Genomic DNA, 57,671 nt, shown 5'->3' on the forward strand with positions numbered 1-57,671 from the left:
TAGGTAAATCTCGCCAAGGGATACCTGTTCTAAGGCGGTAAAGAATACCTTCGAATGTTTGTCTATGTTCAGGTTTGTCATAAACACGGCCTGTGCTTTTCATTAAATGAAATAGCTTTTCCCAGCGTGCATCGGTTAGCATAAGTCTTGGCATGGCTTGAGGTTATGGTTACTTTTGGCGAAGCAAATTATAACGTCTTGCCATGCTGTCTAAAAATTACTCTCGAAAGATCAACAGACCCTAGTTTCACCTAGTCGGATTAATGGTGTCAAAGCTCGTTATTAGCTGCTTTTGGCTCGCAGAGATTTAAGCGCTAAACCACACTCGGCTGCTTACTTACCTTAAGTGTAAGAGTTATTTTGGTTTTACAACTAGATTTCCCGTAGCGGTTTTATTTATCATTCTCTATTTGAGGATTTTGGTAGGAAATAGAATTTACGTACCAAGTATGCTCACCTAATGGTGTACTGACTACAGCTTCATCATCCACTTCTTTTTTCAATAAAGCGCGAGCCATTGGGGCATCTATCGAGATATAGTCATTTCTTCCATAGATCTCGTCAGGACCAACTATACGGAAGCTTTTCGTATCACCAGCGTCATTTTCGATTTGAACCCAAGCACCAAAAAATATTTTTCCATCTTGTTGAGGGGAATACTCAACAATTTTAACGGCTTCAATTCGCTTTCTTAGGAATCTGATACGAGAGTCGATTTGTCTAAGTAACCTCTTATTTTCTTTGTAGTCAGCGTTTTCTGAGCGATCGCCAAGACTCGCTGCCCAAGCCACTTTTTTCGTTATTTCAGGCCTGTATTCACGCCAAAGATGGTTAAGTTCTGCATTTAGCTTGTCGAAGCCCTCGCGGGTGATCAAGTTAGTTTTCAAGGTTCTTCCTACAGATTTATCTAGAGGTACTGTAAAGCCTTTTTTATAGCATCTATCGTTGCAACGGGTAAAAAGGGCTCGTTATTATTGCCAGATACTATACTGCCATGCTGCCCTACCTCCAATTGATTCCGCCGTCTAAATTCATCAGACAACAGATACTCAAGCGCTTCTCGCTCAAGGCCTGTTAGCCTTTTTGTGAGAATATCAGACGAACTTCCATCAAAGATCTCTATTACTTGGTTGATAGGAGCTATCTCATTGACTGCCCGCTCTGCAGCAATTTTTTGTGAGTACAAGATCCTTGCTTGTAGTTTTACAACTGGATCTTTAAGTTCATCTATCCAAGCATAACTTTTGCCATAGCTTGGTTTGTTACTCTTTGGGGAGTTTGGGGGGGGCTTGGCAAAGCTTGAAATTAAAGTGCGATAGGCTTTACCTGTTTTGTTTCGAATGCTTTGTGCAGCAGGTACTCCTCGCCCTTGACCAAGCCGAGCAATTGTCGCATAGCTAAATTCATTCAGGCCCCTTTGTTGCTGCTCTATGCAAATTTGATATATAGCTTGCAGAGAGTGTTGTACTCGCTCTGAAACCTCAGATTTTAGCTGTTTCAAGACGATTTCAGGAGATATTACAGTCATATTATTCGACCAGTTTAAGAGGGGTTGCCCCCATAAAAAGTTGTTTCAATTCGTTCTTAGAAATTCGTTCACTATCTTCAAAATCATTTAAAGCCAAATCACCATCGATAAGCCTGTCGATTTTTTCCCAGCTTTTTAGCCTTGAGAGCATCAATTGAGTCATTTGGTTACCCACTACAAGTTGTTCTGCTTCGTTTAAATGCAGAAAATGAGGGGTAATACCGCTCTTCACCAACATCTTATCGAGAGATTGACTCCTTCTTGTCACAGCTTGTTCATCTGTGCAACTGTGGTAAAGCTCTGCGTTTTCACATACTTCAGATAGTTGTTGAAATCCACTAACTTCACTGATTTCAAAAATAACAGAAAAGTCATTAGGTACAATGAGTTGTAGCTTTGTATCTTCAGATGATGAGTTTTGATTAATGATAGATTGACAGTTAAATAAGTGTTTATGAAGGGCATTCATATCACTCATGTATAAATCCATTTTTTTGGCTTTGACTTCAATTTCTGAGTTCAGTTTTCGTCGTTCAGATTGAAGTTTAAGCTTTTCACCTTCTAAAATAGACGTTTGAGTACTTTGTGATTTCTGCTGATATATTTGATGTGAGAGTATGTCTATCTTAGTTACAGTATCGTCGAGCTCTTTCTCTAACAGACTGTAACGTTGAGATTGTGTATTAATCGCCAAACACAATTCGTTAAATACAGCAGCCAGTCCCATCATAAATACAGGGCCTGTGACAAAAAACCTACACTTAATACAGTTTTGCTCCCCGAGATAGCCGGCAGTAACAGGATGATAAATATTGGCTTTCATCGCGACGGCAGCTCCCCCCTCATTACAAAATCCCCCACCAACAGGACATATGCCAAAGTCTCTGAAAAGATAACTCGATGCAGGTCTAGCATTATCGATGGTTGATAGAAACTCAGTATTGTTAGCGATGAGTTGGCTCTTACATTGTTCAATTCGTTGGGATTCAATAAAACTTTTTAGTGTATCTGCTGCTTTATTTAATGCTTGCTTTTCTCCAAGAGTGATTTTCTCTCGAATATTTGCTCCTGTCTTATCGCTCTTCATGTAGTAAATAGACATGATGATTGAAGAATGACCGACCAACTTCATTATGACTTCAATAGGCATGCCAAATTCATAAGCGTAGGCATTAATCAGGCTAACGCGCATAGAGTGTGGTGTGTAGGCGGATTTAAATGGTGCAAGGGCAATTGATTGTTGTTGCTTGAGTTGAAATGCGCACTCCTGGTGACTTTGCCCTAAGTAGGAAGCAGAAACGAGTTGATCGTCTGAAGAAAAAAATAACGCAGCAGCAAGCCTAGAAGCCAACCTTCCAGCAAATGTGCCTGGTTCATTTTCTTGAAAGTCACGAAATAAGAAGCAGTTGTGCCCCTTTTGTTTCCTTTGGAGTTCGTTCAAATTGGTTCTGATGCAATCTAGCCACTCAGTAGGGTTGTCAATTTGGTTGTATTTCTCCTGCCATTTTCTTAATTTGATTAGCCAATACGCTAACTCAATGGGCATAAATGGAATTTTATAACCTCTCCCATCAAAACTAGTTTTGTTGGATGTGTAGTAAACGCCAAAATCTCCATCTTGAGTTTTGTTAATCATACTTTGGCAATCGGTTAAACCTGCCAATTTGTTTCTATTTGGTACCCAAGATACTTTTCCCTGCAGAAAGTTGGCTATCTCAAGGTCTGCTTCGCCTGAGTCGCAGTAGACAATTTGCCTTCCTCTTGCCGGTAATTGCATTAATGCATAGGTATAGGTCCAATAGATAGGAAGCCAAAGATACGTTTTCTCTCCTTCTATTTTGGTTACATAGTCCGGATCTAATGGATCAATTTCCAAGGAGTCATTAACTTGAATCCAATCGGCCGAAAATTTGTGTAGATGAAGAAGCTCTGAATAACTGATCTTTTCAAAATTTTTCTGGGGAAATATCCATTCTCGAGCGCTTTTTACAAATTGATAAGGTAATGCTAATTTTTTGGTTTCATTAAGTGAAACAGGTATTTGCTCCCCATCGAAATTAATGTGAGAAAATGGGTTTTTTGCCCCCTTTATACGTGATACTTCACCTGTCTCGTCATCCTCTATGGTTAAGGATTTTACGATGATCCAGTCTAAAAATTCATTGATAGAGAAGAGCCATTTTTTCTTACGAGTGATAGGTACTAATTCAAATAATTCAAGCATGGGCTGAATATTTGTTTTGCCGCGAGTAAGGTAGTCAAGTGGAGAGGTTTCAAACATATTAGGTTCAATATATTCTCGGACAAATTCGCAAAGGTCTTTGACTTTAGTGTCTCCTCCTTTTGCGGTTTTCAAAAACTCAGTAATGAAATCACCCCATGCTTTCCATTTGGGCTTAAAATATCGGACTTGATAAGGTCTCTTTACTCCAAAGAAATCAAATGTGTTGGTCCAATCCTGACCTTCATAATACTCAATTGGAGACGATGGCATTTTGGGGTCGTTCAGTTTGCTGCGTAAGTTCTTATAATCAGCCAGAGATGTGCATTGATTGAGTTGAATAATTTTTTTAAGCTCATGAAGCTCATATGGCTTGGGAATATCTAGTAAATCATACCAATCAATCCAGTCTTTGAATTTTTTATTAGGTTTCGAGGGGAGTTGCGCATAGCCTTTTTGGATTTGGCGGTACTGAAGAGTATCTCTGATTCCCAGCACTTTGCATGCGTTCTTTAGCTCACTAAGTTTATTTATCCTTTTTGGCAAACAAAATTCAGTCCAAGATTGCCAGTCGGCGGAATAGATTACATTAGGACAGCTGGGTAAGCGTGGGTCTTCACGGTAGCGCTGTTGGTAGTCTGGCTGTGAAGTGATGCCAAGGGATTGGGTGGCCTGCTGAGCTGCGGCTAAGGAGGCATAGAAGATTTTTTCATCCTTGCCGAGAAACCGCGGCCAAGATTGCCAGTCGGCGGAATAGGTTGCATTAGGGTTGCTGGGTAAGCGTGGGTCTTCACGGTAGCGCTGTTGGTAGTCTGGCTGTGAAGTGATGCCAAGGGCTTGGGTGGCCTGCTGAGCTGCGGCTAAGGAGGGATAGAAGATTTTTTTATCCTTGCCGAGAAACAGCGGCCAAGATTGCCAGTCGGCGGAATAGGTTGCATTAGGGGTGCTGGGTAAGCGTGGGTCTTCACGGTAGCGCTGTTGGTAGTCTGGCCGTGAAGTGATGCCAAGGGCTTGGGTGGCCTGCTGAGCTGCGGCTAAGGAGGCATAGAAGATTTTTTCATCCTTGCCGAGAAACAGCGGCCAAGATTGCCAGTCGGCGGAATAGACTGCATTAGGGCTGCTGGGTAAGCGTGGGTCTTCACGGTAGCGCTGTTGGTAGTCTGGCAGTGAAGTGATGCCAAGGGCTTGGGTGGCTTGCTGAGCCGTGGCTAAAGTGGGATAAAACTTATCTGCTGACCCTAAAAACTTGGGCCAAGATTGCCAGTCGGCGGAATAGATTGTATTAGGGCAGCTGGGTAAGCGTGGGTCTTCACGGTAGCGCTGTTGGTAGTCTGGCTGTGAAGTGATGCCAAGGGCTTGGGTGGCTTGCTGAGCCGTGGTTAAAGTGGGATAAAACTTATCTGCTGTCCCTAAAAACTTGGGCCAAGATTGCCAGTCGGCGGAATAGATTGTACTAGGGCAGCTGGGTAAGCGTGGGTCTTCACGGTAGCGCTGTTGGTAGTCTGGCTGTGAAATGATGCCAAGGGCTTGGGTGGCCCGTTGGGCTTCTGCTAGCGAAGCATAAAAACATTTTTTCATAGGTCCATCTCCCTGACTTTTTCTCTAATTTCATCGTCTTGTGGTTTTATGTACACCAAGCAACTTTCAGGACTTTTATGGTGCATGGCTTTTTGAATTTCTAACTGATTGAATCCCGATGTCGCGAGCCTATAGCCATAAGAATGCCTGTGAGAGTGTGGACTGGTTCCCTGATACTTATTCGAATCTAGCCCTATACGTTCAATTGCATTCTGATATTTTTTTATAAAATTTTTCTTGGATTCGGGTTGCCCTTTACTGTTGGTGAAAAGATAAGGGTGATCACCATCAATTCTTGATGTCAGATAGTCTCTAAGCAGATCAGTAAATTCGACCGCTTTACTGTAGGGAAATATCATGACGTTGAATGAAAGGTTACGGGCAGTAAGCAGTGATCCTTTCCAGCCCGAAAACAGTCTGTGTGAGCGTTGATATTCATTTCGAGGCTTAAGACGAAACTGTAGATTTAAATAATCGCGACGGTTAGTGAAATTAGGCAAAGGGCTGGCCCCGTCGCTTGGATGAAATGCGGAAATGATCGTAGCACCAGTTTTATTATCAATCGCAACATCATGGGTATAGATGTGGAAGCATTCGGATAGTCTTAAGCCACCATAGTGCATAAGCATCACTATGAGTATGCTGCCTAAATCGAATTCTCCTGCAGTTTTTGTGAATCCGTATTGTAATAATCGTTCAAAATGTTCATCTGGAAATCGGGATACGGATTCAATCGAAAGCATATGAGAGTTTGGAGCTTGCACTCTACGACTCATTGCAAATTTGTTTGGTGATGGGTGATTTAAGTGGTTTAAAAAGCAGTTTGATTGACGTTTGTAGTAGGCACACCATCGGATTTTTTCTTCTACCTTGGTTGCTCGTCTTAGGGGATTTAGGTTGGGTAATTCGTGCCCATAAACTCCATCAATATAGTCGCAATACAAGTTAATATGACTCAGCAGAGTATTCACATCTGCAACTCTTCGAGGGAACCAATAAAGGTTTAATTCATCAATTTGTTTGTTGTCTAAAGTTCCAAAGTTTAGGGCATCTACGAAAGATTGGAGTAACTCAGTTGCAGACATGCCTGAATGTTGATGGGCATCAATGAACCTCAAAAGTAGCTGAATTGCAAACGTATTCCGTTCAATCCAAGATTGGGATTTATTTCGATTTGAGAAAAGAAATCTTAAATGAGAAATGAGCAACCCATTTTCAGTGAAAAGGGCAGGAAGTTTTATCGCTGTAGTTGAATGAGAGGCTGTAAATGCAACATTGAGCTTTAGAACTGAAGGCATTTTTATACCAACAAATTAATAGTATAAAGTATATAGTTAGGGATTCTTATTTTGTCAAAGTGATAAAGATTAGTAAGAAAAATTATCTCATTGAGTGGATAACGATGTATTTAGTATGATGTTGTTAGTGGTACTAATACACCTACAACAAGCGTTTGTTAAGACAAATTGATGGCCGAGTCAGATACTTAGTTAAGCGGCTTGAAGAATTAAAAATCGTCGATTATTCGCCGCAGCAGGAAGGCAAAATATTCTTTGGCGCTTGGTTTGAGCTTGAAAATGAAGCCGGTGATCGAGTGCGTTATCGGATCGTCGGTAAAGATGAGCTCGATACAAAATTAGGCTATATCACCATCGACTCGCCCATGGCGCGTGCCTTAATCGGCAAGCAAGTGGATGATGAGGTGCTAGTGCAAACGCCATCGGGTCCAAAAGAGTGGTATATCAATCAGATCCGTTATACCCCTTTTGAAACTACTTTCGCCAGCGAGGCGAATTAACCACAGAGTTGCCGCTGTTAAAATAGCGGCGGTAGTCACGGGATTGCGGGAAAGATCAAACTCTCTGATTTGACCTAGGCTTTAGCATGAAACATACGGGGCGCCTGTGGTATCTTTGGCGCAATAACGACTTACTTTACAGTTAGGCACGACACTTTATTTATGCAAACTAATGCACATAACATCGCTCTGATTATCGCTCAAGAACTGAATGTTCGTGAGCAACAAGTTGCCGCAACCATCACTCTGCTCGACGATGGTGCGACAGTTCCCTTCGTTGCCCGCTACCGTAAAGAAGCCACGGGCGGTTTAGACGATACACAACTGCGTACCTTGTACACGCGTTTAGGTTACCTGCGTGAGCTGAACGACAGACGCCAAGTGATCCTGTCTAGCATCCAAGCTCAGGGTAAGTTAACGCCAGAATTACAATGGGCGATTGACGAGGCAGACAGTAAGACACGTCTCGAAGATTTATACCTGCCCTTCAAACCTAAGCGTCGTACTAAGGGCCAAATCGCTATCGAAGCTGGGCTTGAGCCATTAGCCGATGTATTACTGGCTGATCGTAGCGTAGATGTCGAGACTACAGCGGCAGGCTATATCAATAGCGAAGCGGGTTTTGCTGATGTTAAAGCTGTGCTCGAGGGCGCGCGTTATATCCTGATGGAGCGCTATGCCGAAGACGCTGAATTACTGCGTAAAGTGCGTGAGCATTTAAGCCAAAACAGTGTGTTAGAAAGCCGTTTAATTGCAGGCAAAGAGAAAGACGGCGCGAAGTTCCGCGATTATTTTGAGCATACAGAGCAGTTAGCTAAGATCCCATCACACCGTGCGCTGGCTATGCTGCGTGGGCGTAATGAAGGTTTCTTAACCTTATCTATGAATGCCGACCCAGCCGCTGAAGCGGGCCAAGGTAGTTACTGCGAAGTGATTATCTGTGATCATTTAGGGCTGAAATTAGGCGATAGCAGCGTTGATCAATGGTTGAAAACTGTGGTGACGGCGACATGGCGTATTAAGATTGCCCTGCAGATGGAAACCGAGTTTATTTCGCAAATGCGCGAACGCGCTGAAGCCGAAGCGATTAAAGTTTTCGCCCGTAATCTAGGTGATTTATTGATGGCCGCTCCTGCGGGCGCGAAAGCCACCATGGGACTCGATCCTGGTTTACGTACCGGTGTTAAAGTAGCAGTGGTCGATAACACAGGTAAGTTGTTGTGCCATGCGACTATTTTCCCACACGCACCGCAAAATCTGTGGGAAAAGTCGATCCGTACTTTGGCTAACTTAGTCAAAATGCATAAGGTTGAGCTGATTGCGATTGGTAACGGCACTGCATCAAGGGAAACTGACAAGCTGGCCGCTGAGCTGATTGCCGAAGTGAAAGATACCCATCCACATTTGACCAAAGTGATGGTCAGTGAGGCGGGCGCGTCTGTGTATTCTGCATCGGAATTGGCGGCGTTGGAGTTTCCTGATCTTGATGTGTCGATTCGTGGCGCTGTGTCTATCGCCCGCCGCTTGCAAGATCCATTAGCCGAATTGGTGAAGATTGAGCCTAAGTCTATCGGTGTCGGTCAATACCAACACGACGTGAGTCAAAGCCAATTATCGGGTTCGCTGGAAGCCGTGGTGGAAGACTGTGTAAACGGCGTGGGTGTGGATCTCAACATGGCCTCAGTGCCGTTATTGTCACAAGTGGCAGGTTTAAATAAGACGTTAGCGAAAAACGTGGTCGATTATCGCGATGCCAATGGTCAGTTTAAGAATCGTAAAGAGCTGCTGAAAGTACCGCGTTTAGGGCCTAAAGCCTACGAGCAAGCAGCGGGCTTTTTGCGTATTCGAGAAGGGGACAATCCACTCGATGCCTCGTCTGTGCATCCAGAGGCTTATTCGCTAGTGGAAACTATCGCTAAGACTAAGCAAGTAGAGTTGGCGAGCCTGATGGGTAACTCTGATTTGCTGCGCAGCATCAAGGCAGAAGAGTTTATTACGGCGGAATTTGGTTTGCCGACGGTGACGGATATTTTAGCCGAACTGGATAAACCAGGACGCGATCCCCGCGGTGAGTTCAAAACCGCTAAGTTTAAAGATGGTGTTGAAGAACTTAAACATCTGAAACCCGAAATGGTACTCGAAGGCGTAGTGACCAACGTGACTAATTTTGGTGCCTTCGTCGATATTGGCGTACATCAAGATGGGCTCGTGCATATTTCTTCTCTAACCGACAAGTTCATCAGCGACCCGCACACTGTGGTGAAAGCGGGAGATGTGGTGAAAGTCAAAGTAATGGAAGTTGACGTTGAGCGCCGCCGCATCGGTTTGAGCATGCGTTTGGATGAAGCTATCGACCAAAGCAAGCCGCAGCAAAGACCGCACAATCCTGCCAGAACTAATCATGGTAAAACACCGCAGTCAGCGAAACCGGCTGCGCGTCCTGCGCAAAAGCAAGCACCTAAAGCGCCAGCAAACGCGGCCATGGGCAATGCCTTTGCCGATGCCTTCGCTAAGCTGAAAAAGTAGACGTTGTAATGTAAATACTCGGACATACGTCATGTCCGAGTCGACTTTTTAACCTGTTACTCACAAAATTGTTGCATAAATGTCGTCTTAGGGAATATAAAGTCGGCATTTAATGCAACGTTAAGCAAAATCGGTTGTCATAGCACAGCTTATTCACCGATTTTTTCAAATTGACACTCCAAAGCAGAGTGGCTCTTTTTATACGTTTTGGGGTAACACATGCAATCTGGTTTATCACCTCGCGGGCGAAACAATGCCCATGGGCCTTTTCGCGCTATCTTTATTTTCTCGCTATTAGTGCTTTTCATTGTCACCGCGAGCCGTATCGCTTTAGGGTTGTGGCAAGCCGATCGCGTGGCCGCTGTTGATGGTTGGTCGCATCTCTTAATCCAAGGTTTACGCGTCGATATCGCAACTCTGTGTTGGTTATGGGGTATTGCCGCCTTAGGGACTGCATTATTTTCAGGTGATCATTTTATTGGCCGTCTGTGGCAGCCGATTTTGCGGGTGTGGTTAACTGTCGGTCTGTGGATCATGCTGTTTTTAGAAGCATCGACCCCCGCCTTTATTGAAGAATACGGTTTTCGTCCGAATCGTTTGTATGTGGAATATCTGATCTACCCGAAAGAAGTGCTTTCTATGCTGTGGGCGGGTCGTAAGCTTGAGCTTATTTTCTCAATATTATTAACCATAGGTACACTCTGGGGCGGTTGGGTTCTCAGCGGTAAACTGACGAGAAACCTGCGCTTTCCGCGCTGGTATTGGCGTCCAGTATTAGCGTTAATTGTTATCGCAATTACGATATTAGGTGCCCGTTCAACCTTGGGTCATCGTCCGCTTAACCCCGCTCTGGTGGCCTTTGCTGACGATCCATTAGTGAACTCTTTAGTGATTAACTCTGCTTATTCCTTGGTGTTTGCCATTAAGCAGATGGATAGTGAAGAAGACGCTTCTAAAGTGTATGGCAAGCTAGATAACACGGAGATTATTGCAACGATTCGGCAGGAAAGTGGTCGCCCTGAAAGTGCCTTTACTTCAACGGATATCCCATCACTGAGCTTTAACCAAGCCAGTTATACTGGTAAGCCAAAGAACTTAGTGATCCTACTGCAAGAGAGCTTAGGCGCCCGTTTTGTCGGCAGTTTAGGTGGGTTACCCCTGACACCGAATATCGATGCCTTGTCTAAAGAAGGTTGGTATTTCGATAACTTGTACGCTACTGGTACACGATCTGTGCGCGGAATCGAAGCCGTGACAACAGGCTTTACGCCAACGCCAGCTCGTGCTGTGGTGAAGCTAGGTAAGAGCCAAGTTGGCTTTTTCAGTATTGCTGAATTACTTAAAAATCATGGTTATACAACGCAGTTTATTTATGGTGGTGAGAGCCATTTCGACAATATGCGTAGCTTCTTCTTGGGCAACGGCTTTAGTGACATCATAGATCAGAAAGATTACAAATCTCCGGCCTTCGTGGGCTCGTGGGGCGCGTCAGACGAAGATTTAATGCGCAAGGCCAACAGTGAGTTTGAGCGTCTGCATAGCGAAGGTAAGCCTTTCTTTAGTTTAGTTTTTAGTTCGAGCAACCATGATCCATTTGAATTCCCAGATGATCGTATCGAACTTTATGAACAACCTAAGCAAACTCGCAACAATGCGGCGAAATATGCTGATTATGCGGTTGGTGAGTTTTTCAAATTGGCGAAAAACGCGGACTATTGGAAAGATACGATTTTTATCGTGGTTGCCGACCATGACAGTCGAGTGGGTGGTGCGGATCTGGTGCCAGTATCGCGTTTCCGTATTCCGGGATTAATTCTTGGGGATAATGTTGCGCCAAAACGCGATCATCGTATCGTGAGTCAAATTGACTTGCCGCCGACTTTGTTATCCTTAATTGGAATATCTGACTCTTACCCTATGCTGGGCCGAGATTTGACCCAAGTCAGCGATGATTGGCCAGGGCGTGCTCTGATGCAATACGATAAAAACTTTGCGCTGATGGAAGGTAAAGATGTGGTCATTCTGCAACCAGAGAAAGAGGCACAGGGTTTCGAATATAATGAAAAAAACGAGCAGTTAACACCTCATCCACCCGCTGCTGCCGCGCTAGAGAAGAAAGCCTTAAGTTGGGCATTGTGGGGCAGTTTGGCCTACCAGCAAGAGCTGTATCGTTTGCCTAAATAAGCGTTAAACAGAATGGAAAATGCCGCTATTTTTAGCGGCATTTTTGTTTATCACTCATGCTAATTTTGTGCGCAAACGGATTCATACGATTGGAATAGGTTAAATCCACGTCGACATAATAGATTCTTGCTCTGGCTGAGTCTGCTGCTGATAAAACTGACCAATACGCTGCCCAAGTTGTTGATAAAATTGACTCGATTCGCCTTGAAGCGATTGCCTTGCCGTACTGCTGGTATTCGCTTTAGCGCTACTAGTGGCATAACTTGTCGCACCTTGACTGACCTTTAAGCGTATATCCTTACGTTGCAGCGCCGCTTGGCCTCTTGCTGCAATTTTTAGCGTTTTAGGTAAAACACGCTCGGCCACTACAAGGGGCGCTTTTTTCTCTTGCTGTTGTTGGTTCTGTTGCTGTGAGGATTGCTGTTGCTGCTGTTTTTCTTGAACTTGTTGCTGATTATGCTCGAGCGTTTTCGCCTGTTGTTGAGCTTGATCCGCAGTGCGTTCATTCTGTGGATTAAAGGCGCGTTCTTCGTGACCTTTAGTTGCCGCTTGTGGTGGGATGACTACAGGTTTCAGTTGGTTGTCGACCCGAGCCGAGTCCGTCGCGATATTACTGGTCGCTAGCGGGACTTGGGGGTAGTTACTGACAACTAACATGGAAAATTCCTTGGCACATTAATGGTTAAATACTAGTCATTAATCGCTCAAAGATAAAGCGTTAACGTGTCTGTAACGCTAACCAAGGCATAAATACCTGCAAAAACTCCTGTTGATGGGAAATAAAGGGCGCGTGAGAAGCTTTGGCGAGCATCACATCTTCACTTTGAGCTGTGATGGGCATTTTAGGTGGTACGCGTTTGGGCACTAGCCCGTCGAGTCGGCCCCAGATCCTTAGCCAAGGTTGTTGCAACTCTATCAGTTGCTGCCTTAAGTCGACGTCGGTCAGCATATTTAGGCCTTGAGTTAAGGCTCTGGTATTGGGTAAAGGACGTGCGAGGACAAGATCGCGTAGTTGTTTGATGTCTTCCTTGGCGGTTTCGCTACCCATGGCTTGAATCGCCAGAAATCTCTCTATAGTTTTAGGTAAATTTTGGCCGAGTTGTTCTCTAAATTGATGAAGGACTTGTGGCGGAATGCCCGGCCATGCTTCGTCTTCCCTTGCCATAAAGCAAGGGGATGATGCAATAGTAATCAAGCCTTTGATTTTTTGTGGATAACTTAACGCTGCCTGAGTCGCAACGAGTCCACCGAGTGACCAGCCGGCCCAAATAGCGTGTTCAGGCAATGCAGCGACTAAGGTATCTACCCAGGTTGATAGGCCACCTTCAACCATTTGGCTATGGCCAAAGCCCGGCAAGTCTACATAGTGCACCCTATACTGAGACAGTGACTCATGTAATGGCGTAAACACAGCGCTATTCACTCCCCAACCGTGAAGCATCACCAGATCTGGCCCTTGGCCGCTGATTTCAATATGCAAATTTGCTTGGTTTGTGGATGTCACTTGGCTCACTTGAGTGCCTCAAAAATGGATTAGGTGAATGTATGCCGCACTTTGTCAAAAGGATTTGGCCGCAATCTGCTTTGCGGATAATGCGTTTAGGCTATCAACTCGGTACAAGGTGGTTGGCGGGCAGTTTACCTAACCGTTGCCTGCTGTGCCACCAATCTATATTACTTCCCGAGACTGGCATTTGCGCCGTTTGTCTTCAATCTGGCTTATATCATGGGCCTATTTGCTTAGGTTGCGGTAAGTCGATGCAAATAGAAGTCGATTATTGCGGTGAATGCCAAAAGCGCCAGCCACGTAAAGTCATTGCACCTTGTAGTTATCATCAAGGTTTGGGGGCTTGGGTTGGTGCGATTAAATATCAAGGTCAACTTGCCGCTTTGCCCGTGCTGTGTCGCGCCTTAGTGGCACGACTTAAGGTATTAGAACAGCAAGGATTAATCTTGCTGCCTCAAGCGATAGTGCCAGTCCCATTGCATCCAAAACGCTTACAACAACGGGGATTTAATCAGGCGTGGTTAATTGCCCATGAGTTATCACAGCTCTTGCAACTGCCGTTAGCGAGCGAAGGGTTAACGCGCCAACGAGACACTCGATCGCAGGCGGGGCTTTCGGGTGCACAGCGACGACGCAACTTACATGATGCCTTTATGTTAGCGGATGATTTTGCGTTCCAGCGTGTTGCATTGGTGGATGATGTGGTGACCACCGGCACTACAGTCTCTGAAATTGCTCGCTTATTCGAAGCGCGTTATGTGCATGTTCAAGTATGGTGTTTGGCAAGGGCAGAGGCGCCAGGCTTGTTGGATGATATTTAAAAAGGTTAAAAGCATTGCTCCATTATATCTTTGTGTATGTCAAAATTATGTCAAAAATACTGCGTAAAAATGAATAAGTTTTAATTTTGCGACAAGATGTAAGTATCTGTATCAATGGGTTTTGTTTATTTTTTGTATTGAGATACCTTTCTATGTTATTTCGTTTGGAGGGTATTTATGGACGCTAAACTGGCGCGATCAAATGCAGATACGGCATCAACGCTGAAGGACATTATTCAGGCGATAAACTACTCTTTGAAGCTACATGGTTTTTGTGGTTTCTGGTTTCAAGGAGTTCCACATTGTGCGTATGAAAATTATCACTTTCCAAAAGATACCAATCTGTTCTCTCCTACGGCACTAAGAAAACCTATCGCCAGCATAGCTTCTTCCCCTGTTATGGCTGAATTACAGCGTTTTTATTTAAATCAGATAGCCTCCCATGATTTCAATTTTGGTTTTTCATTGGATACTTCAAAATCTTATATGTATAGATTCACGAGTGAAAAAAATGATAAGACCAGCCTATTGTTTAGTAAGCATAATATTCAAAGTGTTTTGAGCTGGCCCATCTCATGCCACTCTAATCGTCATTGGACAGGCCGGTTTATACTACTTAGCCATCTTAGTGCTTCGGAGGTGGTGTTAGAGGGATTGGCAGACACTTTAAAGGAAGCTCAAAACAAGCTTTTTGAATGTAATAAACAATTGTTCAATCCATTTCTACAAAGCTCTCTGCTTAAAGATAATGCGAGAGATATCCTGCTTATGGTCGCAAACGGTCTTCAAAACGACGAAATTTCAACTCAGCTCCCGATAAGTGTCAGAGGAGTTGAATATCATATGGAATCCATGCGTAAGAAATTTGGGGCTACAAATAGAGCAAATTTAATCCATTTAGCCCATCAATATGAGTTGATTTAAAAATGTTGATATTACTGGTTGAAGATAATCGACTTCTTTCTAACAACATCATTCAATATCTTGAATTGAGTGGTATAGAGTGTGATTACGCTTTCAACCTGGCACAAGCGGATATGCTCATTAGTCAGCAGCAGTTCGACGCTATTATTCTCGATCTAAATTTGCCGGATGGTGATGGGATTGAAGCGTGTGAACGCTGGAAAGCACAGTGCATTACTTCACCAGTAATCATGTTAACTGCACGTAGTAGTCTGAATGATCGCTTGAGTGGGTTTGCTGTGGGCGCGGACGATTATTTAGTAAAACCATTTGCAATGGAGGAACTGGTCGCGCGATTGAAGGTGGTTGCTCAGCGTCGTCCCGCGCCCCAAAGGTTGACTATTGGCGACCTAGAAATCGATTTTGCAAACCACATGGTGTATCGGCAAGGGCAACAGCTGGCTTTGTCTAAAACCGGATGGCAGATCCTGGCTTTATTAGCTAGGCGTAGTCCAGAAACGGTGAGTAGAGAAGAGATTGAGCGAATGCTTTGGCCCGACAGCGTACCTGATAGTGACAGCTTGCGCAGCCATATTCATCTTTTACGTCGAGTGATCGATCGCCCCTTTGAACGGCAAATATTACATACGATTCGTGGCGTTGGTTTAAGCCTTAGAGATGATATCAATGCAAGCGCCTAAACTTAGCCTCAAGCGTAGCTATCAAGTGTGGGGAGTTATTTTTCTATTAATAACCTTAGGCGTGAATAGTTTTATCCCGCTTTGCATGATGTGTGCAGGTATGATTTCTATGCATGAGGTCACAATGCACAATGCAGGGCAAGCGGCCGAAGCATTACTGAAGCTGGCGGAGCCAACTCAGCAATCATTACTTCATCAACCACTTCTAAAAACCGATAACTTAACTGTCTATCCTCATTGGCGAGATATTCCGCTGCAAATTCGTGAGTTAAGTAACAATGAAGTCTTAACTGATGCGAGCACAATTCACTATGAGCATGCAGAAGGTCCCATTGTTAACGCGTTAAGTGTGTACTACACCCAAACTGGCCAGCCGCTATACGTTTGGCTGCAGTTTAGTGTTACCCATGATTTGCAATTTGCCCCTAAAAATATGACGGCGATCTTGCTGCTTGTCTTGATAACCTTTTGTGCCAGTGCAAGCTTAGCGTTTTATATGCAAAGTAAAGTGATTACGCCTGTTCATCAAATTAGTCATGCGATTAAACAACATGATTGGGAAGGAGGAGGAAAACTGAGTTTACCAGAACAAGAATATGCTGAATTAAAGGCAATTGTTGATGCTTTAGATAACTCGATTTTACAACTTCAGGAGGCTCAGCAGCGAGAACTCAATTTTTTACGCTTTGCTAGCCATGAGTTACGTACGCCAGTCGCCATATGCCAATCTTCATTTGAAATCCTCGCATTACAACAAGGTGAGCTTACGGGGGCAACTCTGTATGCTTCCCAAGCGACCAATCAAATGAAGTCACTCATTGAAACCCTACTATGGTTAACTAATAAAGAGTGTTCAAACCTAGAAAAGGAAAACGTAGCATTATCGCCTTTACTTGCCAGTATTATCGAGGAGCAGCAACGGGCACATGGTTATGAGCAAAAAATTCAATTATTGTGTGACGATACTTGCTTGCCAGTTCAGCTTCATCCGCTAAAAATAATATTAAGCAATTTATTAAGGAATAGTATTGAGCATGGTGGGATGGATATTCGCATTACTCAAGATGCTTGTTGTATAGAAATAACCAATTCCTACAATAGTAAGGGCCGTCATGGATTTGGTTTAGGGCTTTTACTGGTGAAACGTCTCGCTAATCAACTGGGTTGGACTTTTACTAGCTCATCTGCAAATAATTTATTTACAGCTAGGCTGGTAATATCTAATAACTAAAGAATGAGAACTATAGATTTACTGCATTAAACCACACACTTTTAAAATGCAAAAGCGCCGTTGGGCTTAGATCACATAGTCATCATGCTATTCGTAGTAACTTTATTATATAAAGTTTACTGGTCGATAAGTATTTTAAAATACTTCCTAGAATACATGGTTGAGAGGGACTCTATGTGTAAAAAAAGTGTGGCATCTATTTTAGTCAGTGCAATTATTTTTAGTGGTTCAGTATATGCTGATGTGAATAAAACGAGCGTGGATTTAGGTTATAAGTTTTATACTAGTGACGCAAAAAATGATAACCCAGGTGTTTTTAATCAACCTTTTGTAAAGTTGAATCATTTAGGAATTGCAGATTGGGGTACTTACTTTGCTAATCTTAAGCTCGAAAACCCTGCTGAAATCGCGGAAAATCAGAAGAACCTTGATGGTAAAACTACCATTAAGTCATTATTGATAATTGAAAATAAGCTGGGAGAGTCGCAGTTCAACTTCTGGACTCAGAACTTTATCTCTGCGAGTGAAACGCTAGTTGAAGATAATCTTTACTTAGGTATTACCCATAATGCAAAAATTCAAAATTTATCACTAAACTATGGTGTCGGTTTAAATTATACCATTGGTAGCTTTTCCCCCACATCAGAGAAGTTTAATGATCTGTCAGGTTATGCCGTGGTTTTAAATGCAAAGTACCCATTTGAGTTGCTAGGGTTAAAACATAGTTTAAGTTTGAATTATGAAGCACAAATTGATAGGGATGCAGCGCATCAAGCATTATTTTCATATGACAGCTATGGCCATCAGATAATTACAACATTACAAACAAGCCTCACAGATTCAATATTTTCAAAGTTATATATCACCCATTATGATAGCTGGGGTTCGCAATATAATGATGGGATTGAATACGGTATATCTGTTGGTTATCAGTTTTAACGGTTTATCAAATAGGTTGAAATTTTGATAAGTAGAATCACATTTAATTTGGTGCTGTTCTAAATTTTATCAAAAATAATAAGGGAATTGTAATGCATTATAAAAAATCCATTATTGGTATTGCTGCAACGGCAACAGCAATTATTGTCGGTTGCCAAGTTACCCATCAAATAGTAAAAAGCCAGGGAACCGCTCAAGGCAAGCATGGCGAAGTGCAGGTCGAAACCACATTCAAAGACGGACACATTGTGGCGATTGATGTACTAAAGCAAAAGGAAAATAAAGTCCTTGCTGGTGCCGTATTTAAAGATGTTAAACAGGCGATTATTGATAATAACTCTATCGAGGTTGACGGTATTGCAGGCGCAACCGTAACGTCTAAAGCGCTTAAAGAAGCCGTGGGTAAAAGTATTGAAGCCGCAGGTGTTACGTTAGTTGCTGTCGCTTCAGCTAAAAAAAATGAAGCATTAACACCAGCAGAATATACCTATGATGTGGTGATTATTGGCTCGGGTGGTGCAGGTTTCAGTGCTGGTTTAGAGGCTATGACTGCGGGACGAAGTGCAGTGATTATTGAAAAGATGCCTATTATCGGCGGTAATTCTTTGATTTCTGGCGCTGAGATGAATGTGGCCGGTAGTTGGGTACAAAAAAATATGGGTGTTACCGATAGCAAAGACCTGTTTATTAGCGACACGCTAAAAGGCGGCGATTTCAAAGGTGACCCTGAAATGGTTAAGACCATGGTCGATAATGCGGTTGATGCAGCTGAGTGGTTAAGGGATTACGTCAAAGTAGAATTTTACCCAGATCAATTATTTCAGTTTGGTGGACACAGCGTGAAACGAGCGCTAATCCCTAAAGGTCATACCGGAGCAGAGGTGATCAGCAAGTTTTCTATTAAAGCTGAAGAAGTGGGCTTACCAATTCATACCAACACTAAGGCTGAAAAGTTAATTCAAGATCAAACGGGCCGAATTGTGGGTGTAGAAGCGACTCATAATGGCAAAACGGTAACCTACTATGCAAAACGCGGTGTTGTGATTGCCACGGGTGGCTTCTCGTCTAACATGGAAATGCGTAAAAAATATAACCCAGAGTTAGATGAACGATATGGCAGCACTGGTCATTCAGGTGGTACTGGTGACGGTATTGTGATGGCAGAAAAAATACATGCAGCAGCTAAAAATATGGGATATATCCAGTCATATCCCATTTGTAGCCCAACCTCGGGTGCGATTGCCTTGATTGCTGACTCTCGCTTCTTTGGTGCGGTGTTAATCAACCAGAAGGGTGAGCGCTTTGTTGAGGAATTGGAACGCCGAGATGTGATTTCACAGGCCATTCTAGCCCAACCAGGCCGTTATACTTATGTTCTCTGGAACCAAGCTATTGAAGATGTTGCCCATACTGTTGAAATGCATCAAGGTGAACTGAAGGAATTCACAAAAGACGGGCTAATGTATAAGGTCGACACCCTAGAAGAAGCCGCTAAAGTCTTTAATATTCCTGAAGATAAGCTGTTATCAACGATTAAAGACGTTAATCGTTATGCCGCAACAGGAAAGGATGAAGCCTTTAATCATCGCTCAGGATTGGTTGATTTAAGTAAAGGACCTTATTGGATTTTAAAAGCGACACCTTCTGTGCACCATACTATGGGTGGACTAGCGGTTGATACACGTACTCGTGTACTTGATGAACAAGGAAAGGTGATTCCGGGCTTGTTTGCTGCGGGTGAAGTGACTGGTTTAACCCATGGAACCAATCGACTCGGTGGTAATGCTTACACTGATATCATTGTCTTTGGTCGTATCGCGGGACAAGAAGCGGCTAAATAGTTTGTATTTTATGTCTGGCTTAAAGCGACCCAATTGGGTCGCTTTTGTTTGTAAATGATGCTGTTAACTCGCGTACAACACATTCGTTTAAAGCTTGTTTATGATGAATAAATCGTGATCGCTATGGCAAAAATCCATAAACTTGCTATCCAAAGGACTACAAAGCGAAGGTGAGTCGGAGTATCATACGGCTAATTCTTACTAAAACACTCAGGTATCCCCTGACGGAGCAGGTTTTCATGATTACCATTTCCGATGCGGCTCAAGCCCATTTTGTTAAGTTGTTAGCAGATCAACCTGAAGGCACTCATATTCGCGTATTTGTGATCAGTCCAGGAACCTCGCAAGCCGAGTGTGGTGTGTCTTATTGTCCACCGGATGCAGTAGAAAGTGATGATATTGAAATCGAGTTCACTGGCTTCAATGCTATGGTCGATGAGAAGAGTGCACCTTTCCTTGAAGATGCCACTATCGATTTTGTGACTGACCAATTAGGTTCACAACTCACGCTCAAAGCACCTAACGCAAAAATGCGTAAAGTGTCTGGTGATGCACCTTTAGTCGAGCGTATCGAATACGTGATCCAATCTGAAATCAACCCTCAGTTAGCTGGCCATGGTGGTAATATCATGCTGGTTGAAATTACCAAAGAGGGCGTAGCCGTACTGCAGTTCGGCGGTGGATGTAATGGTTGTTCTCAAGTTGATATCACCCTGAAGGATGGTATCGAAAAACAATTGCTAGACATGTTCCCCGGTGAGTTGACTGGCGTACGTGACGTGACAGATCACCAACACGGTGAACATTCTTACGCTTAATCTTGTTTGTTAAGCTGAATGAAAAACGCGACCTTGAGTCGCGTTTTTTATATTTGGCTTTCGCTTTAAGTGCAGTTGTTAAGTTATAACTTAGGGTTGAGATTATCAGCTAAGAACTTATCTAAGGCTTTAAAAGTCGCGAGTCTGTTGTCGTTATTGCTCAGGTAATGATCACCATTTTCCAACTCAATATACTCCACTGGTTTATTCAGTGATTTGAGCTCGTCATACATTTCTCGGCTATGTTGAACCTTAACGACTCTGTCTTTATCGCCATGTAGCAGTAATACTGGGATGTTAATTTTATCTGCTTTACTGATAGGTGAGCGCTCATAGAGGGCATCGAGATCATCTCCTATTTGCTCTTTAACTACTTCATAGTTGGTATGTCTGCGGCTTGATTTTACTAGGTAGGCCACATCGGTCACACCAGCCACACTGATGGCGCAACGGTAAAGATCGGGAGTCATGGCAGCCCCCATTAAGGCCGCGTAACCACCATAACTCGCACCGGCAATACAAATGCGTTTAGGATCGCTAATCCCTTGAGCTATTAGGTAACGAGTCCCGTCTTCAACATCGTTTTGCATTTCGAGTCCCCAGCTTTTTAGGCCAGCCTTCATAAACTCATAGCCGTAACCTGCCGACCCCCTGAAATTCATTCGAAATACCGCATAACCACGATTAGCGAAGAACTGTGCCCAGTAGTCGAAGTCGTTGCTGTCGTAACTGATGGGGCCGCCATGGGGGAAAATAATCGTCGGCAGTTGCTTGGCTTCAAGCCCTTTTGGCACCGTTAGGTAAGCATCGATTTTGAGCTTATCCCTTGCTTCATATGTTAAATATTGGGTATCGGCGAGGAGTTCACTCTTGAGTCTGCCGTATCGGTTAGCGATGGGATAAAGCGTTTTTTCGTCCCTATCGCCAAAATAGTAAGTGCCGGGCTCGGTCGAGCTAGTGGAATACACTATGTAGCGGCGTTCATCGGCACTGAACTGAGTAATATAGTTGTGTGCGTTGGGTAACACGGCTTTTAGGCCATTTTGTAGGCCCACATATTCTTTTTCCCAAAAGGTGTATTCTTCGCCGTCACCTTCACTGATACCAATGACTTTTTTCTTCAGTTTCGAATAGAGTAAATTACCTTCAACGTCAGTATTTTCATTGGCGTAGACCAATTCTTTTGTGAGCTTAGGATCGGTCAGATTGACTTTAAATATGGCTTCGAAACCTTGGTGATAGGCGCGAACGTAAAGAATATTGGGGTCAGCATCAAAACCTAATGGCCAAACACTGTCTTCTGAAAAGGCTTTAAAGGTCCAAAGTAAACGTGAATCTCTCTTTTGCTCGGCCTGTTCATAAATGCGGTACTCAGTATCATCGTTATAGATAGAAATACGGGCCCTGTGTTGTCTATCGGTAATCCAGCCTATGATATTTTTTTTGGCTATTTGGATTGGCTTATATATTTCCTGTTCTAGATTCACTTTAAGTATACTGTATTGGCCTACCTTATCGCCCAAACCATCTATGGAAAGTAAGATGCTCTCTGGGTCATCTTGCATAATATCAATGATTTGTGCTTGATTTTGAGGTATCCAATTAAACTTATTAAAGACTCTAGGATCAAGTACGCTAGTAGTCTTTTTCATCGTCAAATTATACTTAACAAGACGGGTTTCGAGTGTAGGTGTACCGTAACGACTGCCCGGAAACTTGACTTTGATCAGTAAGATATTATCGTTTGCCCACTGCAGAGACAGGATGACAAATTTTTGATTATCCGTGTGCAGCGGAATGCTTTTTTCGCCTGTTTCTATATCTTGGATACTAACGACAGTACCTTTGAGTTTGGCTTGATCGACCCGTACAACCGATGCGAGTTTTTTGCCGTTAGGCGAGAGCTGTACAGAGCTCACATCTGGGATGCTGGCAAAGGCTTCAACGGGTAATTGTGGCGCTGTGTCGGCAACGGCATGGTTGCATAGCCACAGGAAAAGCAGCGGTAAAATCCTTTTCATTATAGAATCACATCTTTGTTACAATTGTAAAATCAACATCATAGTGATTTTGAGATTTGTAAACTACTGTCTTTACAGATTTATTTATTCAAAAAGCTTTTGCTGAAATAATAGTGCCCCGCAAGTGTTAGGCTTCTGGCGATCATAAAGACACTCATGGCGGCCCAAAGGGCGTGGTTACCTTGCTCAGGCAATAACAGTTGCTGCAGCAAATACCATGTCGGGAAAAATGCACCGAAGGTGGCGAGTATCATGCTATTGCGCATCACTTTGCCTTTAGCGGCACCTATGTAGACTCCGTCGAATAAATACGAGCTAAAAGACCATAAAGGCAAAAATATCAGCCAAATAAGATAGGTCTGTGCTGTGGTTCTGACCTCATTAATGCTGGTCAATAACGCGATAATATTACTGCCCAAAAGACTGAATACAGCGCAGAACCCTAACGCAGTAATGGCCGACCAGCTCCAGGCTAAGATCACTGCTTCCCGTAATTGCTCCGCCTGTTTTTGGCCATAGGCACGGCCGACTTCTGCCTCGGCATAATAGGCTATACCATCTAGAGCGTAGGAGATTAATAGCAGTAAATTCAATAACACGGCATTGGCCGCAACGGTATTATCACCTAGACCTGCACCATGGAATGTCATAAAGGCAAAAGCTGCCTGCAAGCAGAGGCTACGGACAAAAATATCTGTGTTGAGCCTCAGTAATTTGCCATAACCAGTCAGGGTGACATGGGGGAATAGGTGGGATAAGTGAAACTCGGGTGCACGCTTGAGTTGTTGTAACACCATAGTGAGTGCGACTGAGAAAGCAGTGATATCGGCAAAGACTGAGGCGAGGGCAGCACCTTTAACGCCCCAGCCCAAGCCGAGGACAAACACCACATCGAGAATAATATTGGCAAGGTTCGCTAAAATCAGCTGCCACATGGCGGCTTTAGGTTGTTGTCGCCCTAAGAGCCAACCTAACATCACTAAATTGAGCAGGGCGAAGGGCGTTGACCAAATCCGTACCTGAAAATACTCGCGGCAATAACGTTCGACCTCGCTACTCGCTTTGGATAATCCTAACGCTAAATTCAATATCGGGACTTGCAGTGCGATAACGCCTGCGCCCAATAACATCGCTAGCATAGCGCCTTGGACTAAGAGCTTGTGCTGGGCGTGAAGATCGTCAGCACCAAAGGCTTGCGCGACTAAACCTGTCGTCGCCATACGCAAAAATCCCAATAACCAAATGATTAATGTGATAATCGTTGACCCGACAGCGACTCCCCCTAAATAATAGGCCTCACTCAGATGACCTATAACAGCCGTATCGACTAAGCCCAAAAGCGGGATAGTGATATTGGAGAGTATCATCGGCAGGGCGAGCGCTAGTAACTGGCGATTTTTCGCGCCGTTGAGCATGAGGTCGAGCCAAGTTGATTTAGCAGTATTCATTAATTTCAGAGGTGTTCACATTATGGTTAAACGTGTGCTGTTGGCACTCATAGGGCTAATGACGTTTTCTGCCCATGCCGTGGTCATTCTGCAATATCACCATGTGTCAGAAACCACTCCGGCGGCAACCAGCGTTACGCCCGCGCAATTTCGTGAGCAAATGCAGTTTCTCGTCGATGACGGCTTTAAGGTGATCCCGCTTTCTAAAGTGGTTGAAGCGATCAAGCAAAAACAAGATTTACCCGCTAAAACAATCGCAATTACCTTCGATGATGGTTATCGCAGTATAGCGACGACGGCGCATCCTATCCTAAAGGAATTTGGATTCCCCTACACCTTGTTTGTGGCAATTGAGCCGATTAAACAAAAGTTTACCGAGATGATGACTTGGGATGAACTCATCACATTATCCAAGGAAGGCGCCGATATTGCTAATCACAGTTGGGCGCACGAACATTTGATCCGCGCCTTAGAAAACGAATCACAGGCGCAGTGGTTAGCGCGGATAAAAGCCAATATCTTAGATACAGAAACAGCGATTGCAGATGCCACAGGGCACAATTTTAAAATGTTGGCGTATCCCTACGGTGAGTACAATCAAGCGTTGCAGGATATGTTAACTGAGAACGGCTTTGTCGCTTTTGGGCAACAGTCCGGTGCCGCGGGGCCCTATTCGCCATTAACGGCACTGCCGCGTTTCCCCGTTGCTGGACAATATGCTGACCTAAAAAGCCTTAAGGCAAAGTTATACAGCTTAAATATGCCTGTGATTGCACAAACCCCAAGTGATCCTGAGTTAAAGGGTGGCCATTGGCGTCCTGAGCTTAAAGTGACCCTCGATATGAGTGATATCTCTGCTAAGCAAGTGATGTGTTACATCCAAGGTCAAGGCTCAAAACAGCCGACTTGGCTCAATGAAAACGAGTTTAGTGTTCAAGCGGATTTAGCTTTGCCTGCGGGGCGCTCGCGTTATAACTGCACAGCGCCGAGTAAGGCGCGCAATGGCTACTATTGGTTTTCTCAGCCTTGGGTGAGGCCAAAGGACGATGGCTCTTGGGTTAAAGAGTGATCAGCGGCTAGGTTTGTATTGCGCCACTATTTTTTCAAAATCGCTAATTAATTTATCATTTAATACCTGCGGCGGTTTGCCTAACGCAGCCGTAGGTTTAAATACCGCAACTCGCGTTCCCTGCGGCGACACCAATACATAACCCGCACTATGGTCGACTTGGTAATTCTCTCCTTCACCTACCATGGCATAGGTCAGCCCTAAGCTGCGGGTGAGGGGAAATATCTGCGTTTGTTCACCCGTTACCGCTTTAAATTCTGGATTGAAAAAATTAACATAGGTCAGGAGTTTATCCGGAGTGTCCCGTTTGGGGTCGACGGATAAAAACACCACCTGCAATGGCGCTATTTTGTTTAGATCGGGATAAGCCGCCGCGAGTTTATTTAAGGTCGTAGGGCAAATGTCGGGACAAAAGGTAAAACCGATAAAGAATAAGCTCCATTTTCCCTGCAAACTGGCATTGGTAAAAGCTTGCTTGTGTTGATCGACCAATTCAAAGGGCGCTAATTCATAGGCCTGTGGAAACAGAAAACCGCTCTCTAACTCGATAGGTTTTGGGGGATTAAATTTCACCGCAAATAGGCCGCCAAGACCGAACAACAAAATGGCGATGACTAAAATTCTTTTCTGCATTATTCGCTCCATAAATACAGGTTAGCGCGACAAACTCATTCCATACACTAGTTCCACAAATAGTGGTCTAGCAGTAATGCCATAAATAACAACATTAAATGGTAGATAGAGAAGCGGAACACTTGCATCGCTAAGCCATCATGATCCCGATATTTAAGTTGCCATGCTTTATAGATAAATCCCGTACTGAGTAAACTCGAGCTGACGAAATACACAGGCCCACACATACCAACCAGCACAGGTAACAGGCAAGCAATCGCCAGCAATACTGTGTAGAGCAAGATGCAGGTTTTCGTAAATTCGACACCGTGGGTGACTGGTAGCATGGGAATATCTACTTTGGCATATTCGGCGCGTCTGTGAATGGCCAGTGCCCAAAAATGTGGCGGCGTCCACGTAAAAATGATGATCACTAGCAATAACGCATGGCCGTGAAATTCGTTCGTCACTGCCGTCCATCCCAGCAGGGGTGGCATGGCTCCCGCAAGGCCGCCGATCACAATATTTTGTGATGTTGCGCGTTTCAAATAGGCAGTATAAACCAAGGCATAGCCAATCAGGCTGGCAAAGGTCAGCCAAGCTGTGAGTGGATTGACTAAGGAATATAAGACGATAAAGCCAAAACTACCTAAGCTAGCGGCGAAAATTAACGCGCGCGTGGCCGAAATGCGTCCCTTAGGCAGCGGGCGATTGTAGGTGCGTGCCATTAAGCCATCGATACGGCGATCGATCAGATGATTCAACGCCGCCGCTGAACCTGCCATCATAGCAATACCCAGCATACCGGCGATTAAAGGTTGAACGGGGACCGCATGGGGCACAGCAAGACACATGCCTACTAAGACAGTGAGCAGCATCAGTGCGACGACTTTAGGTTTGGTCATTTCAAAATAGGCGCGCCATGTTACGCTGAAAGTGGGCAGGCTACTGGTGATTGAGAGTGGTTTTGCCATCTTGGATCCCTCGCTTATGCTTTGCGCCATAAAAAATAGTTGATTGTGACTAAGGTCATTAGCAGTAGTGCCGCACCACCGTTGTGAGACACGGCAATACCGAGTGGTAAATACATCACTACGTTAGAAATACCTAAGCTCACTTGTAGTATGACTAGCCCCACTAATAAAAGGCTTAAAGCCTTAAGTCCCGTAGCGCCCACAAATAATCGGTAGGCGAGCACGAGTAACAAGCTGGCAGTGACGATAGCGCCAATTCTGTGGGCTACGTGGATAGTCATTCGTGCAGGGTAATCGAGTACCCCAAATTCGAAGCTAGGGTGTTGGCCTTGGAACGGTGAAAATGCCTCGGCTATTGCTAAGTTATCTACCCAATTTCCCTCACAGATGGGTAAAGAGGTGCAGGCGAGCGCCGCGTAATTCGATGATGTCCAAGCGCCCAACATAATCTGACACACAAGGACGAATAGGCTCACCAACGCTAACGGTGCGAGATGTCGAGGATGGGTTTCGCTATTAAATATACGCCGAGGTCGGGTTCGCAGGTAAAGGAGTAACAGCAGCGAGATTAGGCTAAAGCCACCAATAAGATGCGACATCACAATTATTGGCATGAGTTTCATGGTCACAGTCCACATGCCTAGCGCTCCTTGAAAGAGGATCAGCAGCACTATGATGACCGGCAACTTTTTGGGTGCTTCCGGTGTTTTTAAGCACAAAATTAAGATGAACAATACCAGTAAGCCAAGTCCGCCTGCGATATATCTGTGGATCATTTCCAGCCAAGCTTTCTCTGGATTGATATCGTGATCTGGGAATATAGTTTGCGCATGGGCGATTTCATGGTCTTGGGTGGGCACTTTAATATGGCCGTAGCAGCCTGGCCAATCGGGGCAGCCGAGTCCTGCATCCGATAGGCGGGTATAAGCGCCCATTAAAATCACCAATAGGGTAAAGACTAATGTTAAGCGTAGGATCCAAGTTAACTGCATCAATCTACCCTCGACAGTTTTAACAACTTACGCAGATCCGCAATCAGCGCCTTGCCTTGAGCTAAATGCGCTTCTTTGCCCTGCACTTGAGGGTAGCGCAGGACTAAGCTGCCTAAGGGATCGACTATGATTAGCTGCTGTTCATCTAACCATTTGCTTAAGTCTGCATTGGCGGGGCGAGTGTTGAAGTGAAAGGCGCTTAAGGCGTTAAGATCGCTGTCGGGATGGGTGAGGATGAGCGGTTCTACTCGCGCCTGATCTGGCCCTAACGCTGTGTGGCTTTGGCGCAAAATATACAGGCGTTCGCGGCAAGTATCGTTGCATTTGGCGGGCAATAAATACAGTAGTTGCCATTCTTTGGGATTAGAATTTTCAACCCCAAGGCTGGCATAACTGGTTTCGGGACTGATCAGCTCGCCATGATTGGTGGCACCGCCATGGTATAAATTCAGGCTCAGCACTAGCTTAGCAATCACTACGGGGGCAATAAACGCCAGCAGTAATAGCCCTAATGCTTTGTGTTTAGATTTGCTCTGGGAGTTCATGCTTGCTCCTCTCATTCAAATTATCCCTAATTTATTGTTTTATATTTATTTAGTTTTATTAGTGTCTTGCTAAGTATGGTACGAATTTCCCTATTTGCTCCTTGAGTTTGCGACTGTTTGGGCGCTATGGCGTTTTACATATTTAATCCCTTGCCACAGCATTAGTCCTGCAAATACGGCTGCCATCGAAAACCACTGCAACGCATAGCCCCAATGTTTTTGTGCTGACAGTGGGAAAGGTTGCCAAGGATGGGGCAATGTGAGGGAAGGTAATTGCTCTGGTTGCAACACGACAGGTAACACTGGGTGCCCTAATACCTTAGCCATTTCGGGCATATTTAAATTTTGAAAGCGAATACTTGCCCCTGTTTCTGCCATTAAAGCTTGGCTCAAGGGATTGATTTGCTTTTGATAAAGCCTGCCTTCGATATTTAATGCCCCGCTTAGGGGAGTGATGTGGGGTAACTCATCCCGATGGGAGCCTGCGGCAACAAAGCCTAACTCGACCAGCAACCAAGGTTTTTCAACTTCTACTTGCAGAGGTTGAAAGGCTAAATATCCCACTTGACCTTGATAGATTTGATTATCCAGCAGCCAGATTTGTGAGCTTGCGGGAGTGGCGCGTACTTGCAGTCGATAACCAGTCACACCTTCTTTGCCGACCTTGAGTTGGAGCTGCTCAAAACTTAATGGCAGCAAAGCTTGCCTTGCTTCCATCTGGGCTAAAAGCGTCGTTTTATCTTCACCACGGGCTAACTGCCATAAACCCAACTTGACCAATATAGTTAATACAGCCACAGTCAATATCAGTAGAAAAACCGTTAATTTATTCAGCAGAACATGAGGATATTGTATGAATAGCCTGTTCATTTTTAAGTTGGTCTTAGTTCTGCTGTTGCTATTCATCATTTTTAATCTAGGTCGCGCCTTGTTTATTATGGTGAAAGGTGATGAAAAAGTGCCTATGAGCCGTTATCTTGGTCGGCGAGTGATTTTCTCCGTGCTCGTTATCCTGTTATTGCTGGTGGCCTTAGGGACTGGGCTGATTAGCCCCAATCCCACGCCTTACTAAAGCACTAGAGAACGTAAACGAAAATAAACAAACACAGCCAGACCACATCCACAAAGTGCCAATACCAACTCCCCGCTTGGAACGCAAAATGTTTATCTGCGCTAAAGTGCCCCTTCAACACTCTGAAAAACAACACGAATAAAAAGAGCGTCCCCAGTGTGACATGCATGCCGTGAAAGCCAGTTAACAGGAAGAAGGTGTTGCCATAAATCCCAGAGGTCAGGGTGAGTCCCATTTCCCGGTAGGCATGCATATATTCTTCTGCCTGTAAGGCAAGGAAACCCATACCCAAGAGTATGGTGATACCAAGCCAGAGAGTAATGGCAGAACGTTTACCTTTTTCTAGGCTGACATGGGCGAAATGTAAGGTAACTGAGGAGGTTAGCAGTACGATAGTGTTGATTAATGGCAGTCCAGTCCATGGCATAGCTTGGGTTTTAGTGCCATCTGGCGTAGTAATGAGCGGCCAAATAGCTTCAAACTGAGGCCAGAGTACTTCGTGGGTCATGGCATTATTCGATGCGCCACCGAGCCAAGGCACTGCGAACATGCGGGCATAAAATAGTGCCCCGAAAAAAGCGCCGAAAAACATGACTTCCGAAAAAATAAACCAGCTCATACCTTGGCGAAACGATCGATCCATTTGGCTAGAATAGAGCCCTGCCATCGACTCTTGGATCACGGTTCTAAACCAACCTACCAGCATGAATAGGATCACAGCTATTCCAACCAGCAGCACATAACCGCCACCGGATGCACCTGATTTTAACTGTTGCACGAAAAGGCCTGCACCAGAGGCGATTAAGAACAAGCCAATGGCACCTACAATAGGCCAGACACTTTGGGATGGAACGTAGTAAGACTGATGTTTCGTTGTCATTTTGCAGCTCCTTGCTCTATGGCAGACGCTAACTGCTTGTCGGTAATGTCGTAGAGAGTGTAAGAGAGGGTCAGAGTATGGATAGACTCAGGTAACTGAGGATCCACATAGAAAATGAGCGGCAGCTCAGCGCTAGTGTCCGCCGCTAAGGGTTGTTGATTAAAGCAAAAGCATTCTGTTTTATTAAAATAAGCGGCACCTTGGCCGGGCGAAACTGAAGGTATCGCTTGGCCAATAGTTGCTTTAGCGGACATATTGCGCGCCAAAAATGCCGTATGGATTAGCTCGCCAGGGTGAACTTCGAGCCGTTTGGTTTGTGGCGCAAATGTCCATGGCATGCCTGTTTGTACCTGAGAAATAAATTCTACAGTCACTATTCGGCTTGTATCTACTGTGATTGCTTGATAACTACTCGCGGTATTGGAGGGTTTTCCATTGATACCGAGTTGCTCGCACAACACATCGTAGAGCGGCACCAGCGCGAATCCAAAGCCAAACATTCCAATACAGCCGATAACTAACATGCTGATAAGTTTACGATTTGACTTAGGTTTATCTTGCTGGTGTTGGGTTGCCATTTCATTTCACCTCAGGTGGTGTCGTGAAGGAGTGGTAAGGTGCAGGGCTTGGCAATGTCCACTCTAAACCCTCGGAACCTTCCCAAGGTTTAGCGGGGGCTTTTTCGCCGCCACGGATGCACTTAATTACTAATACTAAGAAAATCAATTGCGATAAGCCGAAGGCGAACCCACCAATCGAGACGATTTGATTAACATCGGCAAATTGAATCGAGTAGTCAGGGATACGCCTTGGCATTCCTGCCAGCCCAAGGAAATGCATCGGGAAAAATAGCACATTGACTGAAATCACCGAGCACCAGAAATGCCATTGTCCCAGTCGTTCGTTGTACATGTGTCCCGTCCACTTAGGTAGCCAGTAATAGGCCGCTGCCATGATGGAGAAAATCGCACCAGTCACGAGCACATAATGGAAATGTGCCACAACAAAATAAGTATCGTGGTACTGGAAGTCGGCGGGTGTAATGGCGAGCATTAATCCCGAAAAACCGCCAATAGTGAAGAGTATGATAAAGGCTACAGCAAACAGCATGGGCGTTTCGAAACTGAGTGAGCCGCGCCACATAGTGGCAACCCAGTTAAACACTTTCACTCCAGTTGGCACTGCAATCAACATAGTGCAATACATGAAGAACAGCTCGGCAAACACAGGCATACCTGTGGTGAACATATGGTGCGCCCACACGAGGAACGACAGAATTGCAATACTAGCCGTAGCATAAACCATGGATGCATAGCCAAATAAGGGTTTACGACTGAAGGCTGGGACTATGGCAGAGATGATGCCAAAGGACGGCAAGATCATGATGTAGACTTCAGGGTGGCCGAAGAACCAGAAAATATGCTGGAACATCACAGGATCGCCGCCGCCAGCCGCATCGAAGAAACTCGTGCCGAAAAACTTATCTGTCAGCACCATAGTCACTGCGCCAGCGAGTACGGGCATAACCGCGATCAGTAGGAATGCCGTGATAAGCCAAGTCCACACAAACAATGGTAACTTCATCCATGTCATGCCTGGCGCGCGTAAATTCACTATGGTCACAATCACGTTGATTGCGCCCATGATCGAACTTATCCCCATGATGTGAATAGAAAATACAAAGAGCGCCGTGCTATCTGGACTATAAGTTGTTGATAGTGGTGCGTAGAAGGTCCAACCAAAGTTAGGTCCGCCACCTTCCATAAATAGCGAACTGAGAAGGATAGTGAAGGCGAAGGGGAGTATCCAAAAACTCCAGTTATTCATCCGTGGCAGCGCCATATCGGGCGCCCCTATCATCATAGGGATCAGCCAGTTAGCGAGCCCTGTAAAGGCTGGCATTACCGCACCGAATACCATGATCAGCCCATGAACAGTTGTCATTTGGTTGAAAAAGTTGGGCTCGACCAATTGTAATCCAGGTTGAAAGAGTTCAGCGCGGATCACCATGGCCATAGCGCCACCGGTTAAGAACATAATGAAGCTGAACCATAAATACAAAGTACCTATGTCTTTATGGTTGGTGGTTAGCAGCCAGCGCATGATGCCCTTTGGCGCACCATGATGATGGTCATCATGGGCTGCGGTTTGATCTTGAGTCGTTGTGCTCATCATTATCCCCTACTGTCCATGACTTGCGATATCAGCAGGTTGCACTGTATCGCCGGTATTGTTGCCCCAAGCATTGCGTTCATAGGTAATGACTGCTGCAAGTTGTTGTGGGCTAAGCTGTTTGCCAAATGCCTGCATAGCCGTGCCTGTTTTACCGTGCATCACAATATCGATGTGATTGGCGACTGGTCCAATGGCGATAGCGCTACCCACTAGCGCGGGGAAGGCGGGTGGTATTCCTGCACCTGTCACTTGATGGCAGGCAGCACAGAAGGTCGCGTAGACAGTTTCACCTTCGGCCATGAGGGCGTCATGGCTGAGTGTGGGGAGGCTTGCGGGATCGACTGCAGCTGAGACGTCTGTTGCAGACGCGGGTGTCGGGGTTATACTGCTTGGTACCGCGGCGGATGTTTGTGCAGAATTGCCGTTCATGTACTCGTTGACGTCTTTGGCTTGCACTGCATCGCCAGTATTATTGCCCCAAGCATTACGCTCGTAGGTAGTCACTGCCGCGATTTCTTGTGCGGTCAATTGCTTACTAAACGCTTGCATGGCAGTACCCGTTTTACCGTTGAGCACAATTTCAAGGTGACCGCTGAGTGGTCCCGTTGCAATCGGGCTACCTTTAAGGTGCGGAAATACGCCTTGCAACCCTTCGCCATTGGGCTGGTGGCAGGCTGCGCAGTGCCCGAGGTAAACTTGTTCACCTTGAGTCATCAACTCTTCTTTACTTAGGGTTTGTGATAAAGCGGCTTGAGCGGCTTCAGCCGCAGCACCTGCGGCTTGTTTCTGCTCTGTGACCCAAGCCTCAAACTCGGCTTCGGGTAACGCTTGTACTACGATAGGCATAAAACCATGGTCTTTACCGCAGAGCTCGGCGCATTGACCACGGTAAATGCCGGGTTTGTCGATGCGAGTCCAGGCCTCATTGATAAATCCTGGATTGGCATCTTTCTTAATTGCAAAGGCGGGCACCCACCAAGAATGGATGACATCCTCTGAAGTCATCAGAAAGCGGATTTTGCGGTTTATCGGTAGAACGAGCGGTTTATCGACTTCCAATAGATAGTTTTCACCCTTGGTTTCGGTGCCTTCGATTTGTGCTCTGGGTGTTGTCAGTATGCTATAAAAATCAATATCTTGATCGAAATAGCTGTAATGCCATTTCCATTGGGAACCCGTGACTTTTACGGTGAGATCGGCGTTGCTGGGATCTTCCATTGCGATTAAAGTTTTTGTCGCTGGAATCGCCATTAAGATCAAAATGATAAATGGCAGAATCGTCCAAGCGATTTCAACTTTAGTGCTTTCGTGAAAGTGGGACGCGACAGCGCCTTTGGATTTTCTGTGGTTGATCATGGCGTAAATCATGACGCCAAAGACCACTAGGCCTATTGCGCAGCAGATATACAAGATGGTCATGTGCAAGTGATAAACCTTGCCACTGATCTCGGTCACGCCAGGGGTCATGTTGAACCGCATGTCTGCGGCGGTCAACGGTGGTGCGAAAAGCACCACGAGTAAACAATACAACAATTGCTTCACAAGACTTCTCCTCTGCCAATTGCGAATAGCAACTACAAAGAAGAGCAACACAGTAAGTCTCAACTCTATGCAAACTCTTCAGTTCCCAAAAAAGCTTTTTTGACTTCAACGTGCGTTGGCGGCTGTTACTTTTAATCAAGTATTGTTACTGCTGGTAATTAGCCACGCTGGCACATACTGCTGAAATAAATCTGTTCTCTATTTTTAGTGGCGCTTCGAGTTCGATAAATACTCGATTCATTGACCACGGAAGGTGATATATCATCACCGACTTAACCAACCATACTTGCTGTTTAAATATTGATCAAGATCACTTATTTATCTAATTATCTGAAAAATTGCCAAAAAAAAGCCTCACATTCATAGGTGAGGCGGCTTTCAAGGTAAAAAATTAAATGAATATTTAGTGTACAGCGCTAAAAAAAGATTGCTGACCGAAGAGATTGCCTTGCTCAATGCGTACGTCGGCATGTAAGTGACTGTTTACGTCTTCAAGCACTATGCCCATAGCTCGGGCACTTTTAGCCACGATTTGTAGGCGTCGATTATCCCGCGCATCTAATGATTGAGTCCAAGTAATGACTGCACTGGACGTACCACTTGTCAGGGCTTTTTCCATCGCCCACAGGGTTTCGACTTCATCTTTAGCATGAACCAGTAAGACTCTATCCATACGCACACCTGCGCTGGCAAGCATTTGCTTGTAGCCAATACTTGGTGGGTTGATGAGCACTAACCAACGGCCCTGTTGGCTTAACTGAGCGAGTTGTGCACTCAGATGAATTAATTCTTGGCGACCTTGAGTCTTAGTTGGCATACAGGCGATAGGCGCATGGTGCCAGTCATAGTCGGCATCACGGACTTCATCGAGCCACAAGCCCGGATGGCGGGGGGCATTGCCAAGTAGTTTATTCATAGCCAATCTCCATTACGGATCACACCGACGGCGAGTCCTTCAATTGTTAAACTTTGGAAGCCTAAATCCACTTTAATCGGGGAGTAATCTTCATTTTCGGCATGTAGATAGACCACATTACCTTTTTTTTCGAAACGTTTAACAGTGACATCGTCATCGACTCTAGCGACAACCACTTGACCATTTCTAGCTTGTTCTACTTTATGAACTGCCAGCAAATCACCTTCGAGAATGCCGATATTCTTCATGCTGTCACCCTTTACTCGCAGTAAAAAATCGGCGGCGGGATGGAACATGCTTGGGTCGACTTGGTAGTACTGTTCAACATGTTCTTGGGCGAGGATAGGTTCACCTGCGGCCACTTGGCCGATGAGCGGTAAACCTGTTTCAGTCAAATCTTCGATTTCCGCAGGCAGACGAATGCCTCGAGATGTGCCTGGCATGATCTCAATGCAGCCCTTTTTTGCCAACGCCTTAAGATGTTCTTCAGCCGCATTGGCGCTCTTAAAACCTAAACGGGTTGCGATTTCTGCCCGAGTGGGTGGCATGCCAGTATCGGCAATATTTCGTTTAATTAGCTCTAATATTTCAGCTTGGCGTGGCGTCAAAGGTCTCATGGTGTTTCCTGTTTTTCTATACAGTTACTGTTAGTATATACAGTATTATTTGCAGCGCAAGTATTAACCACTTTTTAGCTATGTTGGAGAGAATTAGCGAATATTGCCCATAGTCTGGTATTCTATCGGGCTAGTAAACGCACTTAATTGCATAAGAATAATGCCTAAACACGACTCTCTTTGGTTGAAATCATTACGTTGGATCCAAAAACACTTAGTGCACACTATTGTGGTGCCTCAGGATCCCTTTGCCGATCTGAATCTGGATGCTTCCAGACCCCTTGTTTATGTGATGAAAACAGAATCCCTTAGTGACATAGCTGCTTTGAGCGAAATAACGGCTAAGTTAGGTTTACCAAGCCCTTATGAGCCTCTAGTGGCTAATGGTGTGACTGCGCCTCGGGTTGTCTGTCTTCAAGGACGTAAGCCACTGTTTGGCGAGCGTGCTGGTAATGAGCCTTTCCTCGAATGCTTTATGCGTTTGTTAGCCGTGCATAAGGAACGTCCTGAATTGGATATTCAACTTGTGCCTGTGAGCTTGTATTGGGGTCGAACGCCAGGGAAAGAAGACGACACTATGAAGGCGGCCGTATTTGAGCGGGAAAACCCGACTTGGTTGCGCAAGTGCTTGATGATTCTGTTCTTAGGTCGACATAACTTCGTGCAGTTTTCGAATGCCGTATCCCTGCGTTACATGGCTGACGAACATGGCACCGACATGGGGATTGCCCATAAGTTAGCACGGGTTGCGCGCGTGCATTTCCGTCGTCAACGTAAGGTAATGACAGGGCCTGTGCTGCCAAACCGCCAAGCACTGTTTCATTCGTTGCTCAAATCTGAGTCGCTGCGCAAAGCGATTCAAGAAGAAGCCGCCAGTAAAAAGATTTCTGAGACCCAAGCGCGCGAGACGGCTATTGAGTACCTCGATGAAATCGCAGCAGATTACTCAGATAGTTTAGTGCGTATTGCCGAGCGTTTTTTAACTTGGTTGTGGAACAAGCTTTACAGCGGGATCAACATTAAAGGCGCCGAGCAAGTTCGCCAGCTGCACCATGATGGTCACGAGATCGTTTATGTGCCTTGCCATCGCAGCCACATGGATTACCTGCTGTTATCGTATATTTTGTATTATCAAGGCATGGTTCCGCCGCACATTGCTGCTGGCATCAACCTCAATTTCTGGCCCGCGGGACCTATGTTCCGTCGCGGTGGTGCCTTCTTCATCCGCCGTAGTTTTAATGGTAACAAGCTGTACACCGCAGTATTTCGTGAGTATTTAGATCAGCTGTTTGCTAAAGGTTATTCGGTGGAATACTTCTCCGAAGGTGGCCGTTCACGTACTGGCCGTCTGTTGGCGCCGAAAACTGGCATGATCGCCATGACGATGAACAGCGTACTGCGCGGTATTGAACGTCCTGTCACACTTGTGCCAGTGTATTTAGGCTATGACCATGTGATGGAAGTAGCGACTTACCATAAAGAGTTAAGCGGTAAGAAAAAGAAAAAAGAATCTGTGTGGCAGGTGTTCGGTGCCATTCGTAAATTAGGTAATTTCGGCCAAGGTTATGTGAATTTTGGCGAGCCTATTACCCTGCAAAATTTCTTAAATGAGCGTGCGCCAAACTGGCGTGCTGAGTTGGCCGATGATCCCGAGCAGAAACCAAGTTGGTTAACGCCAGCGGTAAACGTGCTGGCTAATCGGGTGATGACGCGTATCAATGATGCCGCAGCGGCGAGTTCGGTGACTTTGACCAGCTTAGTTTTACTGGCGACAGATCAAAACGCCTTAGAACGTAGTCTGCTGGAGCGTCAGCTTGATTTGTATCTGACCCTACTCAAAAAAGTGCCTTACACTTCTTATACATCTGTTGCCGAAGGTGATGGTAAGCATTTAGTGCAGCAAGGTTTAGAGCTGAACAAGTTTGTTGTTAGTGCCGACCCTTTAGGGGAAATAGTGTCTATCGAAGCGAGTCAGGCTGTGTCTATGACTTACTATCGTAACAATATCATTCACTTATTTATTGTTCCTTCATTAATTGCGAGTTGTTTAACCCATAATGAACAGATCCTGCGCCAGCAAGTGGTTTCAATCGTTGCCGATTTTTATCCACTGCTGAAAGCCGAACTCTTCATGGGAATTAAAGACTTACCAGCCTATGTTGAGCAAGTACTGGATTTCCTGATTGGGCTAGGTTTAGTGGTTGAGACAGATACTTTAGCTGTCGTGCCTGAGCACTCAAGCCAATTATTGTTGTTAGCCAGTTCAGTGAGCGAGACTCTGCAACGCTACGCTATTATTTTCAATCTGTTAGCGAACAGACCTAAGATGGAGCGCTCAGAACTTGAGTCTGAGAGCCATTTACTCGCTCAGCGTTTAGGGGCTTTACATGGTATTACCGCGCCTGAGTTCTACGATAAAAAACTCTACGGTACTTTGAGCGTGAAGCTCAAAGAATTGGGATATCTGGCGGATAGTGAAGATAAGTCCAATATCAATCGCATACGAGATCAGGCCAATAGCTTATTACGTCCGTCAGTGAGACAAACGATAGTGGCGAGTGTCACCGCGGAGCACACAGTTTAATGGCAAATCATATGAATGCGGCTAAGCATAAGCCCGCAGGTAAGTCCTTGCTCGGTGGTGCCATGATTATTGCTGGCACGACCGTAGGTGCTGGGATGTTTTCTCTGCCCGTGGTCGGTGCAGGTATGTGGTTTGGCTATTCGATTTTGATGTTATTGGGCATTTGGTTTTGCATGTTGATGTCGGGTTTATTGTTGCTCGAAACCAATTTACATTTCGAACCCGGTGCTAGCTTCGATACCTTAAGCAAGCAAACTCTTGGGCAGTTTTGGCGGATAGTGAACGGCGTTTCTATCGCTTTCGTGTTGTATATTTTGACCTATGCCTATATCAGCGGCGGTGGTTCGATTGTGAATCACAGCTTGCAGGGCATGGGAATTGAGTTACCGCAAAGTGTGGCAGGGCTAGTATTTGCCATAGTATTGGCGAGCATAGTGTTGATCAGTACTAAAGCCGTGGATCGGATTACCACGATTATGCTCGGCGGTATGATCATTACCTTCTTCCTCGCTATCGGCAATTTATTGATCGAAATTGATGTGACTAAGTTGCTCGAACCCGATGGTAATAACAGCTTTTCACCTTATCTGTGGGCGGCGCTGCCCTTTGGTCTCGCCAGTTTTGGTTACCATGGTAACGTTCCCAGCTTAGTGAAGTATTACGGCAAAGATTCCTCCACCATTATCAAGGCGATTTTCGTCGGCACCTTTATCGCACTGGTGATTTATGCCTGTTGGTTAGTGGCGACTATGGGCAATATTCCCCGCAGCCAGTTTATCGACATTATTGCCCAAGGCGGCAATATGGGTGTGTTGGTGGGCGCTTTGTCTGAGGTGATGGCGAGTAGCTGGTTAAACAGTATGTTGACCCTGTTTGCTAACTTAGCCGTGGCTTCATCTTTCTTAGGGGTGACCTTAGGCCTGTTCGATTATCTTGCCGATTTGTTTGGTTTTGATGATTCACGCTCTGGCCGGATGAAAACCGCGTTAGTGACCTTTGTGCCGCCGACGATTTTAGGATTACTGTTTCCCGATGGCTTCTTAGTAGCGATTGGCTTTGCGGCATTAGCGGCGACAGTGTGGGCGGTAATCGTCCCGGCGCTGATGGCCTATAAATCGCGACAGTTGTTCCCCGATAGCACAGGTTTTAGAGTGATAGGCGGTACACCGCTGATTATTCTTGTGGTGTTATTTGGCATAGTCACAGGTGCATGTCATCTGCTCGCGATGGCAAATTTACTGCCGCAATATTCCTAATTTGTTGTGATGATTTAAGCCCTCCATGTGAGGGCTTTTTTGTCTTTAGCGGTTGAGTTTTGTCTTACAGATCTTTTTAACCTGAATACTGGACAGAAATACAAACTCAGGCTTAACTCGAATAATTGTTAAAACAAAGGAGCCGATAATGAAAATGACTCAGTACGCACAAGGACATGCATGTTGGGTTGAACTTGCAAGCCATGATTGGCAGGGAGCTACAGCATTTTACCAAGCGTTATTTGGTTGGAACTCGGTCGAAATGCCGATCCCTGAAGGTCACTTTTCGCTATTTAATTTAGCGGGAGATGACTTAGGCGCCATGTATCAAATCCCTGAGTCAGAAGCACATATCCCCAGCCACTGGCGTATCTACTTTGCCGTCGATGATATGGATGCCAGCATTGTAGCGATTCAAGCGGCGGGCGGCCAAGTGCACATGGGGCCGCATATTGTGGGTGATGCGGGCGTGATGGCGCAGGTCAGCGATCCTGAAGGCGCACGCTTTGCTTTATGGCAAGCGAAGAACCACATAGGTGCTCGCCGTCAGGGTGAACTCAATACCCTTTGCTGGGTTGAGCTGGCTTGCAAAGAGCCGCGTGCTGAAGAAGCCTTTTACTGCAAAATCTTCCCTTGGACCAACATGCCAAGTGGCATGCCTGACATTGAATACTCAGAATGGCAGCTTGATGGTCAATCCATCGGCGGTATGATGACGATAATGCCTGAATGGGGCGATATTTCTCCCCACTGGCAGCTCTATTTTGTGGTGGCGGATTGCGATGCGTTTGCTGAGAAAGCCCAAAGCTTAGGCGCGCAAGTGTGCATTCCGCCTAGTGATATCCCTGATGTGGGACGATTTTCTGTCATTGCTGACGCCCAAGGCGCTACCTTTGCGGTGATCAAGCTTAATCAGATGTGACAGCCATATTAAGGACTGTCATTAAGGTTAAAAACGGCGACGCTAAATCGCCGTTTTTATTTGTCTAACTATTTGTTTAATTAGCGTTATCAATCATGATTGTTTCAGGGCAGGAGCCTTTTGAGGCCTTATTAGCTTTGGCGAGTAGGCTAGGTAAGGAGTCAGAAGTTTTAATGACTTCGGGTAAGTTAATGCGGATTTCACTCAGTAATCCCTTGCCACATTCAAGACTCATTTTAGTGTGAGCGCCTTGACCGAAGCTGCTATCAAAACTTTGGTTTAACTCACTTTTACTGACACTCTTACCTATGTTGTCATGAATAAATTTTTGTACCCATGCCGAGGCATTGACCGCTTGGGTCAGCTGGGTTGCCAATAAAAAGTACTCGTTAGGGTCTTGGCTACGGCAAGTGCCGTGTTTCCACCATTCGTGGCGTTCTAAACAGGTGCCATATTGGGCGCTAGGCATGACTTCTTCTAAATTTTTGCGCACCGATGGATTCAGTTCAAACTCTGGATAAGTACAGAAATCATTCGGTTGCAGTTTGACTGTGCTGCAATAGCCATATCGCGTGCCGCATTGTTGTTTATTCGGCCACAGTCCGTGCAGGCTGAAGTGTTGCCATTGGCTCGATTCTGGCGTTTGGCTGAGGGCGCGGCATTCGGCTTTACGGCGGCCATAGAGTTCACAAAAGGTGCTTTGCCAGCTTAATGCCAGCACGTTGGCGTCAAATTCACCGCCGATTCGGCATTGATCTCTTTGACGTTTTTCTGGTGTGCCATGCTCTTTAAGGCCGTCTCGGCTTTTGGCTTTGATATCCGATGCCGTGGTGGTTTGCGCGGGTTCTACCGCTGTTGCAGGTGTCGATACATTACTGCCTGCAACATTGGAAAGATACTGACCACAAGCGCCACTGATCCACCGCATGGGAGACTTCACTGCGTTGGTGCGCACTCGCAGCCAATCAGGTTTGGCGCTGTTGCCGAGGATTTCGAGTACCGGATAGCGCTCACCAATATTGCTCTGCCATTGGTCTGGATTCGTCTGCTTATTTTTCGATTGAAATAGCTCACAGCGTTTGTCGGCAACGAATTCACCAGTTGCGGGTGCGGCAAAGGCGGGTGCTGTAATGATGAGCGCAGAGCATAAACCGAATGCAGCAAGTAACGCACGTGATGGGGTTTTAAGGGAAAGTGCTTGCGGCCATATCCGTCTGATGGTTAAACAAAATGACTTGGTCATGTGATGGGATCCTTCCTACGGCAGTGAATTGAGTCAATTCTGTGTGGCACTGAGTCAATGGTACACATAAGCGTTATAAACTTAGAGGCTTATTTTACTCAGAGTTGTGTATGGCACTGTTGTAAAATTAGATTTTTAATCTGATTGAATGAGAAAATCCCCTCAAACTTTAATGGTTTGAGGGGATTTTTATCGGTGTTCTAGCGCCGTAAACTCAATTACGCTGCATCTTTCTTTAATTTACGCGAGTAAATCAGTAGATAAAGCGCGGGTAGTACAAACAGTGACAGTAATGGGGCTGTAACCATGCCGCCGACCATAGGTGCGGCAATTTTCTGCATCACATCGTTACCCGATCCTGCACCCCACATAATGGGGAGTAGACCGAAGAAGATGGTCGCTACTGTCATGGCTTTGGGGCGGATCCGCATAACGGCACCTTCCATTAACGCTTCTTTTAAGTCGCTGACGCTGTGGTAATTATCTTTCTCTTGTCTGTGCTTAATGGCGTTATTGAGATACACCAGCATTACTACCCCAAACTCGGCGGCTACACCCGCTAAGGCAATCATACCAACGGCGACAGCCACTGAGATGTTGTAATCCAGTAGGTATAACAGCCAAGTGCTGCCGACCAACGCGAAGGGGAGGCTGAGCATGATAATACTGGCCTGAATGGTGGAGCCAAAGGTCATCATCAGTAAGATGAAGATGACGGCTAATGCCATAGGGATCACTTGCTTAAGTTTTGCATCTACCCGCTGCATATATTCGTACTGCCCTGCAAAAGTGTAGCTGTAGCGCGGGGGCACCTTGAGTTCGGCATTTAAAGCTTGCTTGGCGGTCGTAATATATTCGCCGATAGACGTGCCTTCAATATCGATAAACACCCAAGAGATTAAGCGACCGTTTTCACTGGTGAGCATAGGTGCGCCATCGGTGATTTCTATATCCGCTAAATTTCGCAGTGGTAGATAATTTCCCGATTTAGTGATCACAGGGAGTTCGCGCAGCTTTTCGATATTATCGCGTAGCTCACGGGGATAACGTAGGTTGATGGGATAGCGCTCGGCCCCTTGTACCGACTCGCCAATATCCATACCGCCAATGGCGTAACGCACGACATCTTGAATATCTTGTAGTGACATACCGTAACGTGCGGCGACATCCAGTTTGGGGGTGATATCGATATAACGCCCGCCACCACTGCGTTCAGCATAGGCTGATTTTGTGTGTGGCACTTTGCTGAGAATGGCTTCTATCTTAGCTCCTATGCTTTGCAGTTCGTTGACATCGGCACCAGTGATCTTAATGCCGACGGGGGTTTTTATTCCAGTAGAGAGCATATCGATACGGGTTTTGATAGGTTGTACCCAAGCATTGGTGAGTCCTGGTACTTTGACGGTTTGCTGTAGTTGGGCAATGATGCCATCTAAGGTCATGCCTTCACGCCATTCCTCATGGGGTTTGAGCATGATAGTGGTTTCAAGCATGGTCAGCGGCGCGGGATCGGTCGCGGTTTCGGCGCGGCCTACCTTACCAAACACGCGGGCCACTTCGGGCACGGTTTTGATTAAACGGTCGGTTTGCTGCAAGACTTCGGCGGCTTTACTGGCACTGATACCGGGCAATGCCGTTGGCATGTAGAGCAAATCGCCTTCTTCAAGGGCGGGCATAAACTCGCTGCCCATGCGGGTCATGGGATACCAAGCACTGGCCAGCGCGACTAACGCTAACATCAGGGTGACTTTAGGAAATTTAAGCACCAGTTTGAGCGAAGGTTGGTAAAGCGCGATCAAGAAGCGACTGAGGGGATTGCTGCGTTCGCTGGGAATTTTGCCGCGAATAAAGTAACCCATCAAAATCGGCACTAAGGTGATCGATAAAAAGGCCGCCGCTGCCATGGCGAAGGTTTTAGTGTAGGCCAGTGGCGCGAATAATCGACCTTCCTGCGCTTCGAGTGCGAACACAGGCACAAAGCTTAAGGTGATAATAATCAATGAGAAAAATAACGCAGGGCCGACTTCAATCGACGCTTCGGTGACGATGCGCCAATGCTCCTTAGTATCGGGTTCGCGATCATGTTCGGCTTTGAAATGTTCTAAATGTTTGTGCAGGTTTTCGATCATCACAATCGCGCCATCCACCACGGCGCCGATAGCAATGGCGATGCCGCCAAGGCTCATGATATTGGCGTTCACACCCATCTTATTCATCACGATAAAAGCGATAAGGATGGATAGCGGCAGGGTTATCACGGCCACGAGTGTGGAGCGCGCATGCAGCAAAAACAGTAAGCAGACTAAGCCAACCACCAACATTTCTTCGACGACCTTGCTAAACAAGTTGTCGACGGACTTAAGAATCAAGTGGGATCTGTCATAGGTTGGGATAATCTCAACCCCATCGGGCAGGCCCGCTTTGAGTTCTTCGAGTTTAGCTTTCACCGCATCTATCGTCGCTAAGGCGTTTTCGCCGTAACGCATCACCACAATTCCGCCAACTACTTCACCTTCACCGTCGAGTTCGGCTATGCCGCGGCGTGAGGCTGGGCCTTTGCGCACAGTGGCGACATCTTTGAGTAATAAACCTGTACCAGAAGGGCTGGTGATACCAAGGGGAATTTCACGAAAATCCTCTAGCGTCTGGCGATAGCCTTTGGCGCGCACCATGTATTCGGCTTCGGCCATTTCGATCACTGAGCCGCCAGCTTCGCTATTAGCTTTATCGATCGCTTGTTTAATGCTGGCGATATCGAGTTTATAGATCGCCATTTTATCGGGCTCAAGCACTATCTGATAGGTTTGCTCCATGCCGCCGACGGTGGCAACTTCAGACACGCCTGCCACGCTTTGCAGCTCTAGCTTGAGATACCAATCCTGCAGACTTTTGAGTTGCGATAAATCTAAATTGCCAGAACGATCGACCAGCGCATATTCATACACCCAACCGACACCGGATGCATCGGGACCGAGTGAAGGTTGTACGCCCTGGGGTAAACGGCTGCTAATTTGACTCAGGTACTCGAGCACTCGCGAGCGTGCCCAGTAGATGTCGGTGCCATCTTCAAAAATCACATACACATAGGAGTCGCCGAACATGGAATAACCACGTACGGTTTTGGCGCCAGGTACAGCTAACATGGCGGTCGACAAGGGATAAGTCACTTGTTCCTCAACCAATTTTGGCGCTTGGCCCGGGTAAGGGGTTTTAATGATCACTTGTACGTCGGATAAATCCGGCAGCGCATCAAGCGGCGTTTTGCGCAGCTCCTGTACGCCCCAAACAGTGATCATGATGGCGATAATCAGCACCATCAATCGCTGCCTGATTGACGCCTCGATAATATATTTCAACATAACGCGCTCCTAGTGCTGATGACCGCTGCTTAAACGCATTAAGCTGCCCTTGAGACTGGCTTCGGAGTCGAGTAAGAATTGCCCCGAAATCACCACCCGTTCACCTTCATTCAGGCCTGAAATAATCTCGGCTTTACCTTGGCTCATCATGCCGACTGTGACGGCCTTGGCGGTAAAGCTGTCATCGGTTTGTTTGACGATCACGCGGTTTTCTTTACCCGTCTGAATTAAAGCTTCCTGCGGGATCACGAGCACATCTTTATTCGGGCCACCGAATAGCGAGACTTTCGCGAGGGTTTTAGGTCTTAAATCTACGTCGGCATTGTTGAGAACCACTCGAACTCGCAGGCTGCGAGTGACTGGGTCAAGCTCAGGGTAGATGTAATCGATCGTGCCTTCGATGCCACTGATATTCATGGCGGGAACGGCAATTTCGGCCTTTTGACCTTTAGCAATCCAGCTTTGCTCATTCTCGAATACATCGGCAATCACCCATACCTTAGAGAGATCCACTAGGGACATGACTTCGGTCGAAGGCTGAATGTACATGCCATCACGAACGTCGAGGGCTTTAACTATGCCATCCTCTTTGGCGTAGAAAGGTACGCGATACTGGGTTTGATGTGACTCTGCTAATTGTTTGATTTGCCTGTCGTTAAAACCAAGGAAAGATAAGCGTAAACCCGCATTGCGCACCAAATCTTTGTAGCGGCCTTGGCCGTTTGCTTTGGCGGTGTCCATGGCGAGCAGGTAGTCATCTTGGGCGTTAATTAAATCGGGGGAATAGATCTCGTAGATAAGCTGGTCTTTCTTAACGGTATCGCCCACGGATTTGATCATCAGTTTTTCAATCCAGCCAGTGACGCGGGCATGGATATGGGTGATCTGGCTTTCGTCGTAATCGATTTGACCGACGGTTTCGACAAATTTCCACAGTGTGTCGCGTTCAACCTTGGCGACTTTGAGTGCCAGCGCTTGCTGCATACTGCCGGAAACATTGATATTGATTTCTTGGGTATTGCCGCCCGTTTCGACTTTTTCTAAGTTCATGCCGCAGATAGGGCAAGTGCCGGGTACGTCACTGATAATGTGGGCATGCATAGGGCAAACGTACTTGATTGTTGTCACGTGGTTTTGAGCTTTGACTAAACTGTCGGCCTTAGGTGTTGGGGTGTCGAATACCTGACTCGAAGCTTTCGCTGCCAAGGTTTGCCCATGCTCAGAGGTTTGGTGATCTGCGGCTTGATGCTGCGCATGCTCGGCCGCAGCGTTTGCGGTATCTTGTTTCTCAACTAAAAACATATTGCACTTAGGGCAGCGACCAGGCTCATGGCTGAGCACTTCGGGATGCATAGGGCAAGTGTAGGTTTTTACTTGATTTAACGAATTATTTTTAGGCGCTGTTGCAGAATTTACTGCAGCTTCGGTCGCCACGGGCTCTTGTGTGCTCGCCAGTTGGGCATGGCTCAACCAAGGCGTACCTAAGAGTAAGCTACTCAAGATCAGTACGGCTTTAGGGGTCTGCTTTTTTACGGTTTTAAATGAATTCATATGCCTCATCTCCAGCCTAGCTTAGTGGTGTTTGTGGGCGTTTTTTGCCGCACCTTCAGCCGGTTTTGCTTCTATTGCCTTTGGCTCTAAGTTCATACCACATTGAGGGCAAGTATCCTCTTTGCTGCCAGTCACTTCAGGGTGCATAGGGCAAACATGGGTATGTGCTTGTTCCTGTGGATTTGCATTGTCGTGTTGATGTGCGTGCGGCGCGGCCGTCGCAAACACGCTTGTGCTGGTCAGCAAGAATGTGATTAAGGCGAGATTAGTTAGTGTTTTCATATTATTCACTCCATCGGATTAACGGCCGAATACGAGCGCATAAACGTCAGTGAGCACAGTGGATCAAAGCGGTTCGCTTCGATAGACGAATTGATGCCACAATTTGGCATTCGGCTCAGTAATCAACGTTTTGCTAGACTCGGGTGCACGATTTAATGATAAGGCACCACAATAAACGGCTAAATAGGGCGTTAGCTTAGGGCTAACAGCATTGTCGTTTTAGCTTGGTCGTTTGGCTTTTTTTAAGGGTTTATTTGCCCAATAAGCACAAAGTAGAGCTAGGCTATCGGTGGTTTAAAGGCCGAAGACAAAGAGATAGAGTGGAAATGAGGCATAGGAGTGGCCATTGCAGTATCGCTCATGCTCACACTTGGCCAGAGGTGTGGGCTGAATAGAGTGCCAGCGACTGAAATCGTCAAACAATGACCACAATCATTTGAACATGATGTGGTGCCATCACAGCAATGCTGTTTCGCGCCGGGAAGCATTTTATCGTTGCAGCAATCCGTGTTGGCCATTGAATGTGAGTCAGAACTGTTCTCCGTGTCCATCTGCATCATTGTAGCGTGGTGCATTTGGGAGGAAACCTCATGATTCATCGCACTCATATCCATAGTGTGTGGCACCATGGCGTGACCATTAGACACGACACTTTGCCCGACGAGTGCGAGTAGAGTGAATATGACTAAAAAATAACGACTGAGTGTGTGATGCATAAGTATTCCAAATGATGAACGGCTCGAGTCTAGCATAGAGGCATTATGCTGTAATGATTTAACTCACATTTCAGCACATGCCTCAGATTAAATATTTAACTCGTCTAAATTAGAAAGCGGGATTGCTGACTAACATTTTCGCCATCAGTTGGCTGTGGCTTTGCAGTGGATATTCGCCCGCTTTGTCACCATTAATACTGAGTTGAATCGTTGGATATTTAATAAATTGACGCGCTTCAGCTTCAGTCATTATTTTGGGCTGGGTGATTTGGTAGCTATCACTCGCCTTCACATCCAGCACTAAGTAAAGCGGCGCTGATTTAACCCAGTTGCCACTATCATCGGCGCGATAATCAAATATATCCTGATATTTTAGCTCGAGCAGTACTTTCCCTGCGGAGAGTTGGATGGGTTTAAAGGGCGTGGTTGGCACACCATTGATACTGATAACACTGAGCGCATCTGTGCTATTTAAGCTGGCGGCTGTAACTGTGGTGCTACTTAATAAGGCACCGATAACGAAAGTAAGGCCTAGTAAGCTTTTGTTCAATAAAGTGGTTTTCATAATAAACTCCAAAAATTCTCTGTACCTCGTTGCGGTGCGAATATGCAGCGGCGCAATCAAAGGTGTTTAGTCGGTTTTACGTTGTAAAAAACGAAAGACGTTACAGTGAATTGGAGTTAGGAGGCGGTGTGGTGAGCCCGAGGTCGGCAGTTTGCATCGCCCAGCCTTGTATGGCAATACGCTTGCTTGCTGGGTTGGCGAAGGCCAGTTCTAGCACTGCAGGCTCAAGGTAAAGTGATGATAGGCAATGGGTTTGACAATGACTTGTCATACTATCTTGGCAGTGTTGCAAGCAATCGGATGCAGAACAATCTGGCATGGTGCAGTTCATTTCTGCATCCATCATCAGCATGGTTTGACTGCTGTGGCCATTGGTGTTGGCTGAAGTTGGCATAGCACTCACTATCGCCGATTGGGCGATTAGCGAAAATAACACTGCTATGGTGATCCAAAATTTAGCCATGATAACTCTGAAAATTGATTGCTTACCCTTAGAGACCTTAGTTAGCCCAATAAAGTTTCATATACGATTCAAATTTTAATTTTTAATGATTTATTTCTCCGCCTACTTCAATAATTAAACAAAACATCGACTGGATCACATTTCTATTTTCTAGAAATGATTTCAATAGTGATTGATTCTCAAAGGGGAAATCTCATCGCGATAATCGGTAACTTGCGATTATCGGGTGATTGCATTAGCTTTAGTTAAAGTGCATCACAGTTCAGCTAGCGGTTTTTACCAAATGACGTCCAAATAGTTAGAGCTAAGTCTCATTTTGCGCTTTTAAGGTTAATTTAATCAGCAAATTTCGGCTTAAAATCAAATTTCTAATAAATGAAAGAGCATAAACTAGTCTTATAAAAACTAATTTTGACAATTTTGGAGATAGAGTGATGAACTGGCGTGCACTATTTAAACCTAGCGCGAAATATTCAATCCTGGCGCTACTGGTCGTCGGTATTGTAGTGGGTGTTGTGGGATACTTTACCACTCAACAAACATTACACGCGACCAGTACAGATGAGTTCTGTATGTCTTGCCATAGCAATCATTCGCTGAAGGATGAAGTGTTGGCTTCTGCCCATGGCGGCGGCAAAGCGGGGATTACGGTTCAGTGTCAAGACTGTCACTTACCCCATGGTCCAGTCGATTATTTGATCAAAAAAATCATCGTATCTAAAGATTTATATGGTTTCATGACAATTGATGGCTTTAACACTCAAGCCTGGTTAGATGAAAATCGTAAAGAACAAGCGGATAAAGCGCTGAACTATTTCCGTGCGAACGATTCTGCTAACTGTCAGCATTGCCACACTCGTATTTACGAGAATCAGCCAGAAACTATGAGTAAAATGGCTGTAAGAATGCACTCAAATAACTTCAAGAAAGAACCTGACGCGAGAAAGACCTGTGTTGACTGCCATAAAGGCGTAGCACACCCATATCCAAAAGGATAAGGTTTAGCGATTCAGTTTCTTAATTGATAGCCATTAAAAAGCCCTCAATAGAGGGCTTTTTGCTGTCTGTGTGCTCGGTTAATTCGCTTGAGTCATCACCCGTTGTCGATAAGCTAACAGGCTGAAAATTCCGAAGATAAACACTTGTAGATAATCTTGTTTCGTTAATGGTAGTAAGGTCTTAAACAGCATGTGGAAAATCGCGACTTGGAAGCAATGCATCATGCAGGTAATGGCAAACAGGATATTTAAAGTAATCGCCACATTGCCTTCAAAGGGGATGACTAAGTTGTAGGCCATCATCAACCATGCAATCAGAGTGATGGCTTTACCTAAGTTAATCAATAAGGGCATGGTTTTCATCTTCGATGGGCTCAACAGTGGTTTCTGAGTGATATTGATATAAACGGTAGCTCACTTGCCCTGCATTCTTTTCTTTTAAGGCGTGCCAGCGCGAAGGGATAGCAAGTTGCGGCAATTCAGACTCGATTTCAACATAAATCAGCGCACCATCATTAAGCCAACCTTGAGAATCTAGCAGTTGAATCGTCTTTTCTGCCAATCCCTTACGAAAGGGGGGATCGATAAATACCACATCGAAACCTTGCTCGCAGCCCCTTTGCAGTACCACTAACGTATCAGCATTGAGCACTTCGGCCTTATCGCATTTAAGGGTTTGCAGATTTTCTTTTAATTGCAGGGCTGCGCCGCGTTGCAACTCGATAATTTGGGCGAAACTGGCATAGCGGGACAAGGCTTCGAGAGCTAAAGCGCCACTACCGCCAAAACAGTCGAGTACACGTGCATTGACTAAATCATTAGCCAGCCAGTTAAAGAGTGTTTCGCGAACCCTGTCTGTCGTTGGGCGTAAACCTTCGAGATCTTGGATAGGTAGACGACGCGAGCGCCATTGGCCTGCGATGATCCGCACTTGTCCACTGCCGGGTTTATTTTTGGCTGTTTGACCCTTGGTCACATTATTTTTGACCGTTCGATGATTAACCAAAGTGCCCCCGTGATTTTGCCTGAAGAAAGAAAGTGGTAGACTGTGCCACCTTAATAAAGGCCGCTATTTTATATCAAAGTCTCACTAAAAGGTGAGAAGGCTAACTGAGCTTAGCTAATTGCCGACTTTTTGGGCGTAATTGCCGAGGCAATCTGGTATAACATCAGGGTCTTATTCAAAATTCAATACTGAAGTAGAGCGCTGGAATCACACATGGCAAAGAAAGGTTTTTTCTCTTGGTTTCGTAAAGATAAGTCACAAGATGAGGTCGTCGCTGAAACGCCAGTTGTTACTCCAACACAAGATAGTGATGCAGCACAGCGTGTAGCGCAGGAACAAGTAGAGGCACAAGGGGCCATCGAGGCCGAAGCTCATGCTGAAAAACAGGCTGCAGAACAGTTAGCGGCCGAACAAACACAGGCAAAAGCCGAAGCCGAGCAATTTGCCCTTGAGCATGCCCGAATTGAATCGTTGCATTTTGCTAATCAGCAAGCTGAAGCGACACGTTTGGCCGCTGAACAACTTAGTGCAGAAAAGCATGCTGCAGAGAAGTTAGCCGAAGCACAGTCAGGAGCAGAGCAACGCATCGCAGAACAATTGGCAGCACAGCAGTTAGCGGTTGAGCAAGCCGCCGCAGAGCAATTAGCTCAAGCAGAGGCGGCGCGTGTAGTTGCCGCTCAGCTAGAAGCAGAATTACTCGCAGCGGAACAAGCTGAACTTGCCCGCTTGGCCGCCGAACAGCATGCTGCTGAAGCCTTAGCTGCAGAACAACTCGCTGGCGAAGCACTAGCACGTGAGCAAGCAGAGGCTTTAGTTCAGCAACAAGCTGAAACTGAGCAAACTGTTACAGCAGTTGCTGAATTACAACCTGAGCCGCAGGCTCGACCCGTTAAGGAAGGGCTCTTTGCTCGCCTGAAACGTGGCTTAATGCGTACCAGCGAGAATATCGGCAGTGGTTTTATCGGCCTATTTCGCGGCAAGAAAATCGATGACGATCTGTTTGAAGAACTCGAAGAACAATTATTAATCGCCGACGTTGGTGTCGAAACCACTACGCGATTAATCAAGAATTTGACAGAGCATGCCTCACGTAAGCAGCTTAAAGATGCCGAAGCTTTATATGAATTACTGCGGGATGAGTTGCAAAAAACACTCGATCCTGTCGCTATCCCGTTAGTGCCAGACAATGCTAATGGCCCATTTGTTATCTTAATGGTTGGCGTTAATGGCGTGGGTAAAACCACCACTATTGGCAAATTAGCCAAACAATATCAGAGCCAAGGTAAGTCAGTGATGTTAGCCGCGGGTGATACCTTCCGTGCTGCAGCGGTTGAGCAGCTACAGGTTTGGGGTCAACGTAATGATATTACAGTGATTGCCCAGCATACAGGTGCCGATAGTGCCTCTGTGTTGTTCGATGCTTTGCAAGCGGCCAAGGCGCGTAAAGTGGATGTATTGATTGCCGACACTGCTGGTCGTTTACAGAATAAAGCGCACTTGATGGAAGAATTAAAGAAAGTGGTGCGAGTGATGAAGAAGCTCGACCCAGATACGCCGCATGAGGTCATGCTGACATTAGATGCGAGCACGGGGCAAAACGCGATTAGCCAAGCACAATTATTCCAGGAAGCCGTAGGTGTAACGGGTATTACCATCAGCAAGTTAGATGGAACGGCTAAGGGCGGCGTGGTATTTGCGATTGCTGATAAGTTTAATATTCCGATCCGTTACATAGGTGTGGGTGAGCAAATTGATGATTTGCGAACCTTCAATTCGAAAGAATTTATCGATGCCTTGTTCACTCAAGAAAAAGCGGATAGCTAATTTATGATTGATTTTCAGCAGGTCAGTAAGATTTATCCTGGCGGCCAAATGGCGCTGGAGGATGTGAATTTTCATCTACAGCAAGGTGAAATGGCATTTTTAACCGGCCACTCGGGGGCGGGTAAAAGTACGCTGTTGAAATTAATCACGGTAATCGAGCGGGCAACAACGGGGCGCGTCGCGATTAACGGTCACGATATCGCTAAAGTCAGCCCTAAACATGTGCCTTATTTGCGCCGCAATATCGGGATGATTTTCCAGAACCATCATCTATTGATGGACCGAAGTGTGTTCGACAATGTGGCTTTACCACTGGTGATTGAGGGATTCTCCCATGGCGAAATTCGTAAGCGTGTTGCGGGTGCCCTCGACATGGTGGGTTTATATGGCAAGGAGCGGCATAACCCAATTATGTTGTCCGGCGGCGAACAGCAACGTGTTGGCATTGCCCGTGCGATTGTGAATAAACCACCTTTACTGCTCGCCGATGAGCCTACGGGTAACTTAGATCCTAAATTATCTATGGATATTTTGCGTCTGTTTGAAACCTTTAATGATGCGGGAACCAGCGTATTAATTGCCACCCATGATTTAGGTCTTATTGCACGAATGAAATATCGCACTTTTACCCTCAAACAGGGCCGTATGTTAGGTGCACAAGAGTTGCATCCTAATGTACACACTCGCAGTGCATCGACGAATAGAGGCGAAGGGCAATGAGCGATAGCGCAAAATTAACTCGCAGCAAGCTGCCTCTGTCTGGTCGGATTGTGATGTTTTTTATTCGCCATGCGCAGCAAGCAATGGCGAGCATGGGAGAGCTCTGGCGCAACCCAATATCCTCTGTGATGACCATGGCTGTCTTAGGTGTGAGCCTAAGTTTGCCTGCAGCATTGCAAGTGCTAGTTAAAAATGCCGAGACCATTACCAGTTCCTGGAACAGCGCGGCAGAGATCTCCTTGTTTATCGACGATAATCGTAGTGAACAAACGATTCAGAGCCTGCTGACTCGCATTCGGACATATCCCGAAGTGGATAAAGTGCAATATATTGATAAAAATCAAGCGCTAGAAGAATTCCAACGCTTATCTGGGTTTGGTGAGGCCTTGGCCTATTTAGATAAAAATCCTTTGCCCGCGGTCATTACCGTTACGCCTACGCCGCGTTACTCAACGCCGGTGGGCGCCCGTGAACTCTTAACTAAACTAGAGCGCGAGCCTGAGATTAGCTTTGGCCGTTTAGATATCGAATGGTTAGAACGGTTACAGGCGGTAGTGCGTCTACTCGAACGTACTGTGATGGCGATTGCCGCGTTACTCGTGCTGGCCGTGGTCTTAGTGATAGGTAATACGATTCGCTTAGCGATTATGAATCGGCGCAGCGAAATTGAAGTGATGAAGCTCGTCGGGGCAACCGAAGCCTTTATCCAGCGCCCATTTCTCTACACTGGGATTTGGTACGGAGTCATTGGCGGCATATTGGCTTGGCTTATCATCAACTTATTAGTGTGGTATCTCGATTCCGCCCTTGCCGAACTTTTAGGCTTGTATGGCAGTCAGCTTGAAATGAAATCACTCACTTTTATTGAACTGCTGCAATTGGTTGGACTTGCCTCATTTTTAGGTTGGTTAGGTTCGTATTTGTCTGTACGCCAGCATTTACGGTCGATTGAACCTTCATAATAATCAGTCGATTAAACTAAAAAAAGTGACGAAAAAAATGCTGAGTAATGAACTTTTGTTCACTTGCAATGTCTACTTCAGCGAGGTAAAAAGGGTATCTGCAAACGAGCTGAGGTTGACATACTCTGTCAATTAGCCGATAGTTCGTGAGCTTATTCTTAGGGTATTTTGTTGTTGAACCTAAGAATGCACTCGTTAAGTAGTCTGATAAATGTAGGAGAGCGAATGACCTTTCAAACGCAATCAATGGCACTGACAGTCCCACAGGGCGCCAGTAGTCTAGAAGCTTATATCCATTCAGTGACTAGCATCAGCATGCTGGACGCTGAGGCTGAGTATGAGTTGGCCAAGCGTTTACAGGAAACTGGTGATCTACAAGCTGCGAAGCAACTGATTATGTCGCACTTACGTTTTGTAGTGCACGTTGCAAAGGGCTATTCAGGCTATGGTTTGCCACAGGCAGACCTGATCCAAGAAGGCAACATAGGCTTGATGAAAGCGGTTAAACGCTTCGATCCCGATGTTGGCGTGCGTCTAGTGTCTTTTGCTGTGCACTGGATCAAAGCTGAAATTCATGAATATGTGCTGAAAAACTGGCGCATTGTTAAAGTCGCGACCACTAAAGCGCAACGTAAGTTGTTCTTTAACATCCGTAAAGCGAAAAAACGCTTAGGTTGGTTCAGCGATGCAGAAGTCACTATGGTGGCTGAAAATTTAGGTGTGTCTAAGGCCGATGTGACCGAAATGGAATCACGTATGGCTGCGCAAGATCCGGCATTTGATTTAACCAATGATCAAGACGAGGAGCATGATTTTGCCCCAGTCCATTATTTGGAAGATCATTCATCGGATTTAGCGGAAAACATTGAAAACGACAACTGGGAATCGAATGCCCAAGGTCGTTTATTATCGGCCATCAAAACCTTAGACGAACGCAGCCAGCATATTCTGCGCGCCCGTTGGTTAGATGACGATAAAACCACACTGCAAGAACTTGCAGAGACTTATCAAGTGTCGGCTGAACGTATTCGCCAACTTGAGAAAAATGCCATGAACAAGCTAAAAGCTTGTATGGAAGCCTAAGTCACATCACGTGTAAAATGATTGTAACTTAACCATAAAAAAACCTGCTGCGGCAGGTTTTTTTATGGGTGAAATTTGGCTTGATGACGTTGATGATAAATCAGTGTTTAACAAGATTAGCTATCAAGGCTTTTCTATTTACTTTCAGCCCTGCCTGCTCATGATTTTCTGGCCATACATAATACTGTCTTGGGCGTTTGAAGCGGGCGATTTTGTCGGCGAGGAACAATTCGAGTTCACTTGCAATCGACTCTGTGAGATGAGTTAAACTGCCGCGAATGATGGCGGCAGGGAGATTGCCAAATTGTACATCTGGTATGGCGAAAACGATTGCATCGTCTATTTGTGGATGTTGTTTAAGCGCGGCTTCGATTTCTTCTGGCTGGATGTTTTCGCCGCCGCAGATAAACATATTATCGACGCGACCAAGAATGCGCAGATTACCATTTTCGTCCCATTCGCCCTTGTCTTTGGTGTAAAACCAGCCGTCTTGTTCAACGCACTTTTGTATTCCATCCGCGGTGAGATAGCCCATAAACAGGCATGCGCCGCGCACCAAAATCACACCATCTTCGATTTTAAGCTCACGCTTGGGGAGTAATTTGCCACTGCTGCCGTCGCTAAAAGCGTGACCTGTGGTGATCTGCGAGCCCATTTCCGTCATGCCGTAACTGGTGTAACTGGCGATATTGCGTTGCTTAAGTTGTTGGAGTAAGTCGATTGAGACTGCGCCGCCACCAAGTAATAAGGCTTTGATACTTTTAAGCTTGCTGCTCGTATCGGCGAGTAACTTGCTCAGTTGTGTGGGAACGAGAGATATGTGAGTCAACTGATCTTGGTCAATCTGCTGACCAAGGCTAAGCGCTTGATCTGGCAGGACAACACTGGCACCGACTAAGGCACAGCGGTTTAATATCGCAAGACCGCCAATATGGAATAAGGGCAAGGAGAGTAGCCAAGCATCACCTTGTTCGAGTGGGATTAAGCTGCGGGCACCTTCGGCATTGGCAATATGATTCGCTAAGCAATGCACCGCCGCTTTGGGAAAGCCACTAGAGCCTGAAGTTAAAATCACATTAGCTGGACGAGTAAAGTCGACAGGCTGGGCTAAGTCACTGCTAATGCGATTAAAATTTAAGCGCAAGTGATGACAATTCTGTAGTTCACAAACCTCAGCACTCCAAACATAGCGGATCTGATGTTCATTAATTAAGTCTTGGATCTGCGCGAGGGGGAAACGGGGCGAGATAGGAAAAAAGATTGCTCCTATATCGATGCAGGCCCAATAGAGACAAATGATCTCGAGATTATTGCTAGCAATACAGGCGAGCGGCTCACCGTTTGAGATCCTCGCAGCGCTTAGCTGCTGAGCCAGTGCGATAACGCGCTGGCTAAGCCCTGAGTAGCTAATGTCTTGCCCCGCCAACTTGATGGCTGTCTGCTGTGGAAACGCAAGCGCAGCTTGGTGCACGGGTGACAGTGCAAGCGGTTTTGATAGGCTGGCATTAGACAAACTCGTTTCCCTCACTTTTAGCTGCATCATCATTTTGTTGCATTGAATCAATGGTATGCAGTGCAATTGGCTCAAGTTGCGCGAGTGTGAGGCAGTATTTTTTACCCGATGACACGATTAAATCTTGGCTAAAGGCGCTGAGGGTATCGAGCCCAGGGATTTCATCCGGAGTGAGAATCGCGGCTAAATGAGCCAGATCATTAATGCCTAAACTGCTCTCTAGACTCGAACTGATAATGCAACGTACGCCATAGCTTTGCGCCGTATCGATTAAATTAGCTAGTTTTTCGATACTGCCGAGCAGCATAGGTTTGATGACAAGCGCAGTCAGGCCATTTTGCATTACAAACTGGTATTCTGGATCGTTAAGCGATTCATCGAGGGCGTAGGGTATACCAATTGCTTGATAAAATTCATGATTATCATGATGATTCAGGCAAGGTTCTTCAATGTACTCTATGGTCTCTAGGGGCAAGCAAGCGGCAAATTCGATTGCTTGCTCAAGTGTAAACCCTCGGTTCGCGTCTAAACGCAATTTGAGATCGGGGCGGGTACGTAAAATGCCATAAATCAGGCTTAGTTCATCTTCAATTGAAGTTTGCGCGACTTTGACTTTCACCGAACGAACATTACAGCCAAGGGCGGCAATTTTGCTATCGAGCAAGTCTCTGCTCGCATCCGTTGGATGATAAATCAAAGGGACTGTGGCCGTTTGTGGACGGATGGCATCGAGTTTGCCCATTAACTTGGCATGTAACAGACTTAAACCAAAGGCCAAAGAAGGGTAAGGGCTTTGCTCGGCGCATTCCAGCAATGTATCAATATGCTGACCGCAGAGTTGGGGTAATAATCCAGTCAAAGCCGTTTGCACTTGAGTGAGTGTTTCACGGCTGAACCCCATCAAGGCTTGTTCATCGACATCTATGCCAGAGAGTGGGGTAATTTCAACTTCGACTTGTCTATGCTCGCCACCAACATTAGCACTGGCTTGTAGTACTAATCCCGCTCTGTGATCGATACGTTGCTTGCCGACGGGCAATAATACGTCGAGCGGTAGTCGATATTGATACAGGTTAAGCAAAGTTAATATCATATATTACCTACATTTTAATTCTGTCATTACCCTAGCAACTTCACTATTTTTGAGGTTAATGCCTCGGGAGCA

At 45.7% G+C, this 57,671-nt stretch carries 51 protein-coding genes and 1 pseudogene (1 of these 52 running past the window's edge); 20 read left to right on the forward strand and 32 right to left on the reverse strand.

Annotated elements, in window-relative coordinates:
* The 5 genes from L5M71_RS16095 to gmtY all read right to left on the reverse strand — a co-directional run.
* The coding region (locus tag L5M71_RS16095; RefSeq protein WP_263193323.1) for a transposase at positions 1-154 on the reverse strand (154 nt) is incomplete at its 3' end.
* Positions 155-392: 238 nt separating this feature from the next.
* A complete protein-coding gene (gene greB / locus L5M71_RS16100) occupies positions 393-887 on the reverse strand; it encodes a transcription elongation factor GreB (protein WP_263208700.1) in 495 nt (164 codons plus the stop codon).
* A 20-nt stretch (positions 888-907) separates the two neighbouring features.
* A complete protein-coding gene (gene gmtX, locus L5M71_RS16105; RefSeq protein ID WP_263208701.1) occupies positions 908-1,528 on the reverse strand; it encodes a gamma-mobile-trio protein GmtX in 621 nt (206 codons plus the stop codon).
* A 1-nt stretch (position 1,529) separates the two neighbouring features.
* A complete protein-coding gene (locus L5M71_RS16110) occupies positions 1,530-5,327 on the reverse strand; it encodes a VPA1269 family protein (RefSeq protein ID WP_263208702.1) in 3,798 nt (1,265 codons plus the stop codon).
* Positions 5,324-6,625: a gamma-mobile-trio recombinase GmtY gene (gene gmtY / locus L5M71_RS16115; RefSeq protein WP_263208703.1), complete on the reverse strand. Its 1,302-nt coding sequence runs from the start codon at positions 6,623-6,625 to the stop codon at positions 5,324-5,326. Before gmtY ends, L5M71_RS16110 begins: the two co-directional genes overlap by 4 nt.
* 137 nt (positions 6,626-6,762) lie before the next feature.
* Here gmtY and L5M71_RS16120 point away from each other — a divergent pair.
* The 3 genes and pseudogenes from L5M71_RS16120 to L5M71_RS16130 form a co-directional block, all read left to right on the forward strand.
* Positions 6,763-7,125 (forward strand): annotated as a pseudogene (locus L5M71_RS16120) (GreA/GreB family elongation factor); the annotation flags it as partial.
* A gap of 162 nt (positions 7,126-7,287) precedes the next feature.
* Positions 7,288-9,651: a Tex family protein gene (locus L5M71_RS16125; protein WP_263208704.1), complete on the forward strand. Its 2,364-nt coding sequence runs from the start codon at positions 7,288-7,290 to the stop codon at positions 9,649-9,651.
* A gap of 219 nt (positions 9,652-9,870) precedes the next feature.
* The gene (locus tag L5M71_RS16130) at positions 9,871-11,835 is read left to right on the forward strand and encodes an LTA synthase family protein (RefSeq protein ID WP_263208705.1); all 1,965 of its coding nucleotides are present in this window, start codon (positions 9,871-9,873) and stop codon (positions 11,833-11,835) included.
* A gap of 99 nt (positions 11,836-11,934) precedes the next feature.
* Here L5M71_RS16130 and L5M71_RS16135 read toward each other — a convergent pair whose 3' ends face one another.
* Both L5M71_RS16135 and bioH read right to left on the reverse strand, forming a co-directional pair.
* Positions 11,935-12,492, reverse strand: coding sequence for a hypothetical protein (locus L5M71_RS16135; RefSeq protein ID WP_263208706.1), 558 nt, complete (start codon positions 12,490-12,492; stop codon positions 11,935-11,937).
* 61 nt (positions 12,493-12,553) lie between these two features.
* A complete protein-coding gene (bioH, locus tag L5M71_RS16140) occupies positions 12,554-13,348 on the reverse strand; it encodes a pimeloyl-ACP methyl ester esterase BioH (protein WP_263208707.1) in 795 nt (264 codons plus the stop codon).
* 32 nt (positions 13,349-13,380) lie between these two features.
* Between bioH and L5M71_RS16145 the strand changes: the two genes are divergently transcribed.
* From L5M71_RS16145 to nfuA, 7 genes are all read left to right on the forward strand, one after another.
* A complete protein-coding gene (locus tag L5M71_RS16145) occupies positions 13,381-14,163 on the forward strand; it encodes a ComF family protein (RefSeq protein WP_263208708.1) in 783 nt (260 codons plus the stop codon).
* 177 nt (positions 14,164-14,340) lie between these two features.
* Complete coding sequence (locus L5M71_RS16150; protein WP_263208709.1) at positions 14,341-15,087, forward strand: helix-turn-helix transcriptional regulator; 747 nt, start codon at positions 14,341-14,343, stop codon at positions 15,085-15,087.
* Positions 15,088-15,089: 2 nt separating this feature from the next.
* A complete protein-coding gene (locus L5M71_RS16155) occupies positions 15,090-15,767 on the forward strand; it encodes a response regulator transcription factor (protein WP_113940244.1) in 678 nt (225 codons plus the stop codon).
* Positions 15,754-16,998, forward strand: a complete 1,245-nt coding sequence (locus tag L5M71_RS16160) for a sensor histidine kinase (RefSeq protein ID WP_263204134.1) — start codon at positions 15,754-15,756, stop codon at positions 16,996-16,998. The genes L5M71_RS16155 and L5M71_RS16160 overlap by 14 nt, the downstream gene beginning before the upstream one ends.
* Before the next feature lie 174 nt (positions 16,999-17,172).
* Positions 17,173-17,937: an outer membrane protein OmpK gene (locus L5M71_RS16165; RefSeq protein WP_263204135.1), complete on the forward strand. Its 765-nt coding sequence runs from the start codon at positions 17,173-17,175 to the stop codon at positions 17,935-17,937.
* A 92-nt stretch (positions 17,938-18,029) separates the two neighbouring features.
* Positions 18,030-19,778: a urocanate reductase gene (urdA, locus tag L5M71_RS16170; RefSeq protein ID WP_263208710.1), complete on the forward strand. Its 1,749-nt coding sequence runs from the start codon at positions 18,030-18,032 to the stop codon at positions 19,776-19,778.
* Positions 19,779-20,017: 239 nt separating this feature from the next.
* Positions 20,018-20,596 (forward strand): Fe-S biogenesis protein NfuA, encoded by a 579-nt coding sequence (nfuA, locus tag L5M71_RS16175; RefSeq protein WP_006079591.1) that lies wholly within the window; start codon positions 20,018-20,020, stop codon positions 20,594-20,596.
* Between the two features lie 83 nt (positions 20,597-20,679).
* Here nfuA and L5M71_RS16180 read toward each other — a convergent pair whose 3' ends face one another.
* On the reverse strand, positions 20,680-22,617 hold the full coding sequence (locus tag L5M71_RS16180) for an alpha/beta hydrolase family protein (RefSeq protein ID WP_263208711.1): 1,938 nt from the start codon (positions 22,615-22,617) through the stop codon (positions 20,680-20,682).
* A gap of 80 nt (positions 22,618-22,697) precedes the next feature.
* Complete coding sequence (locus L5M71_RS16185) at positions 22,698-24,065, reverse strand: MATE family efflux transporter (RefSeq protein ID WP_263208712.1); 1,368 nt, start codon at positions 24,063-24,065, stop codon at positions 22,698-22,700.
* 22 nt (positions 24,066-24,087) lie between these two features.
* On the opposite strand from L5M71_RS16185, the gene L5M71_RS16190 reads away from it, so the two are divergent.
* On the forward strand, positions 24,088-25,134 hold the full coding sequence (locus L5M71_RS16190; RefSeq protein WP_263208713.1) for a polysaccharide deacetylase family protein: 1,047 nt from the start codon (positions 24,088-24,090) through the stop codon (positions 25,132-25,134).
* On the opposite strand, the gene L5M71_RS16195 is transcribed toward L5M71_RS16190, so the two are convergent.
* The 5 genes from L5M71_RS16195 to L5M71_RS16215 form a co-directional block, all read right to left on the reverse strand.
* The gene (locus L5M71_RS16195) at positions 25,135-25,767 is read right to left on the reverse strand and encodes an SCO family protein (RefSeq protein ID WP_263196373.1); all 633 of its coding nucleotides are present in this window, start codon (positions 25,765-25,767) and stop codon (positions 25,135-25,137) included.
* Between the two features lie 47 nt (positions 25,768-25,814).
* Positions 25,815-26,720 carry a heme o synthase gene (gene cyoE / locus L5M71_RS16200; protein ID WP_173248226.1) on the reverse strand — a complete coding sequence of 302 codons (906 nt, stop codon included), beginning with the start codon at positions 26,718-26,720 and terminating at the stop codon, positions 25,815-25,817.
* A gap of 14 nt (positions 26,721-26,734) precedes the next feature.
* Complete coding sequence (locus L5M71_RS16205; RefSeq protein ID WP_263208714.1) at positions 26,735-27,712, reverse strand: COX15/CtaA family protein; 978 nt, start codon at positions 27,710-27,712, stop codon at positions 26,735-26,737.
* On the reverse strand, positions 27,712-28,257 hold the full coding sequence (locus tag L5M71_RS16210; protein ID WP_263208716.1) for a hypothetical protein: 546 nt from the start codon (positions 28,255-28,257) through the stop codon (positions 27,712-27,714). The genes L5M71_RS16205 and L5M71_RS16210 overlap by 1 nt, the downstream gene beginning before the upstream one ends.
* A gap of 90 nt (positions 28,258-28,347) precedes the next feature.
* Positions 28,348-29,112 (reverse strand): SURF1 family protein, encoded by a 765-nt coding sequence (locus L5M71_RS16215; protein WP_263208776.1) that lies wholly within the window; start codon positions 29,110-29,112, stop codon positions 28,348-28,350.
* On the opposite strand from L5M71_RS16215, the gene L5M71_RS16220 reads away from it, so the two are divergent.
* Complete coding sequence (locus tag L5M71_RS16220; RefSeq protein ID WP_105250645.1) at positions 29,111-29,329, forward strand: DUF2909 family protein; 219 nt, start codon at positions 29,111-29,113, stop codon at positions 29,327-29,329. The genes L5M71_RS16215 and L5M71_RS16220 overlap by 2 nt on opposite strands.
* Before the next feature lie 4 nt (positions 29,330-29,333).
* Here the strand turns inward: L5M71_RS16220 and L5M71_RS16225 are convergent, their stop codons facing one another.
* The 6 genes from L5M71_RS16225 to lexA form a co-directional block, all read right to left on the reverse strand.
* Positions 29,334-30,209 (reverse strand): cytochrome c oxidase subunit 3, encoded by an 876-nt coding sequence (locus L5M71_RS16225; RefSeq protein WP_105250644.1) that lies wholly within the window; start codon positions 30,207-30,209, stop codon positions 29,334-29,336.
* Entirely contained in the window at positions 30,206-30,787 is a 582-nt protein-coding gene (locus L5M71_RS16230) for a cytochrome c oxidase assembly protein (RefSeq protein WP_105250643.1), read from the reverse strand. Before L5M71_RS16230 ends, L5M71_RS16225 begins: the two co-directional genes overlap by 4 nt.
* Position 30,788: 1 nt before the next feature.
* Positions 30,789-32,381 (reverse strand): cytochrome c oxidase subunit I, encoded by a 1,593-nt coding sequence (gene ctaD, locus L5M71_RS16235; protein WP_105250642.1) that lies wholly within the window; start codon positions 32,379-32,381, stop codon positions 30,789-30,791.
* A 9-nt stretch (positions 32,382-32,390) separates the two neighbouring features.
* Positions 32,391-33,926, reverse strand: coding sequence for a cytochrome c oxidase subunit II (coxB, locus tag L5M71_RS16240; RefSeq protein ID WP_263208718.1), 1,536 nt, complete (start codon positions 33,924-33,926; stop codon positions 32,391-32,393).
* A gap of 403 nt (positions 33,927-34,329) precedes the next feature.
* A complete protein-coding gene (locus L5M71_RS16245; protein ID WP_131524817.1) occupies positions 34,330-34,842 on the reverse strand; it encodes a cell division inhibitor SulA in 513 nt (170 codons plus the stop codon).
* Positions 34,839-35,459, reverse strand: coding sequence for a transcriptional repressor LexA (lexA, locus tag L5M71_RS16250; RefSeq protein ID WP_105250639.1), 621 nt, complete (start codon positions 35,457-35,459; stop codon positions 34,839-34,841). The genes L5M71_RS16245 and lexA overlap by 4 nt, the downstream gene beginning before the upstream one ends.
* Before the next feature lie 160 nt (positions 35,460-35,619).
* Here lexA and plsB point away from each other — a divergent pair, with 160 nt between their 5' ends.
* The 3 genes from plsB (at position 35,620) to L5M71_RS16265 (ending at position 40,221) form a co-directional block, all read left to right on the forward strand.
* Positions 35,620-38,043 carry a glycerol-3-phosphate 1-O-acyltransferase PlsB gene (gene plsB / locus L5M71_RS16255; protein WP_263208720.1) on the forward strand — a complete coding sequence of 808 codons (2,424 nt, stop codon included), beginning with the start codon at positions 35,620-35,622 and terminating at the stop codon, positions 38,041-38,043.
* On the forward strand, positions 38,043-39,299 hold the full coding sequence (mtr, locus tag L5M71_RS16260; protein ID WP_173497974.1) for a tryptophan permease: 1,257 nt from the start codon (positions 38,043-38,045) through the stop codon (positions 39,297-39,299). Before plsB ends, mtr begins: the two co-directional genes overlap by 1 nt.
* A gap of 148 nt (positions 39,300-39,447) precedes the next feature.
* On the forward strand, positions 39,448-40,221 hold the full coding sequence (locus tag L5M71_RS16265; RefSeq protein ID WP_219251875.1) for a VOC family protein: 774 nt from the start codon (positions 39,448-39,450) through the stop codon (positions 40,219-40,221).
* A 76-nt stretch (positions 40,222-40,297) separates the two neighbouring features.
* On the opposite strand, the gene L5M71_RS16270 is transcribed toward L5M71_RS16265, so the two are convergent.
* From L5M71_RS16270 to L5M71_RS16300, 7 genes are all read right to left on the reverse strand, one after another.
* The gene (locus tag L5M71_RS16270; protein WP_263208723.1) at positions 40,298-41,464 is read right to left on the reverse strand and encodes a ribonuclease T2; all 1,167 of its coding nucleotides are present in this window, start codon (positions 41,462-41,464) and stop codon (positions 40,298-40,300) included.
* A 218-nt stretch (positions 41,465-41,682) separates the two neighbouring features.
* Positions 41,683-44,823, reverse strand: coding sequence for an efflux RND transporter permease subunit (locus tag L5M71_RS16275; RefSeq protein ID WP_113940262.1), 3,141 nt, complete (start codon positions 44,821-44,823; stop codon positions 41,683-41,685).
* A 9-nt stretch (positions 44,824-44,832) separates the two neighbouring features.
* A complete protein-coding gene (locus L5M71_RS16280; protein ID WP_263208725.1) occupies positions 44,833-46,374 on the reverse strand; it encodes an efflux RND transporter periplasmic adaptor subunit in 1,542 nt (513 codons plus the stop codon).
* 21 nt (positions 46,375-46,395) lie between these two features.
* A complete protein-coding gene (locus tag L5M71_RS16285) occupies positions 46,396-46,656 on the reverse strand; it encodes a heavy metal-binding domain-containing protein (protein WP_198572393.1) in 261 nt (86 codons plus the stop codon).
* A gap of 278 nt (positions 46,657-46,934) precedes the next feature.
* On the reverse strand, positions 46,935-47,372 hold the full coding sequence (locus tag L5M71_RS16290) for a hypothetical protein (protein ID WP_263168558.1): 438 nt from the start codon (positions 47,370-47,372) through the stop codon (positions 46,935-46,937).
* Between the two features lie 109 nt (positions 47,373-47,481).
* Positions 47,482-47,937: a DUF2057 family protein gene (locus L5M71_RS16295; RefSeq protein ID WP_198572391.1), complete on the reverse strand. Its 456-nt coding sequence runs from the start codon at positions 47,935-47,937 to the stop codon at positions 47,482-47,484.
* Between the two features lie 100 nt (positions 47,938-48,037).
* Positions 48,038-48,400 carry a hypothetical protein gene (locus L5M71_RS16300; RefSeq protein ID WP_198572390.1) on the reverse strand — a complete coding sequence of 121 codons (363 nt, stop codon included), beginning with the start codon at positions 48,398-48,400 and terminating at the stop codon, positions 48,038-48,040.
* A 434-nt stretch (positions 48,401-48,834) separates the two neighbouring features.
* Here L5M71_RS16300 and L5M71_RS16305 point away from each other — a divergent pair, with 434 nt between their 5' ends.
* Complete coding sequence (locus L5M71_RS16305; RefSeq protein WP_105250630.1) at positions 48,835-49,398, forward strand: NapC/NirT family cytochrome c; 564 nt, start codon at positions 48,835-48,837, stop codon at positions 49,396-49,398.
* A gap of 78 nt (positions 49,399-49,476) precedes the next feature.
* Here the strand turns inward: L5M71_RS16305 and L5M71_RS16310 are convergent, their stop codons facing one another.
* Together L5M71_RS16310 and rsmD are read right to left on the reverse strand one after the other, a co-directional pair.
* On the reverse strand, positions 49,477-49,761 hold the full coding sequence (locus L5M71_RS16310) for a DUF1145 domain-containing protein (protein WP_263168555.1): 285 nt from the start codon (positions 49,759-49,761) through the stop codon (positions 49,477-49,479).
* The gene (gene rsmD, locus L5M71_RS16315; RefSeq protein ID WP_263175671.1) at positions 49,736-50,404 is read right to left on the reverse strand and encodes a 16S rRNA (guanine(966)-N(2))-methyltransferase RsmD; all 669 of its coding nucleotides are present in this window, start codon (positions 50,402-50,404) and stop codon (positions 49,736-49,738) included. Before rsmD ends, L5M71_RS16310 begins: the two co-directional genes overlap by 26 nt.
* Positions 50,405-50,617: 213 nt before the next feature.
* Here rsmD and ftsY point away from each other — a divergent pair, with 213 nt between their 5' ends.
* The 4 genes from ftsY (at position 50,618) to rpoH (ending at position 54,993) form a co-directional block, all read left to right on the forward strand.
* Positions 50,618-52,228 carry a signal recognition particle-docking protein FtsY gene (ftsY, locus tag L5M71_RS16320; protein WP_263179132.1) on the forward strand — a complete coding sequence of 537 codons (1,611 nt, stop codon included), beginning with the start codon at positions 50,618-50,620 and terminating at the stop codon, positions 52,226-52,228.
* A gap of 3 nt (positions 52,229-52,231) precedes the next feature.
* The gene (gene ftsE / locus L5M71_RS16325; protein WP_212599516.1) at positions 52,232-52,948 is read left to right on the forward strand and encodes a cell division ATP-binding protein FtsE; all 717 of its coding nucleotides are present in this window, start codon (positions 52,232-52,234) and stop codon (positions 52,946-52,948) included.
* Positions 52,945-53,910: a permease-like cell division protein FtsX gene (ftsX, locus tag L5M71_RS16330; RefSeq protein WP_113940269.1), complete on the forward strand. Its 966-nt coding sequence runs from the start codon at positions 52,945-52,947 to the stop codon at positions 53,908-53,910. Before ftsE ends, ftsX begins: the two co-directional genes overlap by 4 nt.
* A 225-nt stretch (positions 53,911-54,135) precedes the next feature.
* Positions 54,136-54,993, forward strand: coding sequence for an RNA polymerase sigma factor RpoH (gene rpoH / locus L5M71_RS16335; RefSeq protein WP_006079635.1), 858 nt, complete (start codon positions 54,136-54,138; stop codon positions 54,991-54,993).
* Between the two features lie 100 nt (positions 54,994-55,093).
* Here rpoH and menE read toward each other — a convergent pair whose 3' ends face one another.
* The 3 genes in view from menE to menH are tightly spaced (at most 26 nt apart) and all read right to left on the reverse strand, a layout consistent with a single transcriptional unit that may run on beyond the window.
* Positions 55,094-56,533, reverse strand: a complete 1,440-nt coding sequence (menE, locus tag L5M71_RS16340) for an o-succinylbenzoate--CoA ligase (protein WP_411568990.1) — start codon at positions 56,531-56,533, stop codon at positions 55,094-55,096.
* Positions 56,499-57,599, reverse strand: coding sequence for an o-succinylbenzoate synthase (gene menC / locus L5M71_RS16345; protein WP_263208729.1), 1,101 nt, complete (start codon positions 57,597-57,599; stop codon positions 56,499-56,501). Before menC ends, menE begins: the two co-directional genes overlap by 35 nt.
* A gap of 26 nt (positions 57,600-57,625) precedes the next feature.
* Positions 57,626-57,671 carry the 3' end of a 2-succinyl-6-hydroxy-2,4-cyclohexadiene-1-carboxylate synthase gene (menH, locus tag L5M71_RS16350; protein WP_263208732.1) on the reverse strand. It continues 743 nt past the right edge of the window, so only the last 46 of its 789 coding nucleotides appear in the window; its start codon lies beyond the right edge, outside the window; the stop codon is at positions 57,626-57,628.

The sequence above is a fragment of the Shewanella sp. SW1 genome (assembly GCF_025653545.1).
GTDB lineage: Bacteria > Pseudomonadota > Gammaproteobacteria > Enterobacterales > Shewanellaceae > Shewanella > Shewanella oncorhynchi.

What these genes read in the sequence shown, in the direction of transcription:
- gmtX (WP_263208701.1), bottom strand. Translation starts at nt 1,528, where the DNA reads ATGACTGTAATATCTCCTGAAATCGTCTTGAAACAGCTAAAATCTGAG.
- L5M71_RS16110 (WP_263208702.1), bottom strand. Translation starts at nt 5,327, where the DNA reads ATGAAAAAATGTTTTTATGCTTCGCTAGCAGAAGCCCAACGGGCCACC.
- gmtY (WP_263208703.1), bottom strand. Translation starts at nt 6,625, where the DNA reads ATGCCTTCAGTTCTAAAGCTCAATGTTGCATTTACAGCCTCTCATTCA.
- L5M71_RS16125 (WP_263208704.1), top strand. Translation starts at nt 7,288, where the DNA reads ATGCAAACTAATGCACATAACATCGCTCTGATTATCGCTCAAGAACTG.
- L5M71_RS16130 (WP_263208705.1), top strand. Translation starts at nt 9,871, where the DNA reads ATGCAATCTGGTTTATCACCTCGCGGGCGAAACAATGCCCATGGGCCT.
- L5M71_RS16135 (WP_263208706.1), bottom strand. Translation starts at nt 12,492, where the DNA reads ATGTTAGTTGTCAGTAACTACCCCCAAGTCCCGCTAGCGACCAGTAAT.
- L5M71_RS16145 (WP_263208708.1), top strand. Translation starts at nt 13,381, where the DNA reads ATGCCGCACTTTGTCAAAAGGATTTGGCCGCAATCTGCTTTGCGGATA.
- L5M71_RS16150 (WP_263208709.1), top strand. Translation starts at nt 14,341, where the DNA reads ATGGACGCTAAACTGGCGCGATCAAATGCAGATACGGCATCAACGCTG.
- L5M71_RS16155 (WP_113940244.1), top strand. Translation starts at nt 15,090, where the DNA reads ATGTTGATATTACTGGTTGAAGATAATCGACTTCTTTCTAACAACATC.
- L5M71_RS16160 (WP_263204134.1), top strand. Translation starts at nt 15,754, where the DNA reads ATGCAAGCGCCTAAACTTAGCCTCAAGCGTAGCTATCAAGTGTGGGGA.
- L5M71_RS16165 (WP_263204135.1), top strand. Translation starts at nt 17,173, where the DNA reads ATGTGTAAAAAAAGTGTGGCATCTATTTTAGTCAGTGCAATTATTTTT.
- urdA (WP_263208710.1), top strand. Translation starts at nt 18,030, where the DNA reads ATGCATTATAAAAAATCCATTATTGGTATTGCTGCAACGGCAACAGCA.
- nfuA (WP_006079591.1), top strand. Translation starts at nt 20,018, where the DNA reads ATGATTACCATTTCCGATGCGGCTCAAGCCCATTTTGTTAAGTTGTTA.
- L5M71_RS16180 (WP_263208711.1), bottom strand. Translation starts at nt 22,617, where the DNA reads ATGAAAAGGATTTTACCGCTGCTTTTCCTGTGGCTATGCAACCATGCC.
- L5M71_RS16185 (WP_263208712.1), bottom strand. Translation starts at nt 24,065, where the DNA reads ATGAATACTGCTAAATCAACTTGGCTCGACCTCATGCTCAACGGCGCG.
- L5M71_RS16190 (WP_263208713.1), top strand. Translation starts at nt 24,088, where the DNA reads ATGGTTAAACGTGTGCTGTTGGCACTCATAGGGCTAATGACGTTTTCT.
- L5M71_RS16195 (WP_263196373.1), bottom strand. Translation starts at nt 25,767, where the DNA reads ATGCAGAAAAGAATTTTAGTCATCGCCATTTTGTTGTTCGGTCTTGGC.
- cyoE (WP_173248226.1), bottom strand. Translation starts at nt 26,720, where the DNA reads ATGGCAAAACCACTCTCAATCACCAGTAGCCTGCCCACTTTCAGCGTA.
- L5M71_RS16205 (WP_263208714.1), bottom strand. Translation starts at nt 27,712, where the DNA reads ATGCAGTTAACTTGGATCCTACGCTTAACATTAGTCTTTACCCTATTG.
- L5M71_RS16210 (WP_263208716.1), bottom strand. Translation starts at nt 28,257, where the DNA reads ATGAACTCCCAGAGCAAATCTAAACACAAAGCATTAGGGCTATTACTG.
- L5M71_RS16220 (WP_105250645.1), top strand. Translation starts at nt 29,111, where the DNA reads ATGAATAGCCTGTTCATTTTTAAGTTGGTCTTAGTTCTGCTGTTGCTA.
- L5M71_RS16225 (WP_105250644.1), bottom strand. Translation starts at nt 30,209, where the DNA reads ATGACAACGAAACATCAGTCTTACTACGTTCCATCCCAAAGTGTCTGG.
- L5M71_RS16230 (WP_105250643.1), bottom strand. Translation starts at nt 30,787, where the DNA reads ATGGCAACCCAACACCAGCAAGATAAACCTAAGTCAAATCGTAAACTT.
- ctaD (WP_105250642.1), bottom strand. Translation starts at nt 32,381, where the DNA reads ATGAGCACAACGACTCAAGATCAAACCGCAGCCCATGATGACCATCAT.
- L5M71_RS16245 (WP_131524817.1), bottom strand. Translation starts at nt 34,842, where the DNA reads ATGAATAAACTACTTGGCAATGCCCCCCGCCATCCGGGCTTGTGGCTC.
- lexA (WP_105250639.1), bottom strand. Translation starts at nt 35,459, where the DNA reads ATGAGACCTTTGACGCCACGCCAAGCTGAAATATTAGAGCTAATTAAA.
- plsB (WP_263208720.1), top strand. Translation starts at nt 35,620, where the DNA reads ATGCCTAAACACGACTCTCTTTGGTTGAAATCATTACGTTGGATCCAA.
- mtr (WP_173497974.1), top strand. Translation starts at nt 38,043, where the DNA reads ATGGCAAATCATATGAATGCGGCTAAGCATAAGCCCGCAGGTAAGTCC.
- L5M71_RS16265 (WP_219251875.1), top strand. Translation starts at nt 39,448, where the DNA reads ATGAAAATGACTCAGTACGCACAAGGACATGCATGTTGGGTTGAACTT.
- L5M71_RS16270 (WP_263208723.1), bottom strand. Translation starts at nt 41,464, where the DNA reads ATGACCAAGTCATTTTGTTTAACCATCAGACGGATATGGCCGCAAGCA.
- L5M71_RS16275 (WP_113940262.1), bottom strand. Translation starts at nt 44,823, where the DNA reads ATGTTGAAATATATTATCGAGGCGTCAATCAGGCAGCGATTGATGGTG.
- L5M71_RS16280 (WP_263208725.1), bottom strand. Translation starts at nt 46,374, where the DNA reads ATGAATTCATTTAAAACCGTAAAAAAGCAGACCCCTAAAGCCGTACTG.
- L5M71_RS16285 (WP_198572393.1), bottom strand. Translation starts at nt 46,656, where the DNA reads ATGAAAACACTAACTAATCTCGCCTTAATCACATTCTTGCTGACCAGC.
- L5M71_RS16290 (WP_263168558.1), bottom strand. Translation starts at nt 47,372, where the DNA reads ATGCATCACACACTCAGTCGTTATTTTTTAGTCATATTCACTCTACTC.
- L5M71_RS16295 (WP_198572391.1), bottom strand. Translation starts at nt 47,937, where the DNA reads ATGAAAACCACTTTATTGAACAAAAGCTTACTAGGCCTTACTTTCGTT.
- L5M71_RS16300 (WP_198572390.1), bottom strand. Translation starts at nt 48,400, where the DNA reads ATGGCTAAATTTTGGATCACCATAGCAGTGTTATTTTCGCTAATCGCC.
- L5M71_RS16305 (WP_105250630.1), top strand. Translation starts at nt 48,835, where the DNA reads ATGAACTGGCGTGCACTATTTAAACCTAGCGCGAAATATTCAATCCTG.
- L5M71_RS16310 (WP_263168555.1), bottom strand. Translation starts at nt 49,761, where the DNA reads ATGAAAACCATGCCCTTATTGATTAACTTAGGTAAAGCCATCACTCTG.
- ftsY (WP_263179132.1), top strand. Translation starts at nt 50,618, where the DNA reads ATGGCAAAGAAAGGTTTTTTCTCTTGGTTTCGTAAAGATAAGTCACAA.
- ftsE (WP_212599516.1), top strand. Translation starts at nt 52,232, where the DNA reads ATGATTGATTTTCAGCAGGTCAGTAAGATTTATCCTGGCGGCCAAATG.
- ftsX (WP_113940269.1), top strand. Translation starts at nt 52,945, where the DNA reads ATGAGCGATAGCGCAAAATTAACTCGCAGCAAGCTGCCTCTGTCTGGT.
- rpoH (WP_006079635.1), top strand. Translation starts at nt 54,136, where the DNA reads ATGACCTTTCAAACGCAATCAATGGCACTGACAGTCCCACAGGGCGCC.
- menE (WP_411568990.1), bottom strand. Translation starts at nt 56,533, where the DNA reads ATGCAGCTAAAAGTGAGGGAAACGAGTTTGTCTAATGCCAGCCTATCA.
- menC (WP_263208729.1), bottom strand. Translation starts at nt 57,599, where the DNA reads ATGATATTAACTTTGCTTAACCTGTATCAATATCGACTACCGCTCGAC.